General features: G+C 57.6%; 36 protein-coding genes, 3 tRNA genes and 1 pseudogene. 20 read left to right on the plus strand and 20 right to left on the minus strand.

Annotated features, from left to right (window positions below; all coding sequences use genetic code 11):
* The 10 genes from G5253_RS17275 to pspA form a co-directional block, all read right to left on the minus strand.
* Window positions 1-368, minus strand: a 368-nt coding sequence (locus G5253_RS17275) for an ABC transporter permease (protein WP_421203853.1), incomplete at its 3' end; no start/stop codon positions are given.
* Between the two features lie 35 nt (window positions 369-403).
* Window positions 404-1,372 carry an ABC transporter permease gene (locus tag G5253_RS17280; RefSeq protein ID WP_266134812.1) on the minus strand — a complete coding sequence of 323 codons (969 nt, stop codon included), beginning with the start codon at window positions 1,370-1,372 and terminating at the stop codon, window positions 404-406.
* Window positions 1,369-2,382 carry an ABC transporter ATP-binding protein gene (locus G5253_RS17285; protein WP_139708577.1) on the minus strand — a complete coding sequence of 338 codons (1,014 nt, stop codon included), beginning with the start codon at window positions 2,380-2,382 and terminating at the stop codon, window positions 1,369-1,371. Before G5253_RS17285 ends, G5253_RS17280 begins: the two co-directional genes overlap by 4 nt.
* 143 nt (window positions 2,383-2,525) lie before the next feature.
* Window positions 2,526-3,671, minus strand: coding sequence for an ABC transporter substrate-binding protein (locus G5253_RS17290; protein ID WP_019444922.1), 1,146 nt, complete (start codon window positions 3,669-3,671; stop codon window positions 2,526-2,528).
* Between the two features lie 197 nt (window positions 3,672-3,868).
* On the minus strand, window positions 3,869-4,792 hold the full coding sequence (locus tag G5253_RS17295) for a LysR family transcriptional regulator (protein WP_266134811.1): 924 nt from the start codon (window positions 4,790-4,792) through the stop codon (window positions 3,869-3,871).
* Window positions 4,793-4,982: 190 nt separating this feature from the next.
* On the minus strand, window positions 4,983-6,014 hold the full coding sequence (locus tag G5253_RS17300; protein ID WP_139429589.1) for a YcjF family protein: 1,032 nt from the start codon (window positions 6,012-6,014) through the stop codon (window positions 4,983-4,985).
* Between the two features lie 53 nt (window positions 6,015-6,067).
* Window positions 6,068-7,474, minus strand: coding sequence for a YcjX family protein (locus G5253_RS17305; RefSeq protein WP_266134810.1), 1,407 nt, complete (start codon window positions 7,472-7,474; stop codon window positions 6,068-6,070).
* Window positions 7,475-7,576: 102 nt separating this feature from the next.
* The gene (gene pspC, locus G5253_RS17310) at window positions 7,577-7,981 is read right to left on the minus strand and encodes an envelope stress response membrane protein PspC (RefSeq protein WP_181223959.1); all 405 of its coding nucleotides are present in this window, start codon (window positions 7,979-7,981) and stop codon (window positions 7,577-7,579) included.
* Between the two features lie 106 nt (window positions 7,982-8,087).
* A complete protein-coding gene (pspB, locus tag G5253_RS17315) occupies window positions 8,088-8,324 on the minus strand; it encodes an envelope stress response membrane protein PspB (protein WP_005333672.1) in 237 nt (78 codons plus the stop codon).
* Window positions 8,325-8,327: 3 nt separating this feature from the next.
* Complete coding sequence (gene pspA / locus G5253_RS17320; protein ID WP_005361184.1) at window positions 8,328-9,014, minus strand: phage shock protein PspA; 687 nt, start codon at window positions 9,012-9,014, stop codon at window positions 8,328-8,330.
* 196 nt (window positions 9,015-9,210) lie between these two features.
* Between pspA and pspF the strand changes: the two genes are divergently transcribed.
* From pspF to G5253_RS17350, 6 genes are all read left to right on the plus strand, one after another.
* Window positions 9,211-10,239, plus strand: coding sequence for a phage shock protein operon transcriptional activator (gene pspF / locus G5253_RS17325; RefSeq protein WP_005333674.1), 1,029 nt, complete (start codon window positions 9,211-9,213; stop codon window positions 10,237-10,239).
* Between the two features lie 108 nt (window positions 10,240-10,347).
* Entirely contained in the window at window positions 10,348-11,943 is a 1,596-nt protein-coding gene (sapA, locus tag G5253_RS17330) for an ABC transporter substrate-binding protein SapA (protein WP_040069341.1), read from the plus strand.
* A 2-nt stretch (window positions 11,944-11,945) separates the two neighbouring features.
* The gene (locus G5253_RS17335; protein WP_005333676.1) at window positions 11,946-12,905 is read left to right on the plus strand and encodes an ABC transporter permease; all 960 of its coding nucleotides are present in this window, start codon (window positions 11,946-11,948) and stop codon (window positions 12,903-12,905) included.
* A gap of 35 nt (window positions 12,906-12,940) precedes the next feature.
* Entirely contained in the window at window positions 12,941-13,834 is an 894-nt protein-coding gene (locus G5253_RS17340) for an ABC transporter permease subunit (protein WP_266134809.1), read from the plus strand.
* Window positions 13,834-14,832 (plus strand): oligopeptide/dipeptide ABC transporter ATP-binding protein, encoded by a 999-nt coding sequence (locus tag G5253_RS17345; protein ID WP_005333679.1) that lies wholly within the window; start codon window positions 13,834-13,836, stop codon window positions 14,830-14,832. The genes G5253_RS17340 and G5253_RS17345 overlap by 1 nt, the downstream gene beginning before the upstream one ends.
* 34 nt (window positions 14,833-14,866) lie before the next feature.
* On the plus strand, window positions 14,867-15,652 hold the full coding sequence (locus G5253_RS17350; protein ID WP_033114706.1) for an ATP-binding cassette domain-containing protein: 786 nt from the start codon (window positions 14,867-14,869) through the stop codon (window positions 15,650-15,652).
* A gap of 104 nt (window positions 15,653-15,756) precedes the next feature.
* On the opposite strand, the gene htpG is transcribed toward G5253_RS17350, so the two are convergent.
* Together htpG and recR are read right to left on the minus strand one after the other, a co-directional pair.
* Window positions 15,757-17,670 (minus strand): molecular chaperone HtpG, encoded by a 1,914-nt coding sequence (htpG, locus tag G5253_RS17355; RefSeq protein ID WP_266134808.1) that lies wholly within the window; start codon window positions 17,668-17,670, stop codon window positions 15,757-15,759.
* Between the two features lie 176 nt (window positions 17,671-17,846).
* On the minus strand, window positions 17,847-18,449 hold the full coding sequence (gene recR / locus G5253_RS17360; protein WP_019444931.1) for a recombination mediator RecR: 603 nt from the start codon (window positions 18,447-18,449) through the stop codon (window positions 17,847-17,849).
* A gap of 214 nt (window positions 18,450-18,663) precedes the next feature.
* On the opposite strand from recR, the gene G5253_RS17365 reads away from it, so the two are divergent.
* Window positions 18,664-19,389 (plus strand): DUF2982 domain-containing protein, encoded by a 726-nt coding sequence (locus tag G5253_RS17365; protein WP_266134807.1) that lies wholly within the window; start codon window positions 18,664-18,666, stop codon window positions 19,387-19,389.
* 468 nt (window positions 19,390-19,857) lie between these two features.
* On the plus strand, window positions 19,858-20,889 hold the full coding sequence (locus tag G5253_RS17370; protein ID WP_266134806.1) for a LacI family DNA-binding transcriptional regulator: 1,032 nt from the start codon (window positions 19,858-19,860) through the stop codon (window positions 20,887-20,889).
* Between the two features lie 145 nt (window positions 20,890-21,034).
* On the opposite strand, the gene G5253_RS17375 is transcribed toward G5253_RS17370, so the two are convergent.
* From G5253_RS17375 to G5253_RS17385, 3 genes are all read right to left on the minus strand, one after another.
* Entirely contained in the window at window positions 21,035-21,454 is a 420-nt protein-coding gene (locus G5253_RS17375; protein ID WP_227342647.1) for a GNAT family N-acetyltransferase, read from the minus strand.
* Between the two features lie 96 nt (window positions 21,455-21,550).
* The gene (locus G5253_RS17380) at window positions 21,551-23,572 is read right to left on the minus strand and encodes an alpha-glucosidase (RefSeq protein ID WP_266134805.1); all 2,022 of its coding nucleotides are present in this window, start codon (window positions 23,570-23,572) and stop codon (window positions 21,551-21,553) included.
* Window positions 23,573-23,675: 103 nt separating this feature from the next.
* On the minus strand, window positions 23,676-23,879 hold the full coding sequence (locus tag G5253_RS17385) for a hypothetical protein (protein ID WP_227342643.1): 204 nt from the start codon (window positions 23,877-23,879) through the stop codon (window positions 23,676-23,678).
* Here G5253_RS17385 and G5253_RS17390 point away from each other — a divergent pair.
* From G5253_RS17390 to G5253_RS17430, 9 genes are all read left to right on the plus strand, one after another.
* Window positions 23,862-25,250 (plus strand): glycoside-pentoside-hexuronide (GPH):cation symporter, encoded by a 1,389-nt coding sequence (locus G5253_RS17390; RefSeq protein WP_041234289.1) that lies wholly within the window; start codon window positions 23,862-23,864, stop codon window positions 25,248-25,250. The two genes, G5253_RS17385 and G5253_RS17390, sit on opposite strands and share 18 nt — an antisense overlap.
* A 62-nt stretch (window positions 25,251-25,312) precedes the next feature.
* Window positions 25,313-26,770, plus strand: a complete 1,458-nt coding sequence (locus tag G5253_RS17395) for a glycoside-pentoside-hexuronide (GPH):cation symporter (RefSeq protein WP_216953426.1) — start codon at window positions 25,313-25,315, stop codon at window positions 26,768-26,770.
* A 64-nt stretch (window positions 26,771-26,834) separates the two neighbouring features.
* On the plus strand, window positions 26,835-28,589 hold the full coding sequence (gene araD, locus G5253_RS17400; protein ID WP_266134804.1) for an L-arabinonate dehydratase: 1,755 nt from the start codon (window positions 26,835-26,837) through the stop codon (window positions 28,587-28,589).
* A gap of 11 nt (window positions 28,590-28,600) precedes the next feature.
* Window positions 28,601-29,389, plus strand: a complete 789-nt coding sequence (locus G5253_RS17405; protein ID WP_266134803.1) for an HpcH/HpaI aldolase family protein — start codon at window positions 28,601-28,603, stop codon at window positions 29,387-29,389.
* Window positions 29,389-30,282: an aldose 1-epimerase gene (locus tag G5253_RS17410; protein ID WP_266134802.1), complete on the plus strand. Its 894-nt coding sequence runs from the start codon at window positions 29,389-29,391 to the stop codon at window positions 30,280-30,282. The genes G5253_RS17405 and G5253_RS17410 overlap by 1 nt, the downstream gene beginning before the upstream one ends.
* Window positions 30,275-31,162, plus strand: coding sequence for an SMP-30/gluconolactonase/LRE family protein (locus tag G5253_RS17415; RefSeq protein WP_266134801.1), 888 nt, complete (start codon window positions 30,275-30,277; stop codon window positions 31,160-31,162). Before G5253_RS17410 ends, G5253_RS17415 begins: the two co-directional genes overlap by 8 nt.
* Window positions 31,159-32,025 (plus strand): NAD(P)-dependent oxidoreductase, encoded by an 867-nt coding sequence (locus G5253_RS17420; RefSeq protein ID WP_069556391.1) that lies wholly within the window; start codon window positions 31,159-31,161, stop codon window positions 32,023-32,025. The genes G5253_RS17415 and G5253_RS17420 overlap by 4 nt, the downstream gene beginning before the upstream one ends.
* Before the next feature lie 95 nt (window positions 32,026-32,120).
* Entirely contained in the window at window positions 32,121-32,810 is a 690-nt protein-coding gene (ompL, locus tag G5253_RS17425) for a porin OmpL (RefSeq protein WP_216953422.1), read from the plus strand.
* A 42-nt stretch (window positions 32,811-32,852) separates the two neighbouring features.
* Window positions 32,853-33,620 carry an SDR family NAD(P)-dependent oxidoreductase gene (locus G5253_RS17430; RefSeq protein ID WP_266134800.1) on the plus strand — a complete coding sequence of 256 codons (768 nt, stop codon included), beginning with the start codon at window positions 32,853-32,855 and terminating at the stop codon, window positions 33,618-33,620.
* Between the two features lie 360 nt (window positions 33,621-33,980).
* Here the strand turns inward: G5253_RS17430 and G5253_RS17435 are convergent.
* Window positions 33,981-34,068 (minus strand) — tRNA-Ser (locus tag G5253_RS17435).
* Window positions 34,069-34,251: 183 nt separating this feature from the next.
* The gene (gene dauA / locus G5253_RS17440; RefSeq protein WP_069528347.1) at window positions 34,252-35,988 is read right to left on the minus strand and encodes a C4-dicarboxylic acid transporter DauA; all 1,737 of its coding nucleotides are present in this window, start codon (window positions 35,986-35,988) and stop codon (window positions 34,252-34,254) included.
* Window positions 35,989-36,475: 487 nt separating this feature from the next.
* Here dauA and G5253_RS17445 point away from each other — a divergent pair.
* Both G5253_RS17445 and G5253_RS17450 read left to right on the plus strand, forming a co-directional pair.
* Window positions 36,476-36,551, plus strand: a tRNA-Asn gene (locus tag G5253_RS17445).
* Between the two features lie 2 nt (window positions 36,552-36,553).
* Window positions 36,554-36,629: transfer RNA gene (locus G5253_RS17450), tRNA-Asn, on the plus strand.
* A gap of 44 nt (window positions 36,630-36,673) precedes the next feature.
* On the opposite strand, the gene G5253_RS17455 is transcribed toward G5253_RS17450, so the two are convergent.
* Window positions 36,674-37,747: an HNH endonuclease gene (locus tag G5253_RS17455; protein ID WP_266134799.1), complete on the minus strand. Its 1,074-nt coding sequence runs from the start codon at window positions 37,745-37,747 to the stop codon at window positions 36,674-36,676.
* Complete coding sequence (locus G5253_RS17460) at window positions 37,731-38,357, minus strand: class I SAM-dependent methyltransferase (RefSeq protein ID WP_266134798.1); 627 nt, start codon at window positions 38,355-38,357, stop codon at window positions 37,731-37,733. Before G5253_RS17460 ends, G5253_RS17455 begins: the two co-directional genes overlap by 17 nt.
* Before the next feature lie 261 nt (window positions 38,358-38,618).
* Here G5253_RS17460 and G5253_RS17465 point away from each other — a divergent pair, with 261 nt between their 5' ends.
* The gene (locus G5253_RS17465) at window positions 38,619-43,817 is read left to right on the plus strand and encodes a RecQ family ATP-dependent DNA helicase (RefSeq protein WP_266134797.1); all 5,199 of its coding nucleotides are present in this window, start codon (window positions 38,619-38,621) and stop codon (window positions 43,815-43,817) included.
* A 149-nt stretch (window positions 43,818-43,966) separates the two neighbouring features.
* Here the strand turns inward: G5253_RS17465 and G5253_RS17470 are convergent.
* A pseudogene (locus G5253_RS17470) lies at window positions 43,967-44,765 on the minus strand (IS3 family transposase); the annotation flags it as partial.

Genomic DNA, 44,765 nt, shown 5'->3' on the forward strand with positions numbered 1-44,765 from the left:
GTGACGATACCGGGCAGCGCGATGGGCAGCACCAGCAACAGCGACACCACCTCCTGACCGAAGAAGCGGCTGCGGGCAATGGCCCCTGCCGCCAAGGTGCCGAGGATCATGGCTGCCAGCGTCGCCAGCCCCGCTACCTCCAGCGACAACTGGATAGCACGCCACACATCGGGGCGATTGAGGGTCACCTCGAACCATTTGAGGGTGAGCCCGGGGGGCGGAAACTGGTAACTCTTGCTCTCGCTGGTGAAGGCGTAGAGGAAGATAAACAGAATGGGAAAGTGCAGGAACAGAAGGCCACCGATGGCGGCGTACTTGAGCAGACCCGAAGGGCGCTCTCCCTGACTGCTCACTGAGCTAGCTGACATGAAGGCCTCCTTGCTGCCGGTTCAGAGCGAGATGGTCAAAGCGCATCAAAAGCCCCCAGTCGTTTCGCAATCGCCAGATAGATGGCGATGATAAGGATCGGCACCAGCGAGAAGGCGGCGGCAAAGGGCAAGTTGCCCGCCGTCCCCTGCTGCATGTAGACCACCTGACCGATATACATGGTCGAGTTGCCGATGATGCCGGGGATGATGTAATCACCTAGGGTCAGCGAGAAGGTGAAAATGGAGCCCGCCACCACACCGGGCAACGCCAGCGGCAGGATCAGGTTGCGAAAGGTCTGGGCGGGTGTCGCCCCCAGATCGCTGCTCGCCTCCAAGAGGGATCGCGGAATACGCTCCACCGCCGCCTGAATGGGCAGGATCATGAAGGGCAGCCAGACATAGACGAACACGATAAAGGTGCCGAGCCGCGAGAAGGAGAGCGACGGGCCACCGATCACCGGCAGGGAGAGGATGGCATCGAGCAGCCACTCCAACCCCATGGTGTCGGCCAGCCAGCTCACTACCCCCTCCTTGGCCAAGATCAGCTTCCAGGCGTAGACCCGCACCAGATAGCTGGACCAGAGCGGCAGCATGATCCCCACATAGAACAGCGCCCGGGTCTTGCCACTGGTGTAGCGCGCCATGTAGTAGGCAACCGGAAAACCGAGCAGGGCGCAGGCCAGGGTCACCAGCAGCGACATGCCGACGGTGCGGCCGATCACATCCAGATTCTCCGGCCGTAGCAGGGCGACGAAGTTTTGCAGCCCCAGCTCGTGGCGCACCTGACCGCTGAACTCGTCCAGCCCGAACAAGGAGTTGGAGAGCAGCATCAGCAAGGAGCCGACATAGATGATGCCGAGCCACAGCAGCGGCGGCCCCAGCAGGATCGCCAGCAGCAGGCCGGGCCGACCATAGAGCAGGGTCGAGAGGCGCCGCAGCGGCCTGAAACGGGCAGGTTCGGGCTGATGGTTCATGGCAAGACTCGCACTGTGAGGGGCACTCATGGCTGCGCCCCCTGATGGGCGCCGCTCAGGCGATGGATGGCCTGCTCCGGCCAGCTGAGGCTGACCCTGCTGCCACGGGCCAGACGGGCCTGCCCCTCATTGGGGTGGTTGACGATGATCTCGAGCTGCTCCCCGAGATCAACCCGATAACGGACGAAGGGACCCAGATACTCCACCTCGCGGATCTCCCCCGACCAGCCCGGCGTGCCCGCCTCAGCGAGCCGGATCCGCTCCGGGCGCACCATCATCTGGCTGCCGTCACCGCACAGCCGTCTGGCCTGCTCCCCTTCGAACAGATTGACGGTACCGACGAAGCGGGCCACAAACGGCGTCGCCGGAGCGTCGTAGATGGTATCGGGCGCAGCGATCTGCTCGATCTTGCCCTGACTGAAGATGCAGATCCGGTCGCTCATGGAGAGCGCCTCCTGCTGATCGTGGGTAACGAAGATAAAGGTGATGCCAAGCTGGCGTTGCAGCGCCTTGAGCTCAAGCTGCATCTGCTCGCGCAGCTTGAGATCGAGGGCCCCCAACGGCTCATCCAGCAGCAGGATGCGTGGCTGGTTGATGAGGGCTCGGGCGATGGCGATGCGCTGGCGCTGGCCGCCGGAGAGCTGGCTTGGGCGGCGCTTGCCGACCCCGGGCAGTCGCACCAGCTCCAGCATCTCATCCACCTTGCGGTAACGCTCCGCCTTGGCGACCCCCTTGAGCATCAGGCCATAGCCGATGTTGTCGCGCACATCCATGTTGGGAAACAGGGCATAGTCCTGAAACACGGTGTTGAGGTTGCGATCATAGGGCGGCACGGTGGAGCAGGGTTCGCCAAACAGGCGGATCTCCCCGTCGCTCGGGTACTCGAAGCCCGCGATCATCCGCAGGCAAGTGGTCTTGCCGGAACCGCTCGGCCCCAGCAGGGTAAAGAATTCCCCGGAGGGGATCTGGAAAGAGATGTCATCGACCGCCTTCACCTCGCCATAGTGGCGGCTGACCCGGTCAAATTGTACGGCGTTCATGGGGCATCCTTGTCTGTGCTGGGATGGGCCGGACTCCTGTCCGGCCCGCTTGATTATCCGCTCTCGGCAGTCGTGCAGAGGAGGCGCAGCTCCCCTGCCGTTGGCAAGGTGGCAGCGGTTCCGACCACCTTGATCACCCCGCCTTAGCGGCCGCCCAGAATGGCGATATAGTCGGAAACCCAGCGGTAATAGGGCACGCAAGTTCCCTGGCTCTTGCACTGGGAGACCGGAGTGCGCCAGAAACGAACCCGATCGAAGTTGTCGATACCGTTGGTTTTGCACCCGGTAGGGCCCAGCAGGGCATTGCCCTCACAGGCGGCAGGTACCACAGGCACCGAACCAAACCAGGCGGCGAGATCTCCCTGCAACTTGTTGCTCAGGGAGTGCTCCAGCCACTTGTAAGCGCAGGTGAGGTTCTTGGCATCGCTGTGCACCATGCTGGTATCGGCCCAACCGGTGACGCCCTCTTTGGGCACAGTGGTGGCGATAGGTTGCTTGTCGGCGATCAGGGCGTTGGCCTGGAACGGCCAGGAGCCTGACGCGACCACCCCTTCGTTCTTGAAGTCATCGATTTGAACGAAAGCATCATGCCAGTAGCGTCCCACCAGCTGGCGCTGCTTGCGCAGCAGATCGAGGGAGGCCTTGTACTGATCCTCGTTCAGCTCGTAAGGATCCTTGATGCCCAGGGCAGGCTGATGGGTCATCAGATAGAGGGCGGCATCGGCGATGTGGATCGGGCCGTCAAAGGCCTGCACCCGCCCCTTGTTGGATTTGCCATCCGCCAGAGTCTGCTCCTCGAACACCACGTTCCAGGAGTCCGGTGCCTTGGGGAACACCTTGGTGTTGTACATCAGGATATTGCCGCCCCACTGGTAGGGCACGCCGTAGTGCTTGCCATCCACAGTGTGCCAGGGGGCATTTTGCAGCCGGGGATCAATCTTGCTGTAGCTCGGGATGAGCGCCAGATTGAGCGCCTGCACCTTGCCACCGGCAATCAGACGCAGACTGGCATCGCCGGAGGCGGTCACCAGATCGAAGCCCCCCTCGTTCATCAAGGCCACCATCTCGTCCGAGGTGGCCGCCGTCTTGACGCTCACCTTGCAGCCGGTCTCTTTCTCGAATCCGGTCACCCAGTCGTAGTTCTTGTCGGTCTCGCCACGCTCAACGTAGCCAGCCCAGGCCACGATATTGAGCTGGCCTTCACCCTTGCCGAGCTCGGTCGGGGCAGCCTGGGTCTGGCCTGCCAGCAGCGCCGGAACAAGAGCCAGCATCAGAGGGGTCAATTTCATCATGCACTCCTTGCATTGTGTTGACTTGCATCAGGTGAAGGAACGCCACCATGGGCGTTAACATCCTGTTAACCAGCAATGAGCTTAGGGGAGTGGCAATACGATGAATATTTCAATTTTTGGTGGCTCAGGTATCAGCTAAATCGATATCGAGTGCAGATGAATCTGATTTTTGGTGGCTACCCCGCAAGAGATGGCTAGCGATGGAGCGCCTGACGGGCCCGCAACCGGCTCTGATCCCGCGCAATATCGATAAATTCCCGCGCCGTCCAATCCAGCCGAGAACCACGGCGCCACACCAGCCCGATATCGATGGCGGGAATGGGCTCCTTAATGGGGCGCGCCTCGACCCGCTCCTGCTCCAGCGACCAGGGGCGATAGGCAAAATCGGGCAACAGGGCGACCCCGAGCTGGCTCGCCACCAGACTGCGCACAGCCTCCACCGATGCGGTGCGCAGCACGATACGGGGGGAGATGCCGTAGCGACGCAGGCCGCCACCGATGATCTGATCGAGCTGATCGGCGGTCAGCGAGATCATCGGCTCCTCCCCTAGCGCGGTGAGCGAGAGGGTCGACTCGGCGCAGAGCGGGTGGTTGGCGGCCAGCCAGAGCCGCAGCGGCGAACGGGTCAGCAATTCGGTATCAAACGCCTCTTGCCGGATGGTGCGGTTGGTCATCAGGATCCCCACATCCACCTCGCCGTTGACGATCTGGTGCTCAAGGAAGGGCTGTTCATCCTCCTTCACCTCGATCTGTACCGCCGGAAAGGCGCGGCGAAAGCGGCCAAGCGCCTCTGAGAGGTAGTAACCCGCCACCAAGGTGGTCACACCGATAGTGAGCCGTCCCTGATCCTGCTGGGCTACTGCTTTGAGGGAGTGGCTCGCCTCGGTCATGGCGCCGAGAATGCGGCGGGCGTGGAGCAAAAACTGGTGCCCCTGAGTGGTGAGGGTGACGCCGCGCGGATTGCGCTCGAATAGCGGGGCGCCGAGCTCGGTCTCCAGCTCGCGAATGGCGCTGGTGACCGCCGACTGGGAGATATGAAGCTCGGCTGCGGCACGGCTCACTGAAAAGCTGTCGGCCACGGCCACAAAATAACGGATCTGGCGAAAGGTAAAGTTCATCGGGCATCCTTGCCGATTGGTACGATGAGTGTGATTGGTAAGATTGACTGCCAGCTTAACCGTAAACGGGCGCCTCGCCAAAACCAGGCACTGCTGCCAACTCAATGATCTGCCGATTAAAACCATGCCCCTGTGGCTTGGCGAGCACGACAGAGGCATGGATCATCGCAGCAAGCTGCAGACAGGGCTATCAGGATTTGTTGAGGTACCCCGCCAGCTGGCCGATCAGCCGCTTGCGCAGCTCGCCGAGTTTGGGTTTCTCGTCCGCACACCAGGGCAGCGGGCGGCACGCCTCTATAGTACGCAGGCCAAGGCGAGCAGTGAGCAGCCCGGCCCCCACCCCTTGCGCCGCGCGGGCAGAGAGCTTGGCGGCAAACTCGGCGCCCAGCAAGTCCATCCCAACCTCGGTCACCAGCTCGGTGGCACCGGCGTAGAGCATGTTGCGAAACACCTGACGGATCAGACGTATGCGGCTCCAGTAGCCAAGTTCGATGGCGTAGACATCGGCGATATCCTCGATCATCCGCAGGTTGCGCCACAGCATCAGCATCATGTCGACGGTAGCGAGCGGGCTCAGCGCCACCAGCACGGCGGCCTCCCCCGACCATTTGGCCACCCGCGCCTGTGCCAGCTTGTCGCGCTCGGCGAGCACCAGCTGGCTATAGAGGGTCAGCACTTCCCGATCGCTGTGGCTCTCGTCGAGCTGGGCCAGCCAGGTTTGATACCCTTCGCGCCCCTTGTCGCCACTTTTGACCGCCAACCCTTCGCAAAAGGCCTGCCCCTGCCCGACTCCCTGATGAGCAAGCAGATCTTCTGCTCGCGAGCGCACATCCTGACGCCGCTTGAGGGTGCGCAGCCGCAGCCACTCGCGCCCCACCACGCTGGCGGTTCCCGCCGCCACCAACGCCGAGGCTGCCAGCCAGGCGCTCCCCCAGAGCGGGGTGGTGAGGAATTGATCGTAAAGGAAGGCGCCATATTGGCCCAACGAGAGCAAACCGACCGCCCCCAGCCCCCACGCCAGTAGCCGATGACGGCGACGCGGTTTAATGACGAGGGCGCTCTCCACCTCGGTGAACTCGTCCAGCTCATCGAGGCGTTCGAAACTTGCCTCCTCCAGCCGCTGAGCCGGTGCGGGCGGTCGCTCGTCACTGGCCACCGTCAAGGCAGGCTCAAGGATCACCTTGCCCTGCAGCGGTGGCCGCTCTTTTATCTGATCGTTCATCGCATTGTTCTCCTGTGCGCAGCCTTCGGCTCAGGTGCCAAGACCGCACACCGTTATTCGAGGTGATCCCCGAGCAGAAACTCCAGCGCTGCATCGAGCCGGATATGGGGCAGCGCCTGATGGGCGCTCATGGGCATGGGACGAAACGCCTGAAAATCAAAACCCTGACTGTTCCACCACTGTGCGGGGGGAATATGAGGCGGCACTTCACCCGGGAACAGCAGCAGCGGCTCACCGCTCAGACTGGTGCCACGGATGGCAGGGAACTCGCGGCCATTGGCCACCCCCTTGCCCACTTCCGTCGCCTTGATGGCGGCGAGCGCCAGACACTCGGTGGTGATCCCCTCAAAACGAGCCTGACCGCGACCGCTGCGTACCAGATGCTGCAGCAGGGAGACCATGGGCGCATGCTGTTCGGGGGTGACGTGATCGGCCTTGCTCGCCACAAACAGCAGCTTGTCGATACGGGGCGAAAAGAGCCGCCGCCACCAGTTGCTCTTGCCGTAAGCAAAGCTCTCCATGATGCGGGCGATGGCCTGCTGCATGTCGCCAAAGCTGGCCGCCCCGGCGTTAAGCGGCTGCAGGCAATCCACCAGCACGATCTGGCGATCAAAGCCGGCAAAGTGCTGCTCATAAAAACCCTGCACCAGATGCTGCTTGTACTGCTCGAAGCGCTGCTTGAGAGTGGCGTAAAGAGTGCCATCGGCGGGCTCGCCGACAGGCATCTCCCACACCCAGGGGACAAATTGCAGCATGGGGGCACCGGCATACTCCCCCGGCAAGACGAAGCGGCCGGGTTGAATAAGGTGCAATCCCAGCTCCTGTTTGCAGGCATGCAGATAGGCGGTGTAGCGCTCGGCAAGCTCAGCCACCGGCCGCTCTTCGAAGCGCTGATCGACCTGCCACCCGGGTGTCAGCCAGCTGGCGGCAAGTGCCTGCAGCTCTGGGCGACGAAGCTGCTCGCGCACCTGTTCGCTCCACTGCTCGTAGCTCATCTCAAGGAGCGGCAAGTCGAGCAGCCACTCCCCGGGGTAGTCCACCAGATCCACGTAGAGGGTGGAGATCTCCCCCAGATGCTTGCGCAGGGGATGACGGGTGCGATAACGGATTTCGAGGCGCACTTCGGCCACCCCGCGGGTGGGTTCGGGCCAGGCAGGTGGATCGCCAAACAGGGAGTCGAGGCCACGCTCGTAGGCAAAGGTGGGGATGTGGGCATTGAGCTGCGGCACCCGGCGGGCGCCGAGGATGCGCCCTTGACGCAGGGCATCCCACAACGGCAAACGGCCATCGATGGCCGCGTGTTCCAGCTGGTTAACCAGCGCCGTGATAAAGGCGGTTTTGCCGCTGCGAGAGAGGCCGGTCACCGCCAGCCGAATATGGCGATCCCGCACCCGGTTCACCACGTCGTTCGCCTTGTGTTGCAGGCGAGTCAACTTCTGTTCCAGTTTATTGAGTATCAAAGCTTGACCCGTTCTCCCTTGGTGGTTGCATCTGGATAGCTGGTGTCGATGGTGGATCATCACAGAAGATTCCACCATCGACATTGAGTGCTTTGGCAAGCACTACAGCTTGCGAAATTCCCGCTGCAGGGTGAACTCCCTGGAGGTCACCAGCTTCTCGATCCGCTGAACTCTGGGCTCCAGCGCGTCAAGTTCCTGCGCGATACGACCCAGCGCCTGATGAGGGGTGATCCCCGCCTGCCAGCTGCGCGCCTTCATCCGCACCTCGGCAAAGTCGGCATCCTCTTGCGAGTAGAGGGTGACCGGCTTTTTGTCGAGCAAGAACCAGGCTGCGACATAGGCGGTGAAGGTAATGAAACCGGCGAAGATAAGGCCACTGATGGCGAGCAGCCGCACGATCCAGGTCTCCACCCCGAAATACTCAGCCAAACCGGCACAAATCCCGGCTATCTTGCCACGCTGGGGATCACGATAGAGGTTACGCCCTTCACGACTGACACTGCTCATACCTTGTTCCTCCAACCGGGTACTTCCGCATCCAGAATCGACTCCAATACTGTGCCGACCCGCTCCGGCTTTCCGCCACGGTCATGGCATCTCTCATTGAAAACTGTCATACCTTGTTTCTCCAACCAGGGACCTCGGCATCCAGGATCGACTCCAGCGCACCCACTCGCTCCTGCATCTTCTCAGTGCGAGCCAGCAGCCCTTGCAGCTGTTCCCGCTCGCTATCAGCAAGACCGGCGCCAATCCGCCCCTTGGCACGATAGTGCAGCACCAGCCAGATGGGGGCTACCACCACCATGAAGACCACCATGGGAACCATCAATACGCCCAGCAGATCTTCCATCTGTTACTCCCCCTGTTTGCCTTCGCTTTTGCTGTCGCCCTGGCCCAGCTTCTGGCGCATCGCTTCCAGCTCGCGGCTTATCTGATCGTCCACTTCCAGCTCGGCAAACTGCTGCGCCAGCGCCTTGTCGGACTGTCCCAGATCGGCGCGCGCTTCCATTTCGTCGATGCGACGCTCCATCCGCTCAAACTTGCTCACCACCGCCTGGCTCTCGCCACGGGCTACCTGGCTCTGCACATTGAGACGGCTGCTGGCCGCTTCGGTGCGAATGGCCATCGCCTTTTGACGGGCGCGGGCATCTTCCAGCTTGGCTTCGAGCTGGCGGATCTCCTCACCCAGCTTCTCGATACCGCTGTCGACCGCCTGCTGCTCGCGGTAGAGGGTCTCTGACAACTCGGTCTGTTTCTTCTTCTCGATAAGGGCGGCGCGGGCCAGATCTTCACGTCCCTTGGTCAGGGCTAGCTCGGCCTTGGCTTGCCACTCGTCGACCCGCTCCTGATGACGGGCGACCTGACGACCAATCTCTTTCTGGCTGGCGAGGAAGCGGGCCAGATTGGAACGCTCCTTGACCAGCTCGTCCTCCATCTCCTGGATGATCAGGCGCACCATCTTCTGGGGATCTTCTGCCTTGTCGAGCAGGGCCGTCAGGTTGGAATTGATGATGTCGGCCAGACGGGAAAAAATACTCATGATTGCACTCCTGTTATTGGCATGGCGTTGTTTCTCCATTGACAATGGCAACTTGTGTGCCAATCTGGAACAAAATTTAACTTGTTGATTTATATGGGGCAGAATAGCCGAATTGCAAGATGCCTCGCGCAAGTGATGATTAAAATCACCAACTTTTGGTAAGATTGACCAGCTTTTACAACTGACAGGGATCACTATGACCACGGCCACGGAAAGCCTGCTGGGGGAATCCAACGCATTTCTCGAGATCATTGAGCAGGCCTCACGGCTCGCCCCGCTGCGCAAACCCGTGCTGATCATCGGTGAGCGGGGGACGGGCAAGGAGCTGATCGCCCACCGCCTACATTATCTCTCGGCGCGCTGGGATCAAAGCTTTGTCACCATCAACTGTGCCACCCTGAGCGAGAGCCTGCTGGAAACCGAGCTGTTCGGTCACGAAGCGGGATCATTTACCGGTGCAGCCAAGCGCCATCAGGGCCGCTTCGAGCGGGCCGATGGCGGCACCCTCTTCCTCGACGAGCTGGCCACCACCAGCGCCAGGGTGCAGGAGAAGTTGCTGCGGGTCATCGAATATGGCGAGTTCGAGCGGGTGGGTGGGGCCAAGCCCCTTAAGGTGGATGTGCGGCTGGTCTGCGCCACCAACGAGGATCTCCCTGCGCTGGCCGACAAGGGGCAGTTTCGCCACGATCTGCTCGACCGGCTCGCGTTTGATGTGATCACCCTCCCCCCCTTGCGGGAGCGGCGGGAAGATATCCTGATGCTGGCGGAGCACTTCGCCCACAGCATGACCCGGGAGCTGGGCTATCCGCTCTTTGCCGGTTTCTCGCGCAAGGCAACCCAGCTACTGCTGGATTACCACTGGCCGGGTAACGTGCGGGAGCTGAAGAACGTGGTGGAGCGCAGCATCTATCGTCAGGGCAATCCCCAACTACCGCTCTCGACCCTGGTGCTCAACCCGTTTGATTCCCCCTGGCGACCACAGGTCACGCAACCTGCGCAAGAGGCCCGAAGCGAGGTACAATCTGCATCCCCCCTCGCCTTGCCGCTCGATCTCAAGCAGGCGGTGGCGGAGTACGAGATTAATTTACTCAAGCAAGCGATGCAGCAATCCCAGTATAATCAGCGCAAAGCCGCTCAACTGCTGGCCTTAAGCTATCACCAGTTCCGTGGCATGCTACGCAAATATCAGCTGCTGGATGGCGATAACGATGCAGAACAAGAGTGAAGGAGCGCGGTTGATGCCGACTCCAGCAATACGCCAGCCTTCGCGCTGGCACATTTGTATCAAAACGTGCGTACAAAACCCCTATAAGAACATGGTTCAACAATGAGAATGCTCACACCCTTGCTGCTGGGTATGCTGGTGCTGGTCACCGGCTGCCAGAAGCAACCCGAGGCCTCCAAAACCGGACTCATCTATTGTGCTGAGGGATCCCCCCTCTCCTTCAATCCCCATGTTTCCAACTCCGGAGTGACACTGGATGCCAGTGCCCGTCCGCTCTACGACCGCCTGCTGGAGGTGAACCCCAACACCCTGGCGCTGGAGCCAGCGCTCGCCACCAACTGGCATGTCAGCGAGGATGGCCTCACCTATACCCTGACCCTGCGCAAGGGGGTGACGTTTCACCATACCCCCTGGTTCAAGCCCACCCGCACTTTCAATGCCGATGACGTGGTCTTCACCTATGCCCGCCAGCTTGACGAGCAGCACCCCTATCACAATGTGTCCGGCGGCGATTACCCCTACTTCTACAGCCTGGGGCAAGATCTGCTGATCAAGCGGGTGAGCAAGAAGGGGCCGCAGACGGTGGTATTCGAGCTGAACCAGCCGAACGCCTCCTTCCTCGCCACCCTGGCCAGTGACTATGCGGTGATCCTCTCCGCCGAATACGCCGAGCAGATGTTGCAGGCGGGCACGCCAGCCCTGCTGGATAGCCGCCCCATCGGCACCGGACCGTTCAGCTTCAAGGAGTATCGCCACAACGAGTTCATCCGCTATCTGCGCCACCCCGGCTATTGGGGCGGCGATGCCAAGATTGAACAGCTGGTCTACGACATCACCCCCAAATCCGCCAAACGGCTGGCCAAGCTGCTGACCGGCGAGTGCGACGTGATGAGCACCCCTTCCGCCAGCCAGCTCTCAGTGATCAAGCAAAATCCGGCGCTGAGCCTCTCGGTCCAGTCGGGGATGAACGTCGCCTTTTTGGCCCTCAATACCCGCAAGCCGCCGTTCAACAACGTCAAGGTGCGGCAGGCCATTGCCAGCGCCATCAATATCGACAACCTGCTGCAGGCGGTCTATTTCGATACCGGTCTGCCCGCCAACAGCCTGCTGCCGACCCTCTCATGGGGGTACAACCCCAGCCTGCCCGAGCGCAAACCCGATCTGAAACGGGCGCGCCAGCTGCTCAAGGAGGCGGGTCTGGAGAAAGGGTTCGAGATGCAGGTGCTGGTACAGCCGGACGCCCGCCCCTACAACCCGGATGCGGTCAAGACCGCCCAGCTGATCCGCAGCGATCTGGCCAAGGTCGGGATCAAGCTCAAGATCGTGCAACGGGAGTGGCCGGTGATCGAAGGCCGCCTCACCAAGGGGCAGTACGACAGCCTGCTCTCCGGCTGGATTGCCGACAACGCCGATCCGGACAACTTCTTCCGCCAGCTGCTGAGCTGCTCGGCAGTGGAGCGCGGCAACAACTACAGCCGCTGGTGCAGCCCGGCCTTCGATCAGTTGCTGGATGATGCGGTCACCACGCCCCAGCTCTCGTTCCGGCTGCGTAACTACTACTATGCCCAGACCCTGCTTAACGAACAGCTGCCGCTGATCCCGCTGGCGCACGCCTTGCGTACCCAGGTCAGCCGCAGCGACATCGAGGGGCTGACGCTGATGCCCTTTGGCGGCACCTCCTTCAACCAGGCTCACAGGGAGTAAGCATGCTTCTATACACCTTGCGCCGCATCAACCTGCTGCTTATCACTCTGCTGGCGCTGACCTTTGTCGCCTATCTGCTGGACTATCGGCTGATCGGCCATCAGCTCAGCTTCTGGAGCGGCTATCCCGACTTCCTGCGCCGCATTTTCGCAGGTGACCTGGGGCTCTCCAGCGTCTCCGGGCTGCCGGTGCTGGACGAGATCCGTCACTACTTCCCGGCGACCCTGATCCTCTGTCTGGCGGCGTTCGCCATCTCGCTGCTGGTGGGCATTCCTCTCGGCACCCTGGCGGCCCTGTCACAGGGCAAGACGCTGGATCTCTCCATCATGACTGCCGGTCTTATCGGCTATGCGGTGCCGGTGTTCTGGCTGGCGCTGCTTGTGGTAATGCTCTTTTCGCTGGATCTCGGCTGGTTGCCAGCCTCCGGGCAGATCAGCCTGCTCTACGACGTGCCCCCCATCACGGGCATCGCGGTGATCGATGTGCTGCTCAGCAACGAACCCTGGCGGCAAGCGGCGCTGCACGATGCCCTGCGCCACCTGATCCTTCCGTCACTGGTGCTGGCGGTGGTGCCCACCACCGAGGTGATCCGCCATGTGCGCAGCTCCCTCATCGACGTGATGAAGCAGAACTACATCAAGGCGGCGGCGAGCCGGGGCCTTTCCAAGGCGCAGATCGTCTGGCGCCATGGTCTGAAGAACGCCCTGCCGCCGGTACTGCCGCTGCTGGGTCTGCAACTGGGTAGCGTACTCACCTCCGCCATGATCACCGAGGTGGTGTTCGAGTGGCACGGGATCGGCCGCTGGCTCATCAGCAGCATCGCCCTGCAGGATTACGCCGCCATTCGCGGCGCAACCCTGGTAGTGGCCAGTTTCGTGATCCTGACCAGCGTCAGCACCGAGTTGCTGACCACCCTTATCTATCCGGCACGGCGCAAAGAGTTGTATGCCAAACAAGATTGAACGCGCTCATGGCGTGACCAGGAGCCAGGTATCCTATGCAAGATAAATCGAACATCTATCCCGAGCTCAAGATCCTCTCGCCCCTTGAGCAGACGTGGGCCTCCTACAGCCGCAATCCGTTGGCGATGGCAGGGCTCTGGTGCTTTTTGCTATTGCTGCTCATCACGCTGGTGGGGCCGCTGGTCGTCCCCTACGGCATCGATGAACAGCACACCGACAAGCTGCTGCTCGCCCCCTCCTGGGCGGCAACCGGCAACATCGACTACTTCCTCGGCACCGACGATCTGGGGCGCGACATGCTCTCCCGGCTGGTGGTGGGGGCGCGCCTCACCTTCGGCTATGCGCTGGTCGTGGTGGTGATCGCCATGGTGGTGGGCTCCGCCATCGGTATCCTCGGCGGGATGAGCAAGGGGCTTAAATCGAGCGTGCTGCACCACCTGCTCGATACCCTGCTCTCCATCCCCTCCCTGCTGATGGCCATCATCATGGTCGCCATCATGGGGCCGGGTTTTGGCAATACCCTGATAGCCATTACCCTGGCGTTGATCCCGCCCTTTATCCGGGCCACCTACAACGCAGTACATGCCGAGATGCAGAAGGAGTACATCACCGCCAGCCGCCTCGATGGCTCGCCTCCCTTCCGGATCATGCGTCTGGCTATTTTGCCCAACATTGTCGAGACCCTGGTGGCCCAGACCACCCGCACCATGTCGGCGGCCATTCTCGATATCTCGGCGGTCGGTTTTCTCGGCCTCGGCGCCCAATCTCCCCAACCGGAGTGGGGCACCATGCTGGCTGATTCGAGCGACCTTATCTATCTCGCCCCATGGACCGTCACCCTGCCCGGCATCGCCATCCTGTTCAGCGTGCTGGTGACCAATTTAGTTGGTGAAGGCATTCGCGAAGCACTCAAAGAGGGGAATGACTGATGCCGCTGCTCGACATTCGCAATCTCACCATCGAGATCGACACCCCGCAAGGCAAGGTCAAGGCGGTGGACAAGGTGAGCCTGACCCTGACCGAGGGGGAGATCCGCGGTCTGGTGGGTGAATCCGGCTCCGGCAAGAGTCTGATCGCCAAAGTGATCGTCGGCATCGAGAAGGACAACTGGACGGTACGTGCCGACCGGATGCGCTTCAACGACATGGATCTGCTGACCATGGCCCCCAAGGAGCGCCGGCGCATCATGGGCCGCGAGATCGCCATGATCTTCCAGGACCCCATCAGCTGTCTCGACCCCTCCGAGGAGATCGGCACCCAGCTGGAAGAGGCGATCCCGACCGATTCGTTCGAGGGACAATTCTGGCAGCGCTTCCAGTGGCGCAAGAAGAAGGCCATCGCCCTGCTGCACCGAGTAGGCGTCAAGGATCACCGCAAGGTGATGCGCGCCTATCCCCACGAGTTGTCGGATGGCATGTGCCAGAAGGTGATGATCGCCATGGCCATTGCCAACCAGCCGCGTCTGCTGGTAGCCGACGAGCCCACCAGCGCCATGGAGTCCACCACCCACTCCCAGATCCTGCGACTGCTGGACAAGATGAACAAGCTGGGTAATACCACCATCCTGATCATCAGCAACGACATCGCCGCCATAGCCAACCTGACCGATACCATCAACGTGATGTACTGCGGCCAGATGGTGGAAGTGGGCACCCGGGAGCAGATCCTCGAGACCCCGCATCACCCCTATACCGATGCCCTGCTCAAATCGATCCCCGACTTTGACAAGCTGGTGCGCCACAAGTCGCGCCTCGAGACCCTGCCCGGCGTCATCCCGCCGCTGCAACACCTGCCCATCGGCTGCCGTCTGGGGCCGCGCTGCCCCTACGCCCAGAAGCAGTGCGTGCAAACTCCGTTGATGAACAAGATCAAGGGCCATCAGTTCAGCTGTCACTTCCCGCTGAACATGGAGGAGCCGAAAAAATGATGACCGTTAATGCCCCCATGAAGGAGCCCCGCTTGTGATCGAGCCGTCCCTGTTGCAGGTCAGAGGCCTTAGCAAAACCTACCAGAACCGTACCGGTCTGTTCCGTCGTCAGGCGGTGGAGGCGATCAAGCCCCTCTCGTTCGACCTCGAAGTGGGCCAGACCCTCGCCATAGTCGGCGAGGCAGGCTCCGGCAAGAGCACCCTCGCCCGCATTCTGGCTGGCATGATCGAACCCACCAGCGGCGACATCGCCATCGACGGCCAGCTGATGGTGCATGGCGATTACCAGACACGCTGCAAACTGCTGCGGATGATTTTTCAGGATCCCAACACCTCGCTGAACCGCAAGATCCGGGTCGGCCAGATCCTGGAAACCCCGCTGCGTCTCAACACCGAGATGACCGAAGAGGAGCGCCGCGAGAAGGTGGTACAGACCCTGCGTATGGTGGGGATGCTGCCGGATCACGCCCTCTTCTACCCGCAGATGCTCTCCTCCGGTCAGCAGCAGCGGGTCGCACTGGCCCGGGCGCTGATCCTCAACCCCAAAATCGTGGTGGCCGACGAAGCACTCACCACTCTGGATATCTCGGTACGCTCCCAGATCATAAACCTGCTGCTGGAGATGCAGGAGACCATGGGGCTGAGCTATGTGCTGGTGGCCAACGATTTGGGCATCGTCAGCCATATCAGCGACGAGGTGCTGGTAATGCATGAAGGACGGGTGGTGGAGCGCGGCAAGACCCTCAAGGTGTTTGCCGATCCCCAGCACGAGGTGACCCGCCGTCTCATCCAGAACTACAACAACGAATACCGCAAATAGAGAGGCGCTGGCCGCTCCCTTGCCGCTGTGTTTCGCCGAGCTCACTCGGCGAGATCAAAAAAGCCCACTGCATGCAGTGGGCTTTCTGTTACCGGCGTTGCTGCTTAGGCTTGCAGCAGCAGACGGTTGATACGGGAGACGAAGCTCGCCGGATCGTTCAGCCCTCCCTGCTCGGCCAGCTGGGCCTGTTCGTGCAGCAGGGTGACCCACTCACCGAACAGAGCCTCGTCTTCAATGGTGTCGAGTTTCTTCACCAGCGCATGGTCAGGGTTGAGCTCCAGAATGTACTTCTGCTCCGGTACCGGCTGGCCGGCCGCACGCATGAGCTTGATCATCTGGGTGCTCATACCGTAGGCGTCAGTGACGATGCAAGAGGGTGAATCGGTCAGACGGTGAGTGACACGCACCTCTTTCACTGCATCGCCCAGGCTCTTCTTGACCCGCTCCACCAGACCGGCGTTAGCTTTTTCGGCCTCTTCCTGCGCCTGCTTGGAGGCTTCATCTTCCAGATCGCCGAGATCCAGTTCGCCACGGGTGACGGAGATGAGCTGCTTGCCGTCGAACTCGGTCAGGTGGCTCATCAGCCACTCGTCCACTCGCTCCCACATCAGCAGCACTTCGACACCCTTCTTGCGGAAGATCTCGAGATGCGGGCTGTTCTTGGCAGCGGCATAGGAGTCGGCGGTGATGTAGTAAATCTTCTGCTGACCTTCCCTCATGCGGCCAACGTAATCCTCGAGAGAGACTGTCTGGGCTTCGCCCTCGCCAGCGGTGCTGGCAAAGCGCAGGAGCTTCGCGATCTCTTCGCGGTTGGCGTAATCCTCGGCCGGGCCCTCTTTGAGCACGTTACCGAACTCTTTCCAGAACTTGGCGTACTTCTCGGCATCGTCTTTCGCCAGCTTGGAGAGCATGGTCAGGACGCGCTTGGAGCAAGCTTTGCGCAGGGAGGCGGTCACCTTGTTGTCCTGCAGGATTTCACGGCTAACGTTGAGCGGCAGATCGTTGGAGTCCAGCACCCCTTTGACAAAGCGCAGGTAGGTCGGCATAAACTGCTCAGCGTCGTCCATGATAAAGACGCGCTGTACGTAGAGCTTCAGACCGTGCTTCTGCTCGCGGTTATAGAGGTCAAACGGTGCGCGGGCCGGTACGTAGAGCAGGCTGGTATACTCCTGCGCCCCTTCCACCCGGTTGTGACCCCACAGAAGCGGGTCTTCAAAGTCGTGGGCGACGTGCTTGTAGAACTCCTGATACTCCTCGTCCTTGATATCTTTCGGGTTACGGGTCCACAGTGCAGTCGCGCGGTTGACCTGCTCCCACTCGCCCGGGGTGCCGACGATGGTCTCACCATCCTCTTCCCGATCCGGGGTACCCTCTTTGTACATTTCCACCGGCACGCTGATGTGGTCGGAGTATTTGCTCACCACGGAGCGCAGACGCCAGTCGTCGAGGAACTCGTCCTCTTCGGCACGCAGGTGCAGGATAACATCGGTACCGCGACCCTCTTTGGTCACGTCAGCCACGGTGAAGGAGCCTTCCCCTTCCGATTCCCACTGTACGCCCTGCTCCGGCGCGGTGCCGGCGGCGCGGGAGACCACGGTCACCTTGTCGGCCACGATAAAGGCGGAGTAGAAACCGACCCCGAACTGACCGATCAGCTGGGAATCCTTACCCTGATCGCCGGAGAGGTTTTTGAAGAATTCTGCGGTGCCGGACTTGGCGATAGTCCCCAGGTGCTCAATCACCTGATCACGGGTCATACCGATCCCGTTATCGGAGATGGTCAGGGTACGCTTCTCTTTGTCCACCACCAGACGCACACGCAACTGGCCGTCGTTTTCGAACAAAGAGGCATCGGAAAGCGCCTTGAAGCGCAGCTTGTCCGCCGCATCGGATGCGTTGGAGATCAGCTCGCGCAGGAATACTTCTTTGTTGGAGTAGAGGCTGTGAGCCATCAGGCTCAGCAGTTGTTTGACTTCAGTCTGAAAGCCGTGGGTTTCGGCATGAACACTTTGGGTCATGGACCAATCCTCAGAAACATCGGGTTGAACATATGCCCAACCTAGATGGGGACAGCCAATCAAATATCAAGGGGCGAGTGTGCAATCCCGCTCACTCGCCCCTTTAAATCCGCTCAAACGGCTATTTCTTACCCAGCGCGACCACTATTAATGCGGGGAAACTGGCTTTCGCCTTGCTATTTCAAGCGTTGGCGCCCCATCAGGGAGTGGGAGAGCGTGGTGCCATCCACCAGCTCCAACTCGCCCCCCACCGGCACCCCGTGGGCGATGCGGCTCACCTCTACCCCGGCAGCACGGGCCATATCAGCGATATACCAGGCGGTAGCATCCCCCTCGATGGTGGGATTGGTGGCGAGGATCAGTTCGCTGATGTGCTCTTCCTTCAGGCGGCGCTCGAGAATATCGAGTCCCAGCTCCTCCGGGCCTATGCCGTCCAGCGGCGAGAGGTGGCCCATCAGCACGAAGTAGCGGCCGGAGAACTGGCCGGTCTGCTCGATGGCGGCCACGTCCGCCGGGCTCTCCACCACGCAGAGCAGACCGTTCTCTTCCCGCTTGGGATTGGCGCAAATATCGCAGCGATCGTTCTCGGTAAAGGTGCGGCAGTGGCTGCAGTGGCCAATCTCGGTCAGGGCGCGAGAGAGCAGTTGGGCCAACCGCAAGCCGCCGCTGCGCTCACGCTCGAGCAGGGTAAAGGCCATCCGCTGGGCAGACTTGGGCCCCACCCCCGGCAATACCTGCAGGGCTTTCATCATCTCATCGAGCAGGGGACTGAACTTCATAACACTCCTTACACAGGCCTGCCCCTCGCCACCACCAGGGCCACGACGGGTCAGCAAAACAGGATAACGCAATTGGCGCAGGACTATACCCGAGCCGGCCCATGACTGCCATTTGCTTTGCTGGCCAGCGCAAAAACGCGGCGCTTATACTTGGTCAAAGACAAACGGGTGGTGTCATAAAAGATCGCCCCCCTCATCAGGACAAGGAGGTTAAATGGAGACACAACATATAAAGCCTCTGGTCCGCCGAAACGGGCTGACCCTGATCTGGGCCGGGGGGCTCATCACCAGCCTGATGCTATTACTACTCTGGTTGCTTGTGGAAGGCCCGGTGCTCCCGGCCTATATATTGTTGCTACTGAGTGGCATGATGATAACCTTGATAGGCTGGTTCAAGCTCAATGAGCCCCCGATCAGCCTATCCCTATGCCAGCACTCCCTCCACTATCACCACAAATATGGCGGCTGGGCACTGAAGTGGCACAACATCCAGCGTATCGATCAACCCAGAATCCATGTTGGTTGGGATCTCCAGCCCCTGCCCTATATCGGTTTCAAGATAAAACAGTATGACGAGTTTCTGACACTGATCACTCCCAGACTGGCCGTGCATCTGTTGACAGAGCAGCGCCCTGTGTTGCTGCATGCCCTGCATAATGAGCAGCTCCATGGGCAGCCAGTGCATACAAATGACCCCTTACAAGGCATCGACTGGCTGGAGGAGAGTCACTTTTGCTCCCCGCAAGGGCTGCACTACGATGGCGCATTGGCCATGCTGGCTCAACGGATGATTCGCATGCGCCACTTGCTCGGTTATGACCTGTTGATCCCGGTAGGCAGCCTGGATCGGGAACCGGATGATTTCCTCAAACTGCTGCGCCAATACAGGCAGGAGGCGATCGTCTCTCCACTACCTTCATCAGAGCCACACGCTCAATAACCCCCCTGCCAAGTGGTTGTCGCTACGTCCCAGGCACTGAACGGTGAGCTATCCAACGCGGTTGTAACACCCATTAGACGATTGCAGAGAGTGCTGATGAGAACTACCGATTCCCATAACACTAAATACTCATACCCTGAAGTAACCACCCTTCACCATGTGGTGCGGTGTTTATTTGAACAGTTAACTGCCATGGGTCATGGCAGTTAAAGAGGCTCATTTTTCGACATTGGATGCCAAAACGCTCAAGCGCTCTTGGCAACACGTTTTTATTTGTAATGGCTAACCAAAATCTAATTACCATACAAGTAACCCGAATTGCCGACGCACCTCCTACAGCGAATCATCACTTTTATTTAAGCCTTATTTTTTATACACTTAAATACATGTCGGGAGATTATTGGATGGCTTTTCCCTCAGATAACGAAGGATGTCGAGCCGAGTAAAACCAATCAGGAAGCAGAACACGTGTCCTCGAGAAGCAAACAAACCGTCAAGCTTGATGATGTCGCGGCCTTGGCCAAGGTGTCCCCCTCGACAGTCTCACTTTATGTACGTCATCCAGACAAGGTAAAAGCCAATACCGGCCATAAAATTCAGCGTGCCATTGATGAATTGGGTTATGTGCACAACAAAATTGCCAGTCAGTTTACTGCCGGGCGAAGCTCGGCAATGGCAATTATCGTTCCTTCCATTTCCAATATTACCTTTAGTACCTTTGTCCAGCAGATTGAACATATCGTGAGTGATGCAGGTTTTCAGCTCTATATCGCATCTCATGATCACTCAATGGAAAAAGAGGAGCAGCAGATCCGCTCCATTTTACAATGGTCTCCTGCCGCCATAACCCTCACTGGCGCGAAGCACAGTGATACTACGATTCGTATGCTGGAGCACAGTGCGGTGCCTGTGGTTCAAGCATGGCAAATCGGTGAAGCCAGTCCGTTTGTCGCGCAGGTCGGTATAGATCATTTTCAGGTGGGTTACGATGCCGCATCTTACCTGATACGCTCCGGCTGCCATAAAATTGCCTATTTCACGACCCGTTTTAACGATGACGTGCGTGCGCAGAGCCGCTACAGCGGCTTTTGCCAGGCACTTGAGACGGCGGGTATGGATCCCTTGTTGGTCGAAATCCCTTACAGCGACAATATTTACCCCGCCGCACGCGAACTACTCATCAAGACACTGCTCAAAGAGCGCAAACTCGACGGCATTTTTGCATCAAACGATACCATTGGTACTGCATTGCTGATGGAGGCGATTGCACGCAATATCCCGGTACCAGAGCAACTATCTATCATCGGGTTTGGCGATTTTCCAGGCAGCGGCTATCTGGCCCCCGTGACCTTGTCCAGTATCAATATCAATATTCACTCTGTTGCCAGCCAAGCTGCATCTATGATGTTGCGGATGGCTCGCGATCCCGATTATAAAGGCGAGATCATTGATGCAGGATTTGACTTGATCCCCAGACAGAGTACCCGGTTTGTTTTGTGACCAAGCCAATATAGTCACACCATGAACCATCACAAAACCATGGCCTTGATAAATAGCCCATAAAGATAAATGCCCCCCATGTATCTACCAGAACACTATCCATTGCGTCAGATATTTTTAAGCAGGGCACCAGTCACTGCCAGCGCTACAAGGTTTTGGTTAAGTAATATCGCTGATGAAACACCGGGCACTTTTCCAACGTCATCACGACGGAATAACCCCTCGCTTGGTAAAAAGGCTTTGCTTGAAAACTAAAAGTATCGAGCTGTGAAAAACGGCAGCCGCGCTCTAGGGCAGCCTGCTCCATTGCTGCCAATAACCGGCCTCCTACACCGCGCCCCCGCAGACTGCGGGCCACCCACAGATACTCGATATAGAGCCAGTTGCCGTAGGTATGGCCGCTGCATCCTCCGGCACGACGTTGCTGCTCATCCTGATAGAAGATGGCAAGTGGGCGACGTATCTGTTCACCGACAAACTCACGATTGGTTTTGATCAGGTTGTCTCGTAAAAAATCTATGTCGTCCTGGCTGGGGTTTTGCACAACGTCAAGAGTGTCAATCATGCTGCTCTGCTCCTCTGTTGAAACATAATGGCCGTGAACATTGTCACGGCCATGGGTTATCCGGGTCGCATCCTCTATAGCGAACGCCGGTGCGATTTACGCCAGATCCTTTAGCTCGGCAAACAGCGAAGCCCAGGGACTTTTGGCACGATAGAACACCGGGGGCTGGCCAATCGGTGCAGGCAGAGTGACCCGCTGGCCCCCTGTAAAGCGCTGGCCGCTCCAGACATGCGTCCACTGCTCACCTGCAGGCAGGTAAGTTGTCCACTCACGCACATCCCCTTGGTGAACCGGTGCCACCAGCAACTCTGACCCATAGAGGTATTGATCCTGTATGACGTAGACCTCGGGATCATGTTCAAAATGCAGCATCATGGCACGTTGAACCGGATACCCTTTCTCAGCCGCTTCATCCACCAGGCTACGTAAGTAAGGAGTCAGGTGGCAATAAACTCGGGTCATCCGGGCAAAATGCGCCAACGTGCTGCCATCCTGGTCAAACTGGAAGTTCTCATCAGGGCGGTTACCTTCGTGGGTACGCATGACTGGGGTAAAGGCAGCCATTTCAACCCAGCGGTCAAACAGCTCCTTGGTTCGACGGTTGCCAAACAGTGAGGTGTAGCCACCGATATCCGAGTGGTGATACGCGTTCCCCAACATACCGGAGGAGAGCGCCCCCGAGATCACCGTGACCAGACCGTCGTGACGGCTGAAATCGACACATTGATCGCCTGCCCACAGTAGCGGGCAGTATTGCTGCACCCCAGTGTAACCGGCTCGCATAAAGAAAAGGGCATCACCGGTTTGGCCGTTCATCGCGATCGCTTCTGCGTTGCACTGGGCCCACAGAGTCGGCCAGGCATTGTGCATCAGCTTGGCATCGACACCGTTGTGCAGGTAGATGTTATCGGTCGGCAGGTACTCGCCAAAGTCAGCCATCCACCCCTTGATCCCCATGTCCAGCATGTTTTTACGCAGCACGGTATCACGGAACCAGGCCATGGCGTCTGGATTGGTAAAGTCGATACAGCCGCAATAGAATTCGCCAAAGTCGACCAGCGCAACTTGACCATCCTTGTCCAGCGCCATATAGCCGAGCTCTTTGGCGATCGGAAACAGCTTGCCATCTTCACACAGGTAGGGGTTGACGTAGGCCATGAACTCGATGCCCTGGTCATTGAGCTCCTTGATCCTGGCGGGCAGATTGGGGTAGCGATCCTGATGGTGCTGCCAATCCCAGTCCCAGAACAGGCGCTTGCCAAACGAGGTGACCCGCAAGCCGCACCAGTCTTCACTCCACAAACCCGAAACCTTGATACCATGGTCAAGGGCGTTTTCCAGACGACTGAAGGTATTGACCTCTCCCCCCTTCAGACCAAGGATCGCCCCCTTGTAAACCCACTCAGGCAACCTGGGCTGGCGGCCAAACCGGGCGGACAGTTTTTCGATAATGCCCAGATAGCTCTCTGCGGTGCGCAACTCGATGGCCTGCGGGATCGCCCACACTTGCAGCTCATGAAACCCTTCGTGACGAAAATCGAAATCGGCATAAGCGGTGGTGTCGATATGGCAGCTGTATTTACGAGAGGAGACAAACGTGGGTTGCGGATAGTTGGTGTGGTAGTAATCCCCACCGGCTTTGCCCATCACATCGGCTTTCCATTTGATCTCGCTGTGGGGATGGCGACCAACACCGGGCTCTGAGGTCCACAACGGAAAGTGACGGCCACGCAAATCAAAATAGGACATCTGCTCGCCACAACCCCAGACATGCTCTTTACGTTCGGCCGGCAATCTGACCCAAAAGCGGTTATATGCCTCGTCCAGTATGGTCGGATAAAGCATCACATCATCGCCATCACACACCACAGCCACCTGTAGCAAAGCCGGGGTCAAGGCATTCGGGGCAAAAACGAACAGGTTGTTGTCAACCTGTTCGATATGAGTCAATGCGACGCGAGACTCGATGTAGTCTTCGATGTCAAAGTTGCCGCGATAAATTTCCATTTTTTCCCGGCCCTTGCCTATATAAAACGCTGGGGCATCCGCTTGATGAGAAAATAACAACTGCTGCTGGTGCTGAATCGTTAACGCCTGTGACGAAAATTCGAGTTGCATTGCATAAGCTCCTGTTTAGTCGGGCCATCCCCGCTTGCTCGCAAACACAATAATAGCGCTACGATTTCATTTCAATCGCGTAAAACCCAAACAGCGATCTCGATCACCAATCAACACCCGCCACATGAAAACGTTTAGCTCGCTTGCAAGCACTATTTGTAAGAGAATCCTTAACCACCAGCGCAATCTCTCGATCTGGATCCCACTTTTCAACAATCACACTTGCGCCAATAATCGCATCGCTACGATTATTGGGCTGCCGGATGGATTCCACACTATGGAGAATAAAATGGTTGTTCAGGCGCATATCGAAAGCAGACTGCCTTTTAGGGAAAAACTTGCCTATGGCGTCGGCGATTTTGGTTACAACTTTGTATTGAATATCACCACCCTCTACCTGCTTAAATTTCTGACCGATGTAGCAGGTATCAATGCGGCGTGGGCAGGCGTCATCTTTTTGGTGGCGAAAGTGTTCACCGGCTTCACCGACCTGGGCACCGGCATTTTCCTCGACACCCGCAAGAGCTTCGGACCTCGCGGCAAGTTTCGTCCGATGCTGCTCTGGACCATAGTGCCCCTGTTTGTCTGCAATATGTTGCTGTTTTGTAATTTTGAGCTCGACAGCGAGACCAAGACCACCCTGTTCATCGTCTGCTTTATGGCCTTTGGCCTGTTCTTTAGCTTGGGCAATGCCAGCTATGGCGCCATGGTGCCCTCTATGACCAAAAATGTTCAGGATCGCGCAGAGCTGGCAGCATGGCGTCAGGGCGGAGCCAACACCGGCCTGTTGTTAGCCACCGTCGGTTTCATGCCCATCGCCATGTTGTTTGAATCCCAGGAGACCGGCTACATGGTGGCAGCCCTGGCCTACACCTCGGTCGGCTTGGCGGCGGTGCTCTTTTGCTACCTCAACGTCAAAGAACACCACACCATCATAGGTAATGACCCTGACCAGATAGTCGAGAAGCCCACCATCAAGGAGGGGCTCAAGGCGGTACTCAAGAACAACCAGTTGCTGGTGCTGGCAGTAGCCAACCTGCTGACCCTCTCCGCATTCAACGTCAAACTCACCGTGCAGGTCTTCTACGCCCAGTACATTCTGGGTGATGTCTCCATGGTCTCTTACATGAGCTTTGTCAGCATGGGGTGCATCTACCTCGGGGTGTTGTCTGTGCCTGCGCTGGTACGCCGCTTTGGCAAAAAACCTGTCTATCTGGCCGGATTGTGCCTGTGGATCTCCGGCGACATTGCCAACTACCTGTTCGGTGGCACCGTCATGAGTTACGTGCTGTTCACCTCGCTGGCGTTCTTTGGCACCTCTTTCGTCAACAGCCTTAACTGGGCGTTTGTCTCAGATACCGTTGAGTACGGTGAGTGGAAAACCGGTACCCGTACCGAAGGCTTGGTCTACTGCGGCATGACCTTCTTTAGAAAGTGTTCGCAAGCTATCGCAGGGTTCGTCCCCGGGTTTGCTCTGGCACTGGTTGGCTACATGCCCAATGTGGAGCAAACCGATGCCGCCAAAGCCGGGATCACCGGACTGATTTTCATCTACCCGGCAAGCCTGGCCATCGTAACGGCACTGGTGATGGCCCTCTTCTACACCCTCAACGAGCAGCGCTATCAAGAGATCATCGCCAGCCTTGGTGCCCGCCGTGTGGCGACCACCCAAAGCTGACTCTCATGCAACTGGCAGCGGCGTGCTGGCCACGCTGTTGCTCTCTTCAAGGATGTGATCCCATGACATATCGCAATGTGGCAAGTGACCGTCTGGCATGGCAGGAAAAGATGGCCTACGGAGTGGGTGATCTCGGCTATAACTTCCTGCTCAACTGCACAACTCTCTATTTGCTGATCTTCCTGACCGATGTGGCAGCCATTCCGGCAGCATGGGCCGGAGCAATCTTTCTGGTTTCGAAGTTCTTTACCGCCTGCACCGATCTGGTGACCGGCAGCGTGCTGGATAATCGTTCCGAGCTCGGCCCCAGAGGTAAATTTCGCCCCTTCCTGCTCTGGACCATAGTGCCACTGGCTCTTATCAACACCGCCCTGTTTACCAGCGTTGAGCTCCCGGTCATCGCTAAAACAGTACTGTTTACCCTGCTGTTCATGATGTTTGGTGCCTTTTACAGTTTTGGCAATGCCTCCTATGGCGCCATGGTCCCGGCCCTCACCAAGCGACTCCAGGACCGAGCCGAGCTCGCCGCCTGGCGCCAGGGCGGAGCCAATACCGGATTACTGCTCTGCTCGGTGGGGTTCATGCCGCTGGTATTGCTGTTTGACAAACCACAGGTCGGCTATAGCGTTGCGGTACTGATTTATTCGGTCATGGGGGCAGCAGCAGTACTCTTTTGCTACAGCAGAGTTCGTGAACGCCATGTGCTGCCATCGGTTGTCAACGAATCGGGGTTTTCGGCAGTACAAACCAACGCACGGGCCGTGCTGGCAAACCGTCCGCTGGGCATCCTGGCGCTGGCCAATCTGCTGACGCTAGCAGCGTTCAACACCAAGCTGATTGTTCAGGTTTTTTACGCCCAATATGTGATTGGCGACGTATCGATGATCGCCTACATGAGCTTCATCAGCATAGGGTGTATCTACCTGGGTGTATTGCTGGTCCCCTTTGCCGTGCACCGTTTTGGCAAACTGCCTGTCTATCTGGCCGGCATTGGCGTGTGGATATGCGGTGACCTGCTCAACTACCTCTACAGCGAGAGTGCTCTCGATTACATCCTCTTCACCTCCCTGGCCCTGTGGGGATCCGCTTTCGTCAACAGTCTCAACTGGGCGTTCATCTCTGACACCGTCGAGTATGGGGAATGGAAAACCGGCATCCGCACCGAGGGGCTGGTCTACTGCAGTCTGACCTTCTGCCGCAAATGCTCGGCCGCGCTTGCGGGCCTCATTCCCGGGCTGGTGCTGGCATGGTCAGGCTATGTTCCCAACGCGACGCAAAGCACCGAGACCCAAAGCAGCATCGCCAATCTGATGTTTCTCTACCCGATCTGCGCCCTGATTTGCGCTGCAGCCTTGATGTTGCTGTTCTACCCGCTCACTGATGCCCGCTATCAACAGATCGTCCGTGAGCTGGCACAACGCCATGCCCTTGCTTCTCCCCGGAGACCCCATCACCGGATAAATGAGCAATCTACTCCATCGCCTGACAGCCATCCTCTTCGCGCAGGTCAGAATGGCTGAATTTAACATACTGTTTTTATTGAATTAATCCTTAATCAAATCAGACAAAGAGAGCGCTATTCCTATGTCATTCAACAGTGAAAACCTGGCCAAGCTCGATATCTCGGCGCTGCGTAGCCAACGCTGGTATGCCCCCGACACCATCCGTGCCTTCGCTCACCGTCAGCGCAGTCAGCAAAGTGGCTTGAACCGCGACGAATTCATGGGCAAGCCCGTGATCGGGATCATCAATACCTGGAGTGAAATGAGCCCCTGCCATAGCCACCTGCGTGAGCGCGCCGAGGCCGTCAAGCGAGCCGTCTGGGCCGCCGGAGGCTACCCCGTTGAATTGCCCGCGCTGTCGGTCGGGGAAGTATTGGTCAAGCCGACCACCATGCTCTATCGCAACTTTCTTGCGATGGAGGCAGAAGAGCTGCTGCGCCAGCATCCGATCGATGGGGCTGTGCTGCTCGGCGGTTGCGACAAATCCACGCCAGCCCTGCTGATGGGCGCCATTTCGATGGACTTGCCAGTGATCTTCTGCCCCGCCGGCCCCATGTCGAGCGGCAAATGGCGCGGTCATGTCACCGGTGCCGGTACCCATACCAAGAAGTTCTGGGATCAATTGCGCTTGGGGGCCATTACCCAGCATGACTGGATCGAGCTGGAGGGGGCGATGACTCGCTCCATCGGCACCTGCAATACCATGGGCACAGCATCCACCATGACCTCCATCGCCGATGCCATGGGCTTTATGTTGCCGGGGGCCAGCTCCATCCCCGCCGCTGACTCGCGACACGTCCAGATGGCAGCCCAATGCGGCCAAATCATCGTCGACATGGTGTGGCATGATCACAAACCTTCCCGCTGGCTGGCCCGAGCCAACTTCCTCAATGGCGTAGTGGCCTACATGGCGCTCGGCGGCTCCACCAATGCCGCGATCCACATGATTGCGATGGCCAACCGGGCGGGCATCAACCTCACTCTGGAAGACATGGAGTCGGTGGCACGGGAAGTCCCTGTGCTGGCCAATCTGTTTCCCTCTGGTGATCAGTTGATGGAGGAGTTCTTCTTCGCCGGCGGTCTGATGGCCCAGCTGAAAAAGGTGGAGTCATTCCTCCACCTCGATGCGATCGGGGTCACCAATCGTCCCGTTGCACAGTGGATTGCCAACGCGACCTGTTATGACGACAACGTGATCCGCTCGCTAGATAACCCTGTGGTACCGCTCTCCCGTGGATGTGCATTGACAGTATTGCGCGGCAATCTGTGTCCCAACGGGGCTGTGATGAAATCATCTGCCGCTAAACCCGAACTGCGCCACCACAAGGGCCCTGCCATCGTCTTCGACAGCCATCAAGAGCTCTCGGATCGCATCGATGACCCCGCCCTGGAGGTAACCAAGGAATCAGTGATTATCCTGCGCAATGCCGGCCCGGTCGGCGCGCCGGGCATGCCGGAGTGGGGCAACCTGCCGATCCCGAAAAAGCTGCTGCAACAAGGCGTCACTGACATGGTGCGGATTAGCGATGCCCGCATGTCCGGTACTCACTATGGCACCTGTATCCTGCACGTTGCCCCTGAAGCGGCCATTGGTGGCCCACTGGCACTGGTACGTACCGGTGACCTCATCGAGCTCGATATCGCCAATGGCCGCCTCAACATGATGGTCAGTGATGAAGAGCTGGCCGAGCGCCGCCGCACGCTCAAACCGGTACACAAAGTTTATGAACGCTCTTATGCCGCACTCTATCAACAACATGTGACCCAGGCCGATCAGGGCTGTGACTTCGATTTCCTCCAGGCTGGCAGCAAAGTGCCCGAGCCCCCGATTTTCTAAAGGAGCAAACAATGAATCCGTTCAAACTTGCGATTACTCAAGGTCCACGCCCACTGGGCACCTGGATGATGACTGGCAGCGATACGGTGGCGGAAGCCATGGCGACTGTCGGTTTCGATTTCTTGGTGCTGGACCAGGAACATGTGCCGGTCGATAGCCTGGATGCGATCCGTATCGATCGCGCCATTCGTGCCAGCAACCCGGCCACCACCCCACTCTACCGCCTGGCCTGGAACGACACTGTGTTGATCAAACGGGCGCTTGATGGCGGTGCAACGTCGCTGATGGTGCCGTTTGTCAACAGTGCAGCAGAAGCCCGCAAAGCGGTAGAGGCGGCCTACTACCCTCCCCTAGGCAAACGCGGCTTTGCCGCGGTGCATCGTGCGTCCGGTTACGGTGCCGAACCCGAATTCGTGCGTAAAGCCCGGGCAGAGCTCTGCCTTATCCTGCAAATTGAGACCCCTGACGCCATTGATGCCATGGAAGAGATGGCCATTGAAGGAGTGACCGGCTTCTTTATCGGCCCCGGCGATATGAGCGCAGCCATGGGCCATATTGGCAATCCCTCTCACCCCGAGGTGCAAGCCAAGATCCGTGAAGGGCTGGAGAAGTGCCAGCGCTTGGGATTGCCTTGCGGGATCGTCGGTGGCAACCCCGAGCTGGTGAACAAATATCAAGAGATGGGTTTTAGCTTCGTGGCGCTCGGCTCCGACATGAGTTACCTGCTGGCTCGCGCCCGTGAACAGCTCGCCGCGATCCGGGGGGAACGTCTGAGCATATCCGGTGGCGAGGTTTACTGATGAAGAGGCTTCACCGCCAAAGCGGCCCGCTTGATCTGGAGCTCATCCCCGAGCTTGGTGGCGCTATCGGCAAACTGACCTGGCATGGCAGGGAGATCTTGCGCTCCCTGCCCGATGGTCAGAACGTCACGGTCAACCAGGGGGGCTGTTTTCCCCTGGTACCTTACTCCAACCGTATCGCTCATGGACGGTTTCACTTCGCCGGATGTGATTACGCCCTGCTGCGTAACTTTGGCGATCATCCCCACTCAATTCATGGCAACGGCTGGCAGCAGCCATGGCAAGAAGGGGATGCAGATGATGACTCTGTCGTGCTGACCCTGCACCATGATGCACAGGGAGCATCCGCGGCGCAATGGCCCTGGCCTTATCGGGCAACTCAGCGCTTTACCCTGCAAGAGAATACGCTGCATATGGTACTCACTTACCACAATCTGGCCGATCACGCTGTCCCGGCTGGGCTGGGCTTTCACCCCTATTTTCCCCGTGCGGCGCACGCCGAGATCCAGTTCGACGCAGGCGGTGTGGTACTCAACGACCACAAGTCCCTGCCTACTGGTCTCGCGCCAGTACCGACCCAATGGAACTATCGCACTTGGCGCAAACCTGAACCCGCCAGTGTCGATAACTGCTTCCATCACTGGAGTGGCTGTGCACGGGTGCGCTGGCCAGATGAGAAGCTGATGGTGACCCTGAGCTCACCCGATGCGCCTCACGCCATCCTGTTTCTGCCGCCCGCCGATCGTAACTTCATCGCCATCGAGCCGGTTTCTCATATCAATGATGCCATCAACAACGGTGGCTTTGGTGACCCTGCGCTGGCCATGGCCACTGTGCCAGCCAATGGGCAGTTGCAGATCTCCATGCTGCTTGAGGTTTCTCACTATGCCTAATCCTGCTCTGCTACTGGCCGACTACCGCGGCCATCTGCCCGAGTGCCCGACCTGGAGCACTGATGAACAGGCGCTCTACTGGACCGATATTCTCGAGCGTTGCCTGCACCGCTATCACCCCGAAAGCGGCGCCATGACGACAATCCCCTTCCCCGAAGAAGTGGGCTGTTTTGCCCTGCGCGAACAGGGTGGCTTTATCGCAGCGATGCGCACCGGGATCTATCTGTGTGATCAACACGGGAAAATTGAGCGTAAAGTCGCCGATAACCCCAATAACCCAGCGCTGGCCCGTTTTAATGATGGCGGTACCGATCAGGCGGGTCGTTTCTATGCGGGCACTTACTGGAGCCCACGAGATTACAACGGCGCCCTGCTATGCCGGGTTGATGCCGAGCTGCAGATGTCGGTGATCCAGTGCGACATTCTGGGAGCCAATGGCTTGGCATTCAGCCCAGACATGCGCTGGATGTACACCACTGATACCCCCAACCGCCGCCTTTATCGCACTCCGTTGGCCCGCGACGGTTCACTCGGTCAACGGCAACTGCTGCGCGAGTTTGCAGCCCGCGCCGACGAAGGGCGCCCGGATGGGGCTGCAATCGATGTCGAAGGATGCTACTGGAGCGCCCTGTTTGATGGCCATCGTATCGCCCGCTTCTCTGCAGAGGGGGTATTGCTGGCCGAATATCCCTTGCCGGTACGTTGCCCCACCATGGTCTGTTTTGGTGGTGAGGACATGAAGACCCTCTTCATCACTACCACTCGCGAAAATATGGACGTCGCCGAACTGGCAGCACGTCCGCTCTCAGGTGCGCTGTTCAGCATGCGTGTTGACATCGCCGGTCTTGCTAAACCCACATTTAAGGAAAACAACGGATGAAAACTATCGGCTTTATCGGTCTTGGTCTGATGGGCGAAGCGATGTCAAAGAACATCGTCAAAAAATTTGATGGCAATGTGTTGGTATTCGATATCAATCAGGAGGCTGTCGCCCGTGTGGTCGATGCAGGGGCCATCGCCTCCCCTTCCATTGCCAGGTTGGCAGCCGATGCGGATGTGATCATCTCCATGGTACCGCGCTCCGAACACGTCAAAGCGGTCTATACCGAACTGCTGCCACACCTTGGCCCCGGCAAGATCACCATCGACATGTCCACCATTGACCCGGCAGTGTCAATCGCCTTATCCCGCCAGGTAGCAGAAACCGGTGCCGTGATGCTCGATGCGCCCGTGGTCAAATCCGTCCCTGCCGCCGTGGCTGCCGAGCTCGGGATCTACATAGGTGGCGACCTGTCCGCCTACAAAAAGGTCAAGCCATTGCTAGCCATGATGGGCAGCAACCAGATCCACCTGGGGGGCAACGGCCGTGGTTTGATCATGAAGGTGCTGCACAACACCTTGGTCGCCCAAATTCAGAACAGTGTCAACGAAATGCTGGCCACCGCCGATCATTTCGGCATCGATAAAGAGAGCTTCAACACCGCCGTCTCTTACGGTGGCGGCAGCAACTTCTATCTGACCAGCAAGATAGGTGCCCTGATCGCCGAGAACTACAACACTGTCTTCTCGCTGGAGAACATGGCCAAAGATATCGGCATTATGAAGAACCTCATGGGAGAAGAAGCGCTGACCCTGCCCGGAGTCGAATTGGTGAATAACATTTACCAGCAAGGCCTGAATAACGGTTTGGGCCGTGAGGATTTCTGTGCCACTTATAAGTTGGTAAAGCAAAACATTCAATAGCTGGCTGATAAAAACCATCGCATGAGGTAATTAATTTACCTCATGCCAATCGCTGTACGATTTAATATCAACTTACCATTGGCGAGTCAATCACTATGCGTATCCACCCCAAAATATGCTTAATCCCTCTTATATGCTGCAACGCAGCTTTCGCGGGCGGTTATTTTGAAAGCCGTGAGGCATTTAACTTTGCTACCGACCAACATGAGTTATTGTTGCGACTCGGCTATAACTGGGAATCTGGTGCGGGTATTATGGCCAGCAATGCGTATAATACCGATAAACTAGACAAGCTAAAGCACAGTTATAACGAAATTGAAGGGTGGTATCCGCTATTAAATTTAACCACTAAACTCTCGGTCAATGCCGGTGGTTTGGTTAACTCCTCTAGCTCTGGCTCTGGTGGCTCTGCGTATCTGGATGGAAAGTACAACTTTACCGATAACTTTTCCGTTATTGCACGATACCGTTACAATCATCAAAATTATCTAACTACGGATCTTGATGGTTATGGCGATAATAACGATACCAATGAATACGCACTGTATATTGTCAATAAAATAACGCCAGCTTTGACCCATACTTTTGAATCGCACTATTTTTCTCGCGTTAATAATTTCAACAGTGCTAATGGGAAAGATCATCACTGGGAGCTAACCAGTCAAACCCGCTATCGAATCAATCCACAATGGATGCCTTATCTGGAATTACAGTGGTACGATAGAAATATTGCCTATGATGCAGAGGCATACCGGATCCGTATTGGTGTTAAATACTTTTTCTAATGTTGCCAGATGAATTCAATCTATGACTCACGGAGAGCAGTTATGAACTATTCCCAGCAAGTACAATATCACTCTATTGCCGGCAAGGTCGCCGTTATCACAGGTGGCGCCAGTGGCATTGGCGAAGAGTTGGTGCGCGCATTTGTCAGCCAAGGTGCCAAAGTCGCCTTCCTCGATTTTGATAAATCAGCAGGCGAAGCACTCGCGCATGAGCTCGGCTGCCTGTTTCTGTTTTGCGATGTCACCGACCTGACTCTGCTCAAAGCGTGTTTTACGACCATTGAACAACAGCTGGGCAGTGTCGATATCCTGATCAACAACGCGGGCAGCGATGATCACCATAAAATTGAGGATCTGACCGAGGAGTATTTCGAAAACCGCATCAATATCAATCTGCGTCACCAGTTGTTTGCGATCCAAGCCGTGCTGCCAGGCATGGAGCAAAAAGGGAGCGGCAGCATCATCAATATGGGCTCCATCAACTGGATGCGGGGCCGCCCCGGGAGAGTCTGCTACTCCCTGTCAAAAGCCGCCATCCATGGTTTTACCCGTACCCTGGCGCAGGAGTTGGGCGCGAGAGGCATTCGGGTTAACAGCCTGGTACCAGGCGCAATCCGCACCCCCAAACAGGATGCGATGTGGGCGCAACTCGACCCTGCCGCGGTGAACCAGTTTGTCGAACTGCAAGCTCTCAAATTCCGTCTCGATGGCTCACATTGTGCTCGCATGGCCCTCTTCCTGGGGTCTGACGAATCCAATGGCTGTACCGGCCAAGATTTCATTGTTGATGCAGGGCTTACTCTGAACTAGGGCTCTGTCCCAAGGCTGTCTGCTTGAAATGATGAGGTTTGAGCAATATCTGGCTGGCATGGCATTCAACCATGCTGGGCAATCCAGAAGAGGCAAATGCTGCAGATATTGCTTGTTTTTATAGATACGCGCTTGGCTAGATGGGACAGGTCTCGATGCAAATGGGGAAAACGCCATTAATCCGAGCAAGAGTGGTCTCCATGACCCTCTCTTACATCTGAGGGTACCGGAAGAAGATCCCACCATCTTCAGAATGATGCGATCAACTGACATGCAAACCACCAACAGTTGAAATAGTCGGGGCGCATAATAAATCATGCATAAAGAAAAACCCCTGCTCTAAAGCAGGGGTTTACTGTTTGGCGGTGAGGGAGGGATTCGAACCCTCGATACGTTGCCGTATACACACTTTCCAGGCGTGCTCCTTCAGCCACTCGGACACCTCACCAAATTTTTGCTCACTGTTTTATGTGCTTGAGCTGCACATTCGCTGGCGGACCATGCCGCGGCGACGGGGCGTAATGTAAGGGATACGATGGCTTTTGGTCAATGCAATTTTTTACTTTTTGCGTTCGTTTGCTCAATATCCGAACCAAGTGACCAAAAATATGCCGTTTCGTATCCCTTTCAATCAATTTACTGCCGCTTCGTGCAAATGTTCACCTTTGAGCGCCTCTTCCAGCGAGCCGTAGAATTCCAGCTTGCCGGGCTGCGGCCGCACCTTGGCACGGGCCAGGGTCTTGAGCGGTTGGAACTGCAACTCGGCCACCCGCAACTCGACCCCGGCTTTGGCCATCTGCTTGCCAAAGTGGAGGAAGGCAGACAGGCCGCCCGCATCGAGGATGGAAACCGCCTCCATCTGCAACACCAGCACCTGGTGCCCTTTCACTTGCGCTTCCAGCTCGGCAAAGACCCGTTCGGCCGCGGCAAAGAAGAGCGGGCCGTTGATCTTGTAGAGCAGGCCGTTGTCCGGCACCTCGTGGGCATAGCGCTTGTGCTCGGCCAAATCGTGCAGTTTGGTCATCTTGGCGATTTCACGCATAAAGAGCAGGGAGGCCAGGATCACCCCGAAGGTGATGGCGATGACCATGTCGAAAATGACGGTGAGTGACAGGCAGACCAGCAGCACCAGCACATCGGATTTGGGAGCGCGACGGATCAGCTCCACCACCTTGTGCGCTTCACTCATGTTCCAGGCCACGATGAGCAGCAAGGCAGCCATGGCCGAGAGCGGCAACCAGGAGAGCCAGGGGGCCAGCACCAGAATGGCGGCCAGCACCACCAGCGCATGGACGATCCCCGAGATGGGGGACGTAGCACCGGCACGCACGTTGGCGGCAGAGCGAGCGATAGCGGCGGTAGCGGTAATGCCGCCAAAGAAGGGGGCGAAGATATTGCCAAGCCCCTGCCCCACCAGCTCGGCGTTGGAGCTGTGTTTGCGACCGGTCATGCCATCGAGCACCACAGCGCAGAGCAGCGACTCGATCGCCCCCAGCATCGCCATGGAGAAGGCGGCAGGCAGCAGCCGCTCAACAGCCGCCAGGTTCCATTCAACTGGCAAGCCATCAGGTCCGGGCAAGGCCCAGGGCATCACCAGGGTCGGCGCGATGGGCGGGATCCCCATCCCCTGGGTGCCATCGGCCAGGGTATAGCTGAACTTGCTGCCGATGGTGGCCACATCCACCCCAAAGTAATGGAGGCCAAAACCCAGACCTACCCCGACCAGCACCGCGGGCAAGTGGCCGGGCACAGGCAGACGCAGGCGTGGCCAGAGCAGCAGCACGGCCAGTGTTGCGACCCCCACCAGGGTATCGCCCCACTGCCAGCTTGGCAGGGCAGCGGCCAGCGCTTCGACCTTGCCCAGATAGGTTTCCGGCATCTCGGGCACGCTCAGGCCGAAGAAGTCCTTGATCTGCAAGGTGGCGATCACGATGGCGATACCACCGGTAAAGCCCAGCGTCACTGACGGGGGAATGTACTCGATAAGGCGGCCAAGACGGGCCATCCCCATCGCCACCAGAAAGAGGCCTGAGATGAGCGTCGCCATCAACAGACCGCCAACCCCGAACTGCTGGGCGACCGGATAGAGGATCACCACAAAGGCAGCGGTCGGGCCGGAGATGGAGTAGCGGGAGCCACCGGTCACGGCGATCACGATTCCGGCAATGATGGCGGTATAGAGACCGTGTTGCGGTGGCACACCGCTGGCGATGGCCAGTGCCATGGCGAGCGGGATGGCGATGATGCCCACCGTCACACCGGCGATAAGATCACGGCCGAAGCGGGCCATGCTGTAGGGTTCATCAATACAGGACTGGCGTAAGGCTATGGCGAGCTTCACGCTATTTAAAGAGGCTTGCTTGTGCATGTATATCGTAATACCAGAAGAGGGAGATAAAGGCCGGAGAGATCCGGCGCCCGATCATCATCAAGGGCCGGCAGGGCTGTCGACGCGGCGATGGTATCCTGCGTAACCTTACTCCAGACGGGTCATTTTTTCGATGGGCAGGATCAATGAAAAGCACTCTGCCCCATGATTTGGCCCATTTACCGCCAAATCGCCGATCTTGACTCCAGCTCTCCCCCTTTTAGCCACAAAGATTACCATTTGAGCCTCACCTGGTTACCAGCACGTTCGCGACATCATGCTGTCATCATCAGGTTGATGCGAACCGAACCAATGCCCCCTGCGCCGGTTGGGGGGAGCGGTGGCAAGGGACTGATTGTGCTGAAAATAAACCGCAAAGCGCAACTTTTGGGCAAACAGTCCGAAAATCCGGTTTTCGAGAAATTCGCGGGTTGACACCCGCCGCCCTGGTCATTAATATTCGCCCCGTCTTAACGAGACAGGCAATTCCTCCTTAGTTCAGTCGGTAGAACGGCGGACTGTTAATCCGTATGTCACTGGTTCAAGTCCAGTAGGAGGAGCCAATTCCCTCGTAGTTCAGTCGGTAGAACGGCGGACTGTTAATCCGTATGTCACAGGTTCAAGTCCTGTCGAGGGAGCCAAATTCTAAAGCCCAGCCTTTTGGCTGGGCTTTTTCGTATCTGCCTCAGAAGAGTCTAGAGAAGCCTAGATTACTCATCCCCACACTGGGGGCTGTCACGTCCACAAACAGGTCAATACCACGCCACAACCTAGCATGCTCACGGAGTGCTTGCTGATAGGCCCAAGTGGCGATGGCGGTAGAACGCACGGCGTCGACGCTCACCAGAGGGGCCAGCTCGTCAGTGAGGTACGCCCCGTGAGTCAGGATATTCTGCTCGTACCAGGCATCCCTGTGCTCGGGAGCGGCGAGAAAATCCCGTTTGCTCCGGTTACAGTTGGCGTGTGCCAGTACGAAGTTGTGGCCCAAATCGATTGGATAACGACGCCAGGGGATGAAATGGTCTACCTCGCCATTCCCGTGTATCGCCTTGTTACAGTAAAAACAGGTTCCCGCCTGCAAGTCCCTCAAAACCTCCCCCACTCGCCCCAGCGCCTGACGGCTTGAACCAAAGAGAAAATTCTCCAGCCCCACACTGGGGCCAATCAGTGGCTGATTCCCCTTGATGTCGCAGATAAGCTGTAACCAATGCTGTCGGGAGAGGGAGACCACCAGATCGTAAAAGCGGTGGAGACAGTAGAGAATGCCGGGGTTAAGGCAGATATGATCCGCGCCCCTTTGGTGCGGATAGAGGTGGCACTCCTCTCGCCCACCCAGGATCTGCAGACGCCACAAGGGTCCCTCAACAAGGATGCGCCGAACTCGGGCAAGAAGAGGCCGCCAGGCGTCGTGACGACGCAGTGCAGTTACCGAGCGGACCCCCTCTTCACGCAGCCGGGACAACTCCGTCAGCATGATGGCCTGACGACCGCTGCTCTGTTTGAGCAAGGTGGCCGTTTCTCCCGTCGCCGAGTAGGGCAGACTGTGCTGCCAATAGAGCTCCACAAACTTGGTGGCCAGTTCGTCCAGCGTAATAGTGCGCGCCGCCATCAGCTCATGGGTCTCGGTACTGCGCTCAAGTGCGATATCTGCAATCCCGTGAAGCAAGGCGCACTTGTAAGTGGCAACAAAGTCGCCTTCGGTAAAGATGCGCTGCAGATAGGCAATAAAAGAGAGTTGCTGCTCAGGGGAAGCGTGCATGTTCGCCCCCAAGGATCAGACTCTGCCAACTCAAGCCGCTACGCGCCAAGGCATCCCCCTGTGGTTCTGACACATGGAGCAGTGTCATCCCCCCCTCCAATGCAAGCCGCTCCACTTCATCGACAGCTACCGGATACATGGCTCGCTCCCGCATCTCCTGCTCCGAGATAACCAGGCGCAGACTCAGTACCAGATAACCATCTGGTGAGAGCAGCTCATGAAGACGTGCCAGCGCCAAGGGACGAGACTTCGGGGGTAGATGCATCCAGACAGCACTGAGCAAAATCAGATCAAAAGTGCCCGTCACGCGAGAGAGAGCAGGCATAGCGTCATTGACCCACGTCACCGCAGCCTCACGGGTATGACATTGCCCCTGTAGAGCGAGTGCCTGACAGGGCTCGACAGCGACCACACAGTGGCCCCGATGGAGCCCGGCTAAAAACGCGGCATCACGACCCCTGCCAGCCCCCACATCGAGCAACCTGCGCGGCGCAGCCAAAAACCAAGGTTCCAGCAGAGTGAGCCAGTCGCCGTGAACAGCGCGAGCAGATACCTGCTGGTAACGGGTCGCCAATTCGGTGGCGTGGCGCTGGTAGTAATCGAGGGACACAACGCGTTCCGATTGGAGAAGGAAGGGAAATAGTCTCACAAGATCAGTGGGTTGACCATGACAAGGACGACACTTTACAGACATGAACGATTAAGGGGGCAGAGGCATTTACAAAAACGGGATGCCAGCCAAAAGAACTGAGACCAGAGGGCTCTGAATGATGCCACCATTCAACATTTCGGGTAATATTCGGCCAACTCACTGATCTCTTGGCACTTATTATCGCCATGAGAGTTCAACGCCAGATGGAGATGGCTATTAATGAACTCGACTGATGTCGTGACCCTGTTTGGGGATGACAAAATTCTTTCCTTTGACCTTGAACTGACCCGGGATGAAAAACTCCGTCATCTGGGGGCGCTCCTAGCTGGTCGTGAACTCAATCTCAAGGGCCCGCAGGATCTCGCACTCAAGGAGTTAAATGCGCTGGCACAAGGGGCGGATGTGATCCTTGGTCACAATATTCTCGATTTTGATCTCCCCTGGTTGGCCAAACAGGCTGTACGCCCTCAGTTACTTCTCGAAAAGCCGGTAATAGATACCCTCTATCTATCTCCCCTTGCCTTTCCCAAAAACCCCTATCACCGCTTGGTCAAGGATTACAAACTGGTTCGGGATACCCTCAATGATCCGGTCGCGGATGCAAGGCTCGCATTGCAGATTTTCTCGGAACAGCTGATAGCACTACAAGCCTTACCCCTGTCCCAATTGCAGCTTTATCAATATCTGTTCGACCAGGGAGTCATGGCGCAATTTAACACTCAGGGTCTGTCACTGGTGTTTGCCAGACTGACAGGCCGCCCGCCAGTGCGGGTCTCGGAGCTACCCACTCTCATCAAGAGCATTGCCCATGAGAAAGCGTGCCCCAATCAGCTCAACCGGGTGATTGGCGATGCCCTGCGTCAACCTATGCAGCTGTTACCGTTGGCTTATGCCTGCGCCTGGTTGCCCGTTTCCGGCGGCAACTCTGTGCTGCCTCCCTGGATTTGGCGCCGCTTCCCCCAGACCGCAGAGATCATTCACACAGTTCGTGAACGTCACTGCGGTCATGCTGACTGCAGCTATTGTCAGGAGAACCACGATGCACGCCGCCATCTGCAGCGAATCTTCGAGCTCGACAACTTCCGCAACCTGCCTGATGGGACGCCATTGCAGAAGACCTTGATCGAGGAAGCCATGGCTGGCGTCGCACTGCTCGGCATACTCCCTACCAGCGGTGGCAAGTCGCTCTGCTACCAGCTCCCGGCACTGGTGCGTAACCAGCGAAGCGGTGCTCTCACGGTCGTGATATCCCCCCTGCAGGCACTGATGAAAGATCAAGTGGACAACCTTAAACACAAGGCCGGTATTGAAGGGGTTGCCGCTATCTCGGGGCTGCTGACGCTACCAGAGCGAGGCGCGATTCTTGAACAGATCCGCATGGGGGATATCGCCTTGCTCTATATCTCCCCCGAGCAGTTGCGCAACCGCACAGTCAAACAAGCAATACGACAACGTCAAATCGGTGGCTGGGTATTTGACGAAGCGCACTGCCTGTCGAAATGGGGACATGATTTTCGCCCTGACTATCTCTACTGCGCCAAGGCCATCGCCACAATTGCCAAGGAACAGCAGGTCCCCATGCCTCCTGTCTTCTGCTATACCGCGACCGCCAAACCGGATGTGATTGAGGATATTTGCGCCCAGTTTCTCGACAAACAGCCCCGACCTCTTCTCAGACTGGAAGGCGGGGTTGAACGTACCAACCTCGAATATGCCGTCGTTGAGTGCCCCGGTCTCAATAAACAGGGCCATATCCTTAACCTGCTCGAGCAGTTCTTCGGTGAGGCAAAGCCCGGTTCCTGCGTTATCTACTGCGCAACCAAGCGCAGCGTGGACGAGCTGGCCGATTTCCTCGGTCAGCAACAATCCCTCCCTGTCTCGCGCTTTTACGCCCGCATGGACAGTGCCCAGAAGAAAACCACCCTCGAACAATTTATCAATGGCGAGATCCGGGTCATCTGCGCGACCAATGCCTTCGGGATGGGGATCGACAAGGATGATGTGCGTTTGGTCATCCATGCCGATATCCCCGGCTCGCTAGAGAACTATTTGCAGGAAGCGGGGCGAGCTGGCCGCGATACAGCACAAGCTCACTGCGTACTGCTGTTTGATGAACAGGATATCGAGAAACAGTTCCAGCTCGAGGCCATGAGTGAAGTCAGCCTGCGCGATATCAAACAGATCCTGCGCGGAATAAGACTCAGGGCCAGCAAAGGAGGCAAGCAGGATAACAACTCGCCACTGGTCGCCACCAGTGCAGAGCTTATCAACCAGCCAGAGGTGGAAACCAGCTTCGCTGCCGATGACAGCAATGCGGATACCAAGGTCAAGACAGCTATTGCCTGGCTCGAACGAGCGGGCTATCTGGAACGTAGCGACAACATCACTCAGGTTTTTCAGGGGCGCCCTCTGTTTGCTTCCACAGAAGAGGCAATGAAAAGGGTAGACAGTCTGAAACTGGCTCCCAAGGCCAAAGCCATCTGGCAATCTGTTATCCAGGCGCTGATGAGTGCTGCCGATGATGATGGTCTCAGTGCCGATGCCATTGCCGAAGAGGCAGGCCAATACATGGCAGACAAGGGAAGTGGTGTTCAGGCCAGTGAAGTGATGCGGGTACTCACCCAGATGGCGGATGTCGGTCTTCTCTCTCAGGGGATGTTACTGACTACCTGGCTTCGCCCCAAAGGAAGAGACAATGCCAGGGTGCTCTGCGGACAAGTACACAGTATTGAAAAGGCGATGCTGGACACCTTGCGTGAACAAGAGCCCGAACCTGATACAGGGCAAGGGCTGATCTTTAACATTCGACTGGTCAATCAGGCCATCAAAGATCTGGGGCATGAACGGTGTAACCCTGGCTTGCTGCGCAATTTGCTGACCAGCTGGGCCCAGGATGGTCGCTCGGGGGGCGAGAAAGGCTCCATTGATGTCAAATATCTCTCTCGGGATCTTTACCAACTCACCTTCAACCGAACCTGGTTCCAGATTGAGCAGACAATTGATCAACGCCATCGCGTCACTGGCGCCACCCTCTATTTTCTCTACACCCTGTTGGCAAGCAGCGAAGAGAGTGTCCAGCGCCAGGTGATGCTGTCATTTGCCCTGGAGCAACTGGTCAAATACCTGCGAGAAGACATGGATGTGGCTCAGCTCATGAACAAGCGGGAGGCAAGCAGCCAGCAGGAGTGGTTGCTCAAAGGGGCAGAGCGGGCACTGCTCTACCTGCATGAGCAACACGCCATCGTGCTGCAAAATGGTCTTGCAGTGTTCCGAAGCGCCATGACCCTCACTCTGACGGCTGAGCGGCAGCAACAATACAACAAGGCAGACTATCAGCCGCTTGAGCATCACTATCGCCAGAAGGTGATTCAGATCCATGTGATGAATGAATACGCCCGCATCAGCCTGGAACACTTCAAGAAAGCCAAAAAGCTGGTAACAGACTACTTCTCCATGGAAGCTGACAAGTTCCTCGGTCACTACTTCAAAGGGCGCAACAAAATCCTGGAGCTGGCGACCAGCGAACACTCCTGGAAGCGCATTGTCGAAGATCTTCACAACCGTGCCCAGGAGCAGATCGTTCAGGCACCGCCCGAGCAAAACTTGCTGGTACTGGCAGGCCCGGGGTCAGGCAAGAGCAAGGTGATTATTCACCGCTGCGCCTATCTGATGCGGGTCAAGCAGATCTCCCCATCGCGGATCATGTTGCTCTGTTACAACCATAATGCGGCGATGTCCCTGCGCCGACGCCTGACCGAGTTGCTGGGGCGTGACGGAGCACGGGTCTCGGTATGCACCTTTCACGGTCTCGCGATGAGCCTGACAGGCAATGCGGTGCAAAACCGGACATCCGACGATATCGACTTTACCACCATCATTGATGACGCTATCAAGCTGCTCCGGGGAGAGCAAAGCCAGCTCGGTCTAGAGTTGGAAGAGCAGCGGGAAAAGCTGTTGGGGGGTCTGCAATTCCTGCTCGTCGACGAGTACCAGGATATTGACGAACAGCAGTACCAACTGATCGCTGCACTGGTTGGAAAAAGCGAAGAAGATGAAGAAGCGCGACTGCACCTGATGGCAGTGGGTGATGATGACCAATCGATCTACGCCTTTCGCGACGCGAACGTCAGCTTTATTCGCCGCTTTGAGCAAGACTACAACGCCCAGACTCACTTCCTGACCTGGAACTATCGTTCCACCGCCCACATCATCGAGACCTCCAACCGCCTGATTGAGCACAATCAGGATCGCATGAAGCGTACACATCCCATCGAGATCGACGACAGGCGCAAGATGGAAGTGGCAGGGGGGCACTGGGAGGGGATGGAGACAGCACAGGGTCGCGTCATCATCCAGCAGTGCCAGGATGCCGCCCAACAGGCAGCCGAGGTCGTGAGACATATCGCGCTTATCCGTGAGAAGACTCCCACTTGCCCGCTGGAATCTATCGCCGTGCTGGCCCGTAATGGGCTGGAGAAGGAGGAACTGGCCTGGGTTCGCTCGGCGCTGGCAGATGCCGATATTCCCTGTCGTTTTACTCTGGATAAAGAGAACGGTTTTCCTGTGCATCGCTGCCGTGAAATCTTGCGCTATCAGAATTGGCTACAACAGCAAGGTCATGCCCTGCTGACAGCGGAGCAACTTGCAGCCCCTCTCCCTCCACTCTCACTGGCCAACCGTTGGGAGGAGCTACTGCACGATCTGATTGCTCAATGGCAAGCCAGCCAGGGAGAGCACGCTCTTTCTGCCCACCACTTCCTGATGTTCCTCTACGAGTATTTGAGCGAGCAAAAGCGCCAGATCCGCTTCGGTAAAGGGGTATTGTTAAGTACGGTACATGGGGTTAAGGGGGAGGAGTATCGCCATGTGATACTTCTCGACGGCGGCTGGCAACGCGCGGCGGAGCTATCGACCAGTAATCTGGAAGAAGAGCGGCGCCTCTTCTATGTGGGGATGACACGTGCTATCGAAAGGCTGGTTCTCATGGCTCGCCACGATCAACGTAATCCCCATATTCCACTGATCGCCTCCCACTGCTACGTGCAGAGACCTAACGCAACCCGACCGGACAGACTACGCCGCTTCGCCATGATGGGTATGTCGCAACTGGTGTTGGGCTATGCCGGACGCAGTAGCGAGACTCATCGTATCCACCGCCTGCTCAGTCAGATAAAGGTTGGCGATGCCGTGCGTATCGCTCCCGATAAAAACAACAAGCTTCATGTGTATCACCAGAATCACGAAATAGCTCGCCTCTCCCTGCTCGGCGAAGAGACCTGGAAATTCGACATGAATAGCATCCGTGAAGCCCGAGTGATTGCTCTGGTGGAACGACGTAAAGAACAGGAGAAAGAAGAGTATCAACCCAAGATGCGCAGCGAACGTTGGGAGATCCCCATAATCGAGCTGGAGTTATGAACCAAACTGGTAGCCCCCCATGCTACCGGGATAGACCTTCACGACTTGCAGCACCAGCTGTGCCGGTACTGCAATAGGTGATACTGAAAGCTTGGTGACTTGACGACACGTCGCTGCCAATAGCCTCAATTCAGGTCATAATGTAGTGGTCAACTAAATCCGGACACTTGGTTAGGCCGTTTTTCGGCTTTTGCTGGCGGTATCCCGTTATTGTGGCAATGTGGACGCCGCCAGTTGTAGTCATCCATCAGGTAATAACTGATATCCCGCTTTGCCTCCCGTATGCTCATGTATCCCATAGCCGGGAGCCACTCTGACTTCAGGCTTCTGAACAGTCGCTCCATCGGGGCGTTATCCCAGCAGTTTCCACGCCGACTCATGCTCTGGGTTATGCGATAGCGCCACACTCGTTGCCGAAATGCCCGGCTACCATATTGGCTGCCTTGGTCAGAGTGAAATAGCACACCGGATGGGCAACCCCGCTGCTGATAGGCCATTTCCAGTGCTTTGATTGCCAATTCTGCATCAGGTTTATCAGACATCGCCCAGCCCACGACCCGCCGGGTGTACAGGTCAAGCACCGCTGCCAGGTAATGCCAACGACCACCTGCCCAGACGTAGGTGATATCGCTACACCACACCTGATTGGGTTGCTGGACATCAAATTCCCGGGCCAGCAGATTGGGAATGTCCGGTCGTTCAGACTGTGCCACTTGATAACGGTGTGCGCCCGGCTGTTTGGATACCAGCCCGGCTTCCTTCATCAGGTTGCGTACTTTGAATCGGCCAATCTGATACCCCAACTCTCGCATCATCGACATCAAGGCGCGGCTGCCCGCTGAGTTCCGGCTTTCTTTGAACAACCTGCGGTTCACGGTTAATCGCCCGCCTGCGGGCCAGATAATCGTAAAAACAGGAGGTGGGAACATCGAAAGCGCGGCAGACCAG

Source organism: Aeromonas sp. 602658 (genome assembly GCF_049173005.1).
Lineage (GTDB): Bacteria > Pseudomonadota > Gammaproteobacteria > Enterobacterales > Aeromonadaceae > Aeromonas > Aeromonas veronii_A.

Excerpts from the sequence above, each read along its gene's own strand:
- G5253_RS17300 (WP_139429589.1), bottom strand. The coding sequence starts at position 6,014 with ATGAACGATCAGATAAAAGAGCGGCCACCGCTGCAGGGCAAGGTGATC.
- G5253_RS17410 (WP_266134802.1), top strand. The coding sequence starts at position 29,389 with ATGAAGAGGCTTCACCGCCAAAGCGGCCCGCTTGATCTGGAGCTCATC.
- htpG (WP_266134808.1), bottom strand. The coding sequence starts at position 17,670 with ATGACCCAAAGTGTTCATGCCGAAACCCACGGCTTTCAGACTGAAGTC.
- G5253_RS17455 (WP_266134799.1), bottom strand. The coding sequence starts at position 37,747 with ATGCACGCTTCCCCTGAGCAGCAACTCTCTTTTATTGCCTATCTGCAG.
- G5253_RS17285 (WP_139708577.1), bottom strand. The coding sequence starts at position 2,382 with ATGAACGCCGTACAATTTGACCGGGTCAGCCGCCACTATGGCGAGGTG.
- G5253_RS17340 (WP_266134809.1), top strand. The coding sequence starts at position 12,941 with ATGCAAGATAAATCGAACATCTATCCCGAGCTCAAGATCCTCTCGCCC.
- G5253_RS17335 (WP_005333676.1), top strand. The coding sequence starts at position 11,946 with ATGCTTCTATACACCTTGCGCCGCATCAACCTGCTGCTTATCACTCTG.
- G5253_RS17365 (WP_266134807.1), top strand. The coding sequence starts at position 18,664 with ATGGAGACACAACATATAAAGCCTCTGGTCCGCCGAAACGGGCTGACC.
- recR (WP_019444931.1), bottom strand. The coding sequence starts at position 18,449 with ATGAAGTTCAGTCCCCTGCTCGATGAGATGATGAAAGCCCTGCAGGTA.
- G5253_RS17385 (WP_227342643.1), bottom strand. The coding sequence starts at position 23,879 with ATGCGCCTGAACAACCATTTTATTCTCCATAGTGTGGAATCCATCCGG.
- sapA (WP_040069341.1), top strand. The coding sequence starts at position 10,348 with ATGCTCACACCCTTGCTGCTGGGTATGCTGGTGCTGGTCACCGGCTGC.
- G5253_RS17280 (WP_266134812.1), bottom strand. The coding sequence starts at position 1,372 with ATGAGTGCCCCTCACAGTGCGAGTCTTGCCATGAACCATCAGCCCGAA.
- pspA (WP_005361184.1), bottom strand. The coding sequence starts at position 9,014 with ATGAGTATTTTTTCCCGTCTGGCCGACATCATCAATTCCAACCTGACG.
- pspC (WP_181223959.1), bottom strand. The coding sequence starts at position 7,981 with ATGAGCAGTGTCAGTCGTGAAGGGCGTAACCTCTATCGTGATCCCCAG.
- ompL (WP_216953422.1), top strand. The coding sequence starts at position 32,121 with ATGCGTATCCACCCCAAAATATGCTTAATCCCTCTTATATGCTGCAAC.
- G5253_RS17395 (WP_216953426.1), top strand. The coding sequence starts at position 25,313 with ATGACATATCGCAATGTGGCAAGTGACCGTCTGGCATGGCAGGAAAAG.
- G5253_RS17375 (WP_227342647.1), bottom strand. The coding sequence starts at position 21,454 with ATGATTGACACTCTTGACGTTGTGCAAAACCCCAGCCAGGACGACATA.
- pspB (WP_005333672.1), bottom strand. The coding sequence starts at position 8,324 with ATGGAAGATCTGCTGGGCGTATTGATGGTTCCCATGGTGGTCTTCATG.
- dauA (WP_069528347.1), bottom strand. The coding sequence starts at position 35,988 with ATGCACAAGCAAGCCTCTTTAAATAGCGTGAAGCTCGCCATAGCCTTA.
- G5253_RS17465 (WP_266134797.1), top strand. The coding sequence starts at position 38,619 with ATGAACTCGACTGATGTCGTGACCCTGTTTGGGGATGACAAAATTCTT.
- G5253_RS17380 (WP_266134805.1), bottom strand. The coding sequence starts at position 23,572 with ATGCAACTCGAATTTTCGTCACAGGCGTTAACGATTCAGCACCAGCAG.
- G5253_RS17295 (WP_266134811.1), bottom strand. The coding sequence starts at position 4,792 with ATGAACTTTACCTTTCGCCAGATCCGTTATTTTGTGGCCGTGGCCGAC.
- G5253_RS17345 (WP_005333679.1), top strand. The coding sequence starts at position 13,834 with ATGCCGCTGCTCGACATTCGCAATCTCACCATCGAGATCGACACCCCG.
- pspF (WP_005333674.1), top strand. The coding sequence starts at position 9,211 with ATGACCACGGCCACGGAAAGCCTGCTGGGGGAATCCAACGCATTTCTC.
- G5253_RS17405 (WP_266134803.1), top strand. The coding sequence starts at position 28,601 with ATGAATCCGTTCAAACTTGCGATTACTCAAGGTCCACGCCCACTGGGC.
- G5253_RS17420 (WP_069556391.1), top strand. The coding sequence starts at position 31,159 with ATGAAAACTATCGGCTTTATCGGTCTTGGTCTGATGGGCGAAGCGATG.
- G5253_RS17290 (WP_019444922.1), bottom strand. The coding sequence starts at position 3,671 with ATGAAATTGACCCCTCTGATGCTGGCTCTTGTTCCGGCGCTGCTGGCA.
- G5253_RS17390 (WP_041234289.1), top strand. The coding sequence starts at position 23,862 with ATGGTTGTTCAGGCGCATATCGAAAGCAGACTGCCTTTTAGGGAAAAA.
- G5253_RS17415 (WP_266134801.1), top strand. The coding sequence starts at position 30,275 with ATGCCTAATCCTGCTCTGCTACTGGCCGACTACCGCGGCCATCTGCCC.
- G5253_RS17430 (WP_266134800.1), top strand. The coding sequence starts at position 32,853 with ATGAACTATTCCCAGCAAGTACAATATCACTCTATTGCCGGCAAGGTC.
- araD (WP_266134804.1), top strand. The coding sequence starts at position 26,835 with ATGTCATTCAACAGTGAAAACCTGGCCAAGCTCGATATCTCGGCGCTG.